The 57,671-nt window shown below is 49.6% G+C and carries 43 protein-coding genes (2 of these 43 only partly in view); 26 read left to right on the top strand and 17 right to left on the bottom strand.

Annotated elements, in window-relative coordinates:
* Positions 1 to 439: the 5' portion of a threonine ammonia-lyase gene (ilvA, locus tag EL633_RS27765; RefSeq protein ID WP_126630491.1), read on the bottom strand. The gene continues 872 nt to the left of window position 1, outside the view; only the first 439 of its 1,311 coding nucleotides appear in the window; the start codon lies at positions 437 to 439; the stop codon falls past the left edge of the window.
* 147 nt (positions 440 to 586) lie between these two features.
* Between ilvA and EL633_RS27760 the strand changes: the two genes are divergently transcribed.
* From EL633_RS27760 to EL633_RS27750, 3 genes are all read left to right on the top strand, one after another.
* Entirely contained in the window at positions 587 to 1,426 is an 840-nt protein-coding gene (locus tag EL633_RS27760) for an acyl-[acyl-carrier-protein] thioesterase (protein ID WP_161982493.1), read from the top strand.
* A gap of 167 nt (positions 1,427 to 1,593) precedes the next feature.
* Complete coding sequence (locus tag EL633_RS27755) at positions 1,594 to 3,261, top strand: AMP-binding protein (protein ID WP_126631909.1); 1,668 nt, start codon at positions 1,594 to 1,596, stop codon at positions 3,259 to 3,261.
* 627 nt (positions 3,262 to 3,888) lie between these two features.
* Entirely contained in the window at positions 3,889 to 4,737 is an 849-nt protein-coding gene (locus EL633_RS27750) for a S1C family serine protease (RefSeq protein ID WP_246039272.1), read from the top strand.
* Positions 4,738 to 4,803: 66 nt separating this feature from the next.
* Here EL633_RS27750 and EL633_RS27745 read toward each other — a convergent pair whose 3' ends face one another.
* Entirely contained in the window at positions 4,804 to 5,853 is a 1,050-nt protein-coding gene (locus EL633_RS27745) for a quinone-dependent dihydroorotate dehydrogenase (protein WP_126630488.1), read from the bottom strand.
* A gap of 290 nt (positions 5,854 to 6,143) precedes the next feature.
* On the opposite strand from EL633_RS27745, the gene EL633_RS27740 reads away from it, so the two are divergent.
* The 3 genes from EL633_RS27740 to cax all read left to right on the top strand — a co-directional run bounded on the left by EL633_RS27740 (position 6,144) and on the right by cax (position 11,037).
* Complete coding sequence (locus EL633_RS27740; RefSeq protein ID WP_161982492.1) at positions 6,144 to 7,445, top strand: dihydroorotase; 1,302 nt, start codon at positions 6,144 to 6,146, stop codon at positions 7,443 to 7,445.
* Positions 7,446 to 7,497: 52 nt separating this feature from the next.
* On the top strand, positions 7,498 to 9,066 hold the full coding sequence (locus EL633_RS27735; protein WP_126630486.1) for an AMP-binding protein: 1,569 nt from the start codon (positions 7,498 to 7,500) through the stop codon (positions 9,064 to 9,066).
* A gap of 744 nt (positions 9,067 to 9,810) precedes the next feature.
* Positions 9,811 to 11,037 (top strand): calcium/proton exchanger, encoded by a 1,227-nt coding sequence (gene cax, locus EL633_RS27730; RefSeq protein WP_126630485.1) that lies wholly within the window; start codon positions 9,811 to 9,813, stop codon positions 11,035 to 11,037.
* A gap of 63 nt (positions 11,038 to 11,100) precedes the next feature.
* On the opposite strand, the gene EL633_RS27725 is transcribed toward cax, so the two are convergent.
* Positions 11,101 to 11,814, bottom strand: a complete 714-nt coding sequence (locus tag EL633_RS27725) for a hypothetical protein (RefSeq protein ID WP_126630484.1) — start codon at positions 11,812 to 11,814, stop codon at positions 11,101 to 11,103.
* Between the two features lie 271 nt (positions 11,815 to 12,085).
* Positions 12,086 to 12,496 (bottom strand): DoxX family protein, encoded by a 411-nt coding sequence (locus EL633_RS27720; protein ID WP_161982491.1) that lies wholly within the window; start codon positions 12,494 to 12,496, stop codon positions 12,086 to 12,088.
* A gap of 289 nt (positions 12,497 to 12,785) precedes the next feature.
* Between EL633_RS27720 and EL633_RS27715 the strand changes: the two genes are divergently transcribed.
* The 13 genes from EL633_RS27715 to EL633_RS27665 all read left to right on the top strand — a co-directional run bounded on the left by EL633_RS27715 (position 12,786) and on the right by EL633_RS27665 (position 28,138).
* The gene (locus EL633_RS27715; protein ID WP_126630482.1) at positions 12,786 to 14,990 is read left to right on the top strand and encodes a WD40 repeat domain-containing serine/threonine protein kinase; all 2,205 of its coding nucleotides are present in this window, start codon (positions 12,786 to 12,788) and stop codon (positions 14,988 to 14,990) included.
* 478 nt (positions 14,991 to 15,468) lie between these two features.
* Positions 15,469 to 16,902 (top strand): IS4 family transposase, encoded by a 1,434-nt coding sequence (locus EL633_RS27710; RefSeq protein ID WP_126630481.1) that lies wholly within the window; start codon positions 15,469 to 15,471, stop codon positions 16,900 to 16,902.
* Positions 16,903 to 17,149: 247 nt separating this feature from the next.
* Positions 17,150 to 18,112 carry a cobalamin-binding protein gene (locus EL633_RS27705; protein WP_126630480.1) on the top strand — a complete coding sequence of 321 codons (963 nt, stop codon included), beginning with the start codon at positions 17,150 to 17,152 and terminating at the stop codon, positions 18,110 to 18,112.
* Between the two features lie 214 nt (positions 18,113 to 18,326).
* Entirely contained in the window at positions 18,327 to 19,109 is a 783-nt protein-coding gene (locus EL633_RS27700; protein WP_126630479.1) for a CAP domain-containing protein, read from the top strand.
* Positions 19,110 to 19,322: 213 nt separating this feature from the next.
* Positions 19,323 to 19,847: a DUF6602 domain-containing protein gene (locus tag EL633_RS36780; protein WP_161982490.1), complete on the top strand. Its 525-nt coding sequence runs from the start codon at positions 19,323 to 19,325 to the stop codon at positions 19,845 to 19,847.
* Positions 19,780 to 20,433, top strand: coding sequence for a P-loop NTPase family protein (locus EL633_RS27695; protein WP_161982489.1), 654 nt, complete (start codon positions 19,780 to 19,782; stop codon positions 20,431 to 20,433). The genes EL633_RS36780 and EL633_RS27695 overlap by 68 nt, the downstream gene beginning before the upstream one ends.
* Positions 20,430 to 20,558, top strand: coding sequence for a hypothetical protein (locus tag EL633_RS37940; RefSeq protein ID WP_281275940.1), 129 nt, complete (start codon positions 20,430 to 20,432; stop codon positions 20,556 to 20,558). The genes EL633_RS27695 and EL633_RS37940 overlap by 4 nt, the downstream gene beginning before the upstream one ends.
* 98 nt (positions 20,559 to 20,656) lie before the next feature.
* Positions 20,657 to 21,790: a vWA domain-containing protein gene (locus EL633_RS27690; protein ID WP_126630478.1), complete on the top strand. Its 1,134-nt coding sequence runs from the start codon at positions 20,657 to 20,659 to the stop codon at positions 21,788 to 21,790.
* 82 nt (positions 21,791 to 21,872) lie between these two features.
* Positions 21,873 to 22,865, top strand: coding sequence for an adenosine deaminase (gene add, locus EL633_RS27685; protein ID WP_126630477.1), 993 nt, complete (start codon positions 21,873 to 21,875; stop codon positions 22,863 to 22,865).
* Positions 22,866 to 23,125: 260 nt separating this feature from the next.
* Entirely contained in the window at positions 23,126 to 26,149 is a 3,024-nt protein-coding gene (locus EL633_RS27680) for a helix-turn-helix transcriptional regulator (RefSeq protein WP_126630476.1), read from the top strand.
* Between the two features lie 206 nt (positions 26,150 to 26,355).
* On the top strand, positions 26,356 to 26,718 hold the full coding sequence (locus EL633_RS27675; protein ID WP_126630475.1) for a cupin domain-containing protein: 363 nt from the start codon (positions 26,356 to 26,358) through the stop codon (positions 26,716 to 26,718).
* A 77-nt stretch (positions 26,719 to 26,795) separates the two neighbouring features.
* On the top strand, positions 26,796 to 27,617 hold the full coding sequence (locus EL633_RS27670; protein WP_126630474.1) for a PIG-L deacetylase family protein: 822 nt from the start codon (positions 26,796 to 26,798) through the stop codon (positions 27,615 to 27,617).
* Positions 27,618 to 27,658: 41 nt separating this feature from the next.
* On the top strand, positions 27,659 to 28,138 hold the full coding sequence (locus tag EL633_RS27665) for a DinB family protein (protein ID WP_126630473.1): 480 nt from the start codon (positions 27,659 to 27,661) through the stop codon (positions 28,136 to 28,138).
* Between the two features lie 106 nt (positions 28,139 to 28,244).
* Here EL633_RS27665 and EL633_RS27660 read toward each other — a convergent pair whose 3' ends face one another.
* The 7 genes from EL633_RS27660 to EL633_RS27630 form a co-directional block, all read right to left on the bottom strand.
* A complete protein-coding gene (locus EL633_RS27660) occupies positions 28,245 to 28,544 on the bottom strand; it encodes a GNAT family N-acetyltransferase (RefSeq protein ID WP_126630472.1) in 300 nt (99 codons plus the stop codon).
* Between the two features lie 227 nt (positions 28,545 to 28,771).
* Positions 28,772 to 31,207, bottom strand: a complete 2,436-nt coding sequence (locus EL633_RS27655; protein ID WP_126630471.1) for a glycoside hydrolase family 31 protein — start codon at positions 31,205 to 31,207, stop codon at positions 28,772 to 28,774.
* 10 nt (positions 31,208 to 31,217) lie between these two features.
* On the bottom strand, positions 31,218 to 32,120 hold the full coding sequence (locus EL633_RS27650; RefSeq protein WP_126630470.1) for a carbohydrate ABC transporter permease: 903 nt from the start codon (positions 32,118 to 32,120) through the stop codon (positions 31,218 to 31,220).
* 24 nt (positions 32,121 to 32,144) lie between these two features.
* Positions 32,145 to 33,062, bottom strand: a complete 918-nt coding sequence (locus tag EL633_RS27645; RefSeq protein ID WP_126630469.1) for a carbohydrate ABC transporter permease — start codon at positions 33,060 to 33,062, stop codon at positions 32,145 to 32,147.
* 127 nt (positions 33,063 to 33,189) lie between these two features.
* Positions 33,190 to 34,551, bottom strand: a complete 1,362-nt coding sequence (locus EL633_RS27640; RefSeq protein WP_161982488.1) for an ABC transporter substrate-binding protein — start codon at positions 34,549 to 34,551, stop codon at positions 33,190 to 33,192.
* Positions 34,552 to 34,663: 112 nt separating this feature from the next.
* Positions 34,664 to 35,020 carry a Rieske (2Fe-2S) protein gene (locus EL633_RS27635; protein ID WP_126630467.1) on the bottom strand — a complete coding sequence of 119 codons (357 nt, stop codon included), beginning with the start codon at positions 35,018 to 35,020 and terminating at the stop codon, positions 34,664 to 34,666.
* 20 nt (positions 35,021 to 35,040) lie between these two features.
* Entirely contained in the window at positions 35,041 to 36,132 is a 1,092-nt protein-coding gene (locus tag EL633_RS27630) for an amidohydrolase family protein (protein WP_126630466.1), read from the bottom strand.
* 362 nt (positions 36,133 to 36,494) lie between these two features.
* On the opposite strand from EL633_RS27630, the gene EL633_RS27625 reads away from it, so the two are divergent.
* Positions 36,495 to 37,748, top strand: coding sequence for a hypothetical protein (locus EL633_RS27625; RefSeq protein ID WP_126630465.1), 1,254 nt, complete (start codon positions 36,495 to 36,497; stop codon positions 37,746 to 37,748).
* Positions 37,749 to 37,958: 210 nt separating this feature from the next.
* Positions 37,959 to 39,299 (top strand): preprotein translocase subunit SecY, encoded by a 1,341-nt coding sequence (gene secY, locus EL633_RS27620; protein ID WP_161982487.1) that lies wholly within the window; start codon positions 37,959 to 37,961, stop codon positions 39,297 to 39,299.
* 190 nt (positions 39,300 to 39,489) lie between these two features.
* On the opposite strand, the gene EL633_RS27615 is transcribed toward secY, so the two are convergent.
* The 3 genes from EL633_RS27615 to EL633_RS27605 all read right to left on the bottom strand — a co-directional run bounded on the left by EL633_RS27615 (position 39,490) and on the right by EL633_RS27605 (position 46,172).
* Positions 39,490 to 39,717: a hypothetical protein gene (locus tag EL633_RS27615; RefSeq protein ID WP_126630463.1), complete on the bottom strand. Its 228-nt coding sequence runs from the start codon at positions 39,715 to 39,717 to the stop codon at positions 39,490 to 39,492.
* Between the two features lie 26 nt (positions 39,718 to 39,743).
* Positions 39,744 to 43,403: an MBL fold metallo-hydrolase gene (locus tag EL633_RS27610; RefSeq protein ID WP_126630462.1), complete on the bottom strand. Its 3,660-nt coding sequence runs from the start codon at positions 43,401 to 43,403 to the stop codon at positions 39,744 to 39,746.
* A 126-nt stretch (positions 43,404 to 43,529) separates the two neighbouring features.
* A complete protein-coding gene (locus EL633_RS27605) occupies positions 43,530 to 46,172 on the bottom strand; it encodes a family 78 glycoside hydrolase catalytic domain (RefSeq protein WP_126630461.1) in 2,643 nt (880 codons plus the stop codon).
* Between the two features lie 219 nt (positions 46,173 to 46,391).
* Between EL633_RS27605 and EL633_RS27600 the strand changes: the two genes are divergently transcribed.
* Positions 46,392 to 48,443, top strand: coding sequence for a beta-galactosidase (locus EL633_RS27600; protein ID WP_126630460.1), 2,052 nt, complete (start codon positions 46,392 to 46,394; stop codon positions 48,441 to 48,443).
* A gap of 149 nt (positions 48,444 to 48,592) precedes the next feature.
* Positions 48,593 to 49,015: a VOC family protein gene (locus EL633_RS27595; RefSeq protein WP_126630459.1), complete on the top strand. Its 423-nt coding sequence runs from the start codon at positions 48,593 to 48,595 to the stop codon at positions 49,013 to 49,015.
* Between the two features lie 207 nt (positions 49,016 to 49,222).
* On the opposite strand, the gene EL633_RS27590 is transcribed toward EL633_RS27595, so the two are convergent.
* A complete protein-coding gene (locus EL633_RS27590; protein ID WP_126630458.1) occupies positions 49,223 to 50,131 on the bottom strand; it encodes a DUF2785 domain-containing protein in 909 nt (302 codons plus the stop codon).
* 256 nt (positions 50,132 to 50,387) lie between these two features.
* On the opposite strand from EL633_RS27590, the gene EL633_RS27585 reads away from it, so the two are divergent.
* The 3 genes from EL633_RS27585 (at position 50,388) to EL633_RS27575 (ending at position 54,361) form a co-directional block, all read left to right on the top strand.
* A complete protein-coding gene (locus tag EL633_RS27585; RefSeq protein ID WP_126630457.1) occupies positions 50,388 to 51,236 on the top strand; it encodes a YsnF/AvaK domain-containing protein in 849 nt (282 codons plus the stop codon).
* 462 nt (positions 51,237 to 51,698) lie between these two features.
* On the top strand, positions 51,699 to 52,826 hold the full coding sequence (locus EL633_RS27580; RefSeq protein WP_126630456.1) for a YsnF/AvaK domain-containing protein: 1,128 nt from the start codon (positions 51,699 to 51,701) through the stop codon (positions 52,824 to 52,826).
* Positions 52,827 to 53,035: 209 nt separating this feature from the next.
* Positions 53,036 to 54,361 carry a cation:proton antiporter gene (locus EL633_RS27575; protein ID WP_126630455.1) on the top strand — a complete coding sequence of 442 codons (1,326 nt, stop codon included), beginning with the start codon at positions 53,036 to 53,038 and terminating at the stop codon, positions 54,359 to 54,361.
* A gap of 77 nt (positions 54,362 to 54,438) precedes the next feature.
* Here EL633_RS27575 and EL633_RS27570 read toward each other — a convergent pair whose 3' ends face one another.
* Entirely contained in the window at positions 54,439 to 56,817 is a 2,379-nt protein-coding gene (locus EL633_RS27570) for a glycoside hydrolase family 44 protein (RefSeq protein WP_161982486.1), read from the bottom strand.
* A gap of 360 nt (positions 56,818 to 57,177) precedes the next feature.
* Positions 57,178 to 57,671: the 3' portion of a LacI family DNA-binding transcriptional regulator gene (locus tag EL633_RS27565; RefSeq protein ID WP_126630453.1), read on the bottom strand. 505 nt of this gene lie beyond the right edge of the window; 494 of the gene's 999 nt are visible here — the last part of the coding sequence; its start codon lies off the right edge, out of view; it ends in the stop codon at positions 57,178 to 57,180.

The raw sequence follows: 57,671 nt of genomic DNA, 5'->3' as shown, positions 1-57,671 counted from the left end.
GGGCTCCCAGGCTTTGGGTTGCTGTGACCTTGGTCAGGGGCGCATTTTCGGGTACCACAATAGTACAGGGTACCTGCAACTGGGCTGCTGCGATGGCCACACCTTGAGCATGGTTGCCAGCTGAAGCGGTAATCACGCCAGCTTGACGCTGCTCTTCCGTAAGACGAGAAAGCTTATAGGTTGCTCCACGTACCTTGAAGGAGCCACCACGCTGCATCTGTTCAAATTTAAGATGGATCGAAGCCTGGGTGCGCTCACTTAGCACGCGTGAATACACCAATGGAGTATGTTCAATCAACGGCTTTAAAAATTGATTAGCCTGCCAGATATCTGCAAATGCCACAGGAGGATGAATATGCATATCCTCATGCTGTTTATCCACCTCAATGTGGAGATTATCTGTAGGTTCGATAATAGTTTTTGTCTTATCCTGTGCCATATAAATAAAAGTCCTCTCAGGAGAATTACATCCTGGTCTTATTTTATCAGATGGAGGCGCGCTTTGCTTGCTGATGCAAGAACGGAATACCCACCTGGCGGAAAGAAGGGAGATGGAATAGGATTGCTCTGGCGGGGGTCTATGGTTGTGACTTATAATCAAGGCAAAGCTATGAATGAAGAAGGGATCACTATACATAATATGCGACGGCAATATTCTCACACCTATACCGCCCGTTACGATGAGGGTGATTGTTATGGACATCTTACTCCAAGCGCTTTTTTACGTTATACGCAGGACATTGCAGCATTGGATGCTGAAGATATACAACTGCCCGGCGATGGCTATTGGATTATTAAGCGTACCGTTATTTCTTTTGCGGCTCCAGTCCAGATGCATACGCGGTTGGAGATGCAGACGTATGGCATGAGTTTTAGTCGTATTACCGCCCAGCGTGGCTATGAAGCCAGGATCGCTAGTAATGGTCAGGATGAGCCTGTGATTACTGCACGCTCACTCTGGGTGTATGTGGATAAGCGTGGTCGACCGACACGTCTTCCGGCTGGCACGGCGGAGATCTGGCTGCCCGACGGACCGCTTGCTGCGCAGCCTGAACCGGCCTTCCCCGTTTTTCCTGATAATGAGCCTGAAAGTGCTGCGGTGACGGTACGCTTTTCTGACGTTGATCTGATGCGCCACATGAATAATGCAGCCTATGTTGAAGCTTTGGATAATGCGGCCTGGGAAAGTTATGCCAGGGTGGGTCTGACTCCAGATAATGCCGTGCTGAATGCCTTGCAGTATGATATCGAATATCTGGATAGCGCTCTTTTGGGCGAGAAATTGACGATTAAAACCTGGCTTGAGAAAACTCCCGCACCCAGCGAAGCTTTTATTCGTTATCAGCAGATTCTGCGCGGCGATGTGGTTCTGGCTCGTGCCTGGTCACGCTGGTTCTGGCAGGAGGTTGATGCGCATCAAGACTGAAATAGCGTTTGATTTCATGGTATGCTAGTAAAATACTATTGCCTTTGCAGCTAGCCGGCTCTCTGTCCTATCCATTGTTACGCGCTTGATGATTATGGCACAACCAAACACCGTTGTTTGTATTTCGTTAATGCAGCACTGTTAAGTAAGGAGTCTGTGTTATGGCCATGGCTAAAAATCCACATATGCTTGACTATGAAGTCGAAAGGCGCCAGTTCCAGTTGCATGTTCCGGAGCACTTTAATTTTGCGGTGGATGTAATTGATAAATGGGCGCAGGACGCCGAGAAATTGGCGATGCTCTGGATTGGATCCCAGGGAGAAGAAAGATCGATTACTTTTCATGAGTTCGCGGAAAATTCTAGCCGGGCTGCGCAGATCTTTCTGCAGCAGGGTATCCAGAAAGGCGACCGTGTACTGGTCATGTTGCCGCGCCTGCCTGAATGGTGGGAATGTATCCTTGGTTTGATGAAAATCGGGGCTATTGCGATTCCCTGCACCACACTATTGACGCCTCAGGATATTCAATATCGGGCGGAAATTGCTGAGGTGCAGGGAATTATTATTGATAGCGAAGGGATGCATAAAGTTGACCAGATTCGTGAAAATTGTGCCACACTTCGGCATACTATTCTGGTCAATGATCAAAATGTAGCTACCGTTCAGTCATATTGGACCGACTATCGAGCAGCGCTTGCCACTGCAACTACAGAGTATGCTGCGGCCGAAATCAGTAGTGATGATCCATGTCTGATTTATTTTACTTCTGGTACCGTTGGCTATCCTAAGATGGTCCTTCATACCCATACCAGTTATCCACTTGGGCATACAATCACAGGCAAGTATTGGTTGGATCTGCATGAAGATGATCTGCATTGGAATGTGAGTGAGCTTGGTTGGGCGAAAGCAGCGTGGAGCAATCTGTTTGGACCATGGATTATGGGCGCCGCCATGTTTATTCAAGATGCGCGCGGCAAATTTAATCCTATTGAGACCATTGATATGCTGCATAAATATCCTATTTCCACCCTCTGTGCCCCGCCCACTATTTATCGGATGCTGGTATTGGATGAGCCCATGCGATATCTTAAGGCGCATCCACCGCTGGCATTGCGTCATTGTGTAGGGGCCGGCGAACCGCTGAATCCAGAGGTGATTCGTACCTGGGAACAAAATACGGGCCTGATGATTCGGGATGGCTATGGTCAGACCGAGACGGTGTTGTTATGTGCGAACTTTCCCTCTTTGACTATCAAGCCTGGTTCTATGGGCAAGCCATCACCGGGTTTTGATGTGAGTGTGATCGATGAGAATGCACAGGAATTGCCAGCGAATAAAGAAGGTGATATCGCTGTACGCATCAAGCCTGAACGACCAAAGTGGATGTTTAAAGAATACTGGCATAGTCCTGAGGCAACGGCCGACAGTATCCGTGGCGACTGGTATATTACTGGAGACCGCGCCTATAAAGATGAGGATGGCTATCTCTGGTTTGTGGGACGAGCGGATGACGTTATTATCTCCGCCGGTTATCGTATCGGACCCTTTGAGGTCGAGAGTGCTTTAAAAGAACATCCAGCGGTTGCGGAATCCGCTGTGGTGGCCAGTCCCGATGAGCTACGTGGTGAGATTGTCAAAGCATATGTGATTCTGGCCCCTGGTTATAGTGGCACGCCAGTTCTCGCCAGTGAATTACAAGAGCATGTCAAGCGTGTCACAGCGCCCTACAAGTATCCACGTGAGATTGAGTTTGTGGATACCGTGCCCAAGACCATCTCGGGAAAAATTCGGCGTATCGAATTACGTGAGCGGGAACGGCAAAAGAAAGCGCATTAGTGATAACCGGAGCATCGTGATCCGTCATAATTGCGACAAGAAGGTACATCCCTACGCTGGCTGCCATCCTTCTCCTGGGTATCCTCAAGAGTAAGAAGACTAGTAGCCTCTCAGAGATCATGTAATAGGAAAGCGGGGATGCAAGGGACCGCGAGCCCTTTGACTGGGGGATCGGGAGCACTGATCCCCGATCCTCCATGCCGCCCGTGTAGCGGGCGCACAACCCACCAAACGAACGTTGACAAAGTACTAGTCCTGCAACTTCTCCATAAAAATGAATCCTTACATTGATTTTACATTTGTAAGGATTTTTTTTGATTATTTTAGACTATCTTATGAATAGTGAAACAAACTCTAAAGTACTTGTAAGATCACCAGGAATGTTCAGAACTTTTCATAAAATGAGAAATGAAACGTTGTTTGATAAGAGATATCTGAAAATATACATAGAAAAATTCACAGGTACAGATTCGTGGATATAGAGACAGGAGAGAAAAGATTATGTATCAAGATCCTAAGGAATACCATTTAACACATTCTTATCCGCTATCTCGTTGGGGGCAGACTCCTTCAGGGTCTGTGCTTGAGTATCCGGATTCTAATACCGTAACGTCAGAGGGGGTACCTGTGCAAGCTACACAGTTTTCTAACAACTCTCAGCCTCCCAAGAGGCCGCAAGGTGTGCGTACTGGTGCCATCGTGATACTGACTCTGTTAGTACTACTGATCTTTAGCGTTGGCTTATATGCTGGCTGGCAATATGCGGGCAATGGAGTGGCTGTCCAGCCGACGCATACAAGTACGACTAGCACGACCACCACATCATCGTCGACCACATCAAACCTGGATTCGACCAATGTGCAGACGCAGCGCGAAATAACCATCGATAAAATTAAACCTTCAGTTGTAGAGCTGCAAGTGAAAACTGCTCAGGGTGAGGAGATTGGTTCCGGTGTCATTATCGATAGCAAGGGTGATATCGTTACCAATAATCATGTAGTAGATGGTGGACAGACAATTGATGCGGTTTTTAATGATGGTAAAACCCGTCCAGCCCAACTGGTAGGAACGGTAGCCGCGGATGATCTGGCGATTGTGCGGGTTCAGCCGTTTACGAATATGCAAATTGCCACAATTGGCGATTCCTCTAAACTTACTGTAGGACAGGCTGTGCTCGCAGTTGGTAATCCACTGGGCATTACCCAGACCGTTACCAGCGGTATTGTCAGCGCACTCAATCGTAGCATTAACGAATCGGCAAGCGTCACTATTGACAATGCCATTCAGACTGATGCAGCCATTAATCCCGGTAATAGTGGTGGTGCCTTAATCAACGAGCAAGGCGAACTGATCGGTATTCCAACCCTGACAGCAATTGATACCGAGACCAATACACCTGCTAACGGCGTTGGTTTTGCGATCCCTTCTAATACAGTCAAAACAGCATTGGCTCAGGTTCTTCAACAACCCAGTTAACAAAAGAGCATACAAACGGAAGGTACTTGCACTTAAGCAAGTACCTTCCGTTTGTATGCTCTTTTGTTATGCATGGCTGAGTTGCCGATTGATCTTTTTAATAATACCGGGCCCCTCATAAATAAAGCCGGTATAAAGTTGAATCAGACTGGCGCCAGCATCAAGTGTGCGCCTGGCATCATCGGGACCAAAGATGCCGCCCACACCAATAATTGGGAGTTTGCCATCCAGTTCTTTGTAGAGATAGCGGATAACTTCCAGGGAGCGCGTATGTAATGGTCGACCACTAAGGCCACCTGTTTCAGTGCTTTGTTGCTTTAGACCTGTACGAGACAGGGTGGTATTCGTGGCGATAATACCACTTACGTTGCGCTCAAGACAGACCGCTACCACATCGCTTATCTGTTCCTCGCTTAGATCTGGCGCGATTTTAACCAGTACCGCTTTGGCGCGACCACGGCCCGTTTGCTCGGCAATCTGCCGTGTTTCTTGTACGATCGCATGCATTAACTGATCTAACGGCTCTTTATCTTGTAGTTTACGCAGTCCTGGGGTATTTGGTGAACTTACATTGACGGTAAAGAAGTCGGCATAAGCATAGAGTTTACGCAGAGAATACAGATAATCCTCAATAGCCTCCTCGGGGGGCGTCACCTTGGATTTGCCGATACTCCAGCCAATGGGAATTTTCGGCTGAGGTTGCCGGGCCAGATGAGCCTGGATGGTATCGGCACCATCGTTAGGGAAGCCCATACGATTGATCATAGCCTGATCGTTTAATAAACGAAAGATACGCGGGCGCGGATTACCGGGCTGTGCATGGCGCGTGACGGTCCCTGCTTCAATAAAGCCAAAGCCAAGCGCGGCCAGTGCTGGTAGCGCAATCCCATTTTTGTCAAAGCCACCGGCTAGTCCTACTGGATTGGGGAAGTGGACGCCAAAGACATCTCGTTCCAACGCAGGCGATTTGTAGGCGTTGGTCGCTTCGATGATCTTGAGGAGAGCTTGATTATGCGAAATACGCGCCATCTGATCCATTAACCAGTGGTGGGAAATCTCTGGATCATTGGCGGAGGTCCGAAACATTGTGGGACGAATAATGGCTTTAAACAGCATTGACTTCCTATCTTTCAACCTTGTTAAGCAATAAAATACCTTTTCAAGTATAATGGTAATCCATGAATTTGGGAATAGACCCACTGCTTTAGCAGGGCTTTTTAATTTTCAGCCGGGAGTAACTATCAGGCAAATCATATACAGAGTATTTCTGGTGTGGTGTGTGTTCTGTGGGCGGCTGCGGCCGCCCACAGAACACACACCACACCAGACTCCGGCGCCGTAGGCGCCAGGAAGAGGAAAATTAAAAAGCCCTGCTGCTTTAGGATATGGTGAGGAGTCGGAGGTATATGTTAATTCGCAATGGTATCGCTGTACTGGCGAGTGGTCCGGTACGCCTGGATATTCGGACACGCGATGAGAGTGTGATAGAACTGGCGGAAAATCTGATCCCTGAACCTGATGAACAGGTGATCGAGGCTGAGGGCTTGTTGGTATTACCTGGATTTATCGATTCTCATGTGCATTTTCGTGATCCCGGTGGTCCACATAAAGAGGATTTCTTCAGTGGCACCCGCGCTGCCCTGGCCGGTGGGGTTACGACCGTACTTGATATGCCTAATACGCAGCCAGCAACTGATACACGAGAGCACTTGTATGAGAAAGCGGCCCTGCTTGCCAGCAAGGCGGTCGTAGATTATGGACTCTATTTTGGGGCAACCGATACCAATATCGAAGAGGCCGCCTCTCTGGCCAATGAAGTGGCTGCGATGAAGCTGTATATGGGCTCCTCAACTGGCTCACTGCTGGTCACGGAGTTCTCGCCAATCTATCGACACTTCAAGACCTTTCCTTTGGACAAGCCATTGGTGGTCCACGCTGAAGATGAACAATCCTTGAAATATTTTGGGGCGCTCGGCTCACAAGACCATAATCAGTCCAGGCCGCCGCTGAGCGCTCAGATCGCTTTGAGCCGTGCGCTCGCTATCGCAGAGAAGACTGGCCGCGTCTTGCATGTCGCCCATACTACTACAGAGAGAGAGATTGAATTGATCCTGGAGGCTCGCCAGAAGGGCGTGCGGGTCACCTTCGAAGTGACCCCACTGCATCTTTTCTTAAATGAAGAGGATCAGCATCGACTGGGCAATTTTGGCAAAGTCAATCCTCCCCTGCGTAGTGTCAGTGATCAAACTGCCCTCTGGCGTAATTTTGCCGCCATTGATACGATTGGCACCGATCATGCCCCCCATACTCGTGCCGAGAAAGAGCAGCCATACGCCCAGGCACCATCGGGTATACCAGGCGTCCAGACGCTGCTACCACTGCTATTCAATGCGACCATTGAGGGAAAAGTTACGTTAGCGGAAATTATCCAGCGTTGCGTGGTGAATCCTGCACGTATCTTTGGCCTGAAACGGAAAGGTGCCCTGGAAGTCGGCAAGGACGCGGATATCGTCTTGATTGATCCACGGCAAGCATATGAGATTACCGATCAGCAGATGCTCTCAAAGTGTGGCTGGACTCCATTCGCGGGCACACAGGTTAGCGGTAAAATCCAGCAGGTTTTTGTGCGTGGTGTCCTGGCCTATGCTCATGATACATGCCTGGCTCAACCCGGCAGTGGCAAACCTGTGTCCTATGAAGCCAGATAGATGAGCGGTAGAAGCCTATGCTATAAAGGCATGTAATGAGAAGGATGAAGTGATGGAATCGATTGTTGAAGCTGTATTTTGGCATGCGCAACAGGACCCGGAGCGTCCGGCGCTTTTTTTTGGGCCGCAGGTATTGAGTTATGGACAATTAGCAACAGATGTTACACGTTTCGCGGCCGCTTTGCAGTCATCTGGCATACAAGCAGGTGAGCGTGTGGCCTTATTTCTAGCAAATTCGCCAGCTTTTATTACGGCCTATCTGGGTACACAACTGGCCGGAGGAATTGTGGTGCTCATTAATACTCAGTATCGCAAGGTCGAATTGAGCCATATTCTCAATGATGCTGGTGTACGACTCTGTATTACCAGCGCCCCCGGAGCCGAAGAGATCCAGGTCCTGGCTGTGCCGACGCTAAAAATGTTGGTGCTAGTAGACGCCAGCCAGCCAACTTTCATGGCGGCTACCTATGAGTACACCTCTTTTGAGGATTTTGTGCAGCGTGGCGCCCAGACGGCTGAACTGTCAGAGTCGGCGAAGCTTGCTCAATCCTTGCCAATGCCACAATCCACTGATCCAGCAGTAATTGGCTATACTTCAGGTACTACAGGCCGCTCAAAAGGAGCGCTATTACTGCATAGCAACCTGCTGGCGAATAGTCGGGCCGTTACTAATGCGTGGCATTGGACTCAACAGGACCGTCTATTGTTGACTTTACCCCTGTTCCATACCCATGGCCTGATGGTTGGTGTCCATGGGACTTTGTTGATGGGGGCCAGCCTGATCTTAAAAGCTAAATTTGATGCCGTTGATGTGTTGTCCACCTTGCATAATGATGCTTCGATCACGCTCTTCTTTGGTGTGCCAACGATGTATTCTCGCTTACTGACCGAGGCTGAACATCAGGGGGCGCCCGAGCACGCGCTCCGACTCTATGTCTCTGGCTCGGCGCCGTTGAGTCCACAAGTATTTAAGGACTTCGAGCGCATCCTTGGACAAAGAATTCTGGAGCGCTATGGGATGACTGAGACGATTATGAATCTGACAAATCCCTATGAAGGAGAGCGCCGTCCAGGCACAGTCGGTTGGCCATTTCCGGGTCAGGAGGCACGTGTTGTTGATGTGCAATCCCGTCGTGTACTCCCTCCGGATGAGATTGGAGAGATAGAGGTGCGTGGTCCGCATGTATTTGCAGGCTACTGGCAGCGGCCAGAGGCGACCGCAGAAGTGCTGGCGGCTGATGGTTGGTTTAAAACTGGAGATCTCGGTTGGTATAGCCAGGACGGATATTATACTATCACTGGACGTGCTCGTGAACTGATTATCAGTGGTGGCTATAATATTTATCCACGTGAGATTGAAGATGTACTTGAACTTCATCCTGATATTGCAGAAGTAGCTGTGATTGGGATGCCGGATGCTGATATGGGTGAGCAAGTTGTGGCGGTAATTGTTGCCCAGGCAGGTTGTGTACCTGATCAAGCTTCTATCATCGCTTTCTGTCGTGAACAATTGGCCAGCTATAAAAAACCACGCAGAATTGTCGTGGTTGATCGCTTGCCGCGCAACGCCCTGGGGAAAGTGCAAAAGCATATCCTGGCAGCCCAATTGCCATCCTCATGATGCTTTTTATGAGCAATAGCCAGCTTTTACCTTTTTAAACTCATTCCAAATGATGTTATCCTGATCCAGACAGTCGCCAGGGAGATGAGTGAGGGTGCAATAGTGACAATGCCGACTAAGCGTGCGGCAGCGTTCACAAATATCTACCCTCCTCCTCTCCGTCCGCATGTTTTCTAAAACATGCACGGGAGTTTTTAAAAGTTTGTTTCTACTTCTACAGTAATAACATCGGCGAAACACATTCCTCAAGATTTTACTCCCTATTTACTTTCTTTATTTTTAATAAAACCCTTCTTCTAAGAACACGTAAGAAATGGTATAAGAGAATACAATAAGTACTATAATGTATTATGCTATGCGAACCGCTGCCAATAAATGATTTCAGTAACTATTCAGGACTGTTAGAGCACAAACGCCCTTGCTCTGCTTTGCATAGCAAAAGATTTTAGTGTGAGGTCGATACCGTAGGTATCGGCGGACCTGAGTAGTGACTAAATTGGTATCTTTGTTGTTACTCGAAGCAAATTCACCCTATGATTTGGCTATTCAATTAACGATATTTACCCATGTGTCACATTGTGTATAGAACGCCGTGTTGATGTATAGTAATTATTTTATGGCAGTTAATAAAGAGCTTTAACCAGATAGCCTATGCGATGAAGTAGCGATTGGGTCGGGAGAGAATTTTTACGTTCTCATAAAGATATGTGTTTTTTGTTTTTTAGAGAGGGTTATTAGAAGAATATGGTTCGTTGGCTTTACGTGCTTTTATTAGGTGTACCGGCCGCATATATTGCGGAATTTCTGCATGCTTCACCGCTGGTTATTTTTATTCTGGCTGCACTGGGTCTGATTCCCCTGGCTGGTTTAATTGGTGTTTCGACTGAGGCGTTAGCGGAACGTGTCGGACAAAGTGTGGGTGGTTTGCTCAATGCGACCTTTGGTAATGCGGCTGAAATTATTATTGGACTGGCTGCATTAGCGGCAGGATTACCAGAAGTCGTACGTGCGTCCCTATCAGGATCCATTATTGGAAACTCTTTGTTGGTACTGGGAATGTCGATGTTCTTTGGGGGCTGGAAATATCGTGAGCAGCGTTTTAGCGCACGGCAAACAGGTCAATATGCGTCGATGCTGACCCTGGCCGTAATTGGCATGGCTATTCCTTCGCTGTTGGCGACGGTGGGTGAAAGTACCCAACCGGGAGATAAAATTATTCAAGGAAACCAGTTGCATCAGATGAGCCTGGGAATCTCGGTGATTTTGTTGCTATGCTACGTAGCGTATATCGCTTATTCAGTCTTCGGGGTGCGTGCTGCTCAAGGGGACTTGGCAACAAAGGGCTCACATAAGGCGGATAGCAATAAAGATTCCGCCGGACATAGTTCTGATACACATAATGCTACTGTTGAGCGTATGTCCACAACTCCACATAACAATGATAAATCTTCAACTGAGGTAAAGAAACAAGATAAGGGTAGATTTGCTGGCTTGAGTCATCAATGGCACACCAATATCTGGTTTCCTATTGGCTTATTAGCTATTGCGACCGTGATTACCGCTTTTATGAGTGAACTACTGGTGGGTTCGATCGAGCCATTAACGAAGCAGATAGGATTGAATCCTTTCTTTGTGGGTTTGATTATCTTGCCAATCGTTGGAAATGCAGCAGAACATTTTTCGGCTGTTACATCAGCGAGACAGAACCACATGGAGATCTCGATGGCGATTACTGCTGGTTCTTCAATCCAGATTGCCTTGCTGGCCGCGCCACTACTCGTACTGGCAGGTGTGGTTATCGGGGTACCACTGGATCTGAATTTTTCCTTGTTAGAGGTAGCAATGTTTGCTCTGGTAGCAGGATTATACTCGATTATTAGCCTGGATGGTCGCTCTAACTGGCTTGAAGGACTGCTGTTGTGTGCCTTCTATTTAATCCTGGCAGTTGGAACGTTCTTTACTCCTGCCTAGTAATACAACTTATGGCTGTCTGTAAAAAGACAGCCATAAGTATAGCCGCAAGAAGTGTGTTGATCAGGAACGCTGTACTCTCAAAACGGACGCGATCTCAGAAAGCATATTTTGCTCTGGTGGTGAGATTTGTTCGCCTCCAAACAGGCCCAAAAATCCACCTTCGCGGCCGGCCGCCGCAACATTATAAGCCAGGGTATACACAAATTGCTTATATGCATTGGCGTCTTGAGGAGATACCTTTGCGAGTATATTTGTGACTTGTTGACAGTTAGACAGTGCGATATTGCGAGCTACATCCGGCTGCATCATCTGTCGTATATCCCCAACAGGACTTGGTCGGCCAGCACGAAAATCGTCAATTACCTGTGTCAACTGCTGTCCCAATTGCCCGATCATCGGAGTCACATTCCCCTGGTGTTGTAACGCCTGGACGCTTCTCCCGACTGCCATGGCCTCCTGGATGACGCCAATAATTCCCGATGGGGAAACGCTCATCATCGCCATACTGACTTGTAGTGGTGTTGCCAACAATGTTTGCCACTCTTGCTCTGTGAACGGATACCCCTCGGGCACTGTATACCTGGTAGTAGGAACGTTCTGCATCGTATTTCCCATCGGTGCTGCGGAGCGATCTGGCATGTTGCCCTGACGATAAGGATCTTGTTCAGGATTGTTCATGGCCCCTTGTCGGTAAGGATCTTGATCGTACTGGTTAGGGGGATTCCACTGATTTTGATTGGGATTGTTGTTCCGACCTTGATTAGGATTCTGCATGATTGTATCCTCTGGCCGTTCCCTGGCTGCGATTCGATCCAACTCTAGCTGTCAACTTTGTCCGTTTACCTATGTGGGATGCTTTATGTTTAACAGGCTTCCAGGTTACGCCTAGATCTTATGCTATTGCCTTCATCTTATGCAAACTCTTGCATGGAAAAAAGGGAATGAATGTCAGATAATTCTCATTGCACTATGCAAGGTAAAGGGAGGTGGCGAAGCGATTGTGTTACCTCCCTTTACCTTGCATAAATGGATTTGTAAGTTAGCTTTAACTCTTGGATGGAACATCCTGGTTGGTTGACCAGAGCGTCAGCAGAATAAGCACAACTTGCAACGGCATCCTGCAATAGTGGTAGTAGCGCTCCTTCGAGGGCTTGCTATGTTTGAAATACATGTATGCGTGATAGATATTGGCCGGTACAATTGCGACCAGGAGCGCCGCCAGACCCTGTGAGGCCCAGCGTCGATAGCGTGGGAAAAGCATACCATAGCCACCCAAAAGCTCGAAGATGCCAGTAATATACAGTGCCGCACGTCTGAAAGGTAGGAACGGCGGAATAATTTTAAGCTGGGTTTCCGCAGCCGTAAAGTGAAACGTAGAAGCAACGACAAAAGCCAGTCCTATTACTGTGCGTAGAATAGCTTTTATAGTGTACAAAGGTTTATAATGGGAGTTCATGACGACCTTCTTACTGAATAATGGTAATCCATTGATAACAAAAACCTTATGAGTCATCCCAGATTTTTGAAAAATCTAAAAATGAGTTCCACTCTTCTCATGCGGGAGGTGCAGGAGGGCCCTGCACCCCCGGTTTTAAGAACTTTTTCAAAAGTCCGGGATGACTCATTGATTTGAATAGTTACTTCATGATAACGAATTCAATTTTGCCATGCAAGGGCTAGCTACATTTATTTTGAGACATGCATCTATGTAAAAATATAGAAAAGAAGAATTTGGAGCGAGGCTTATGCGCTATTGTCTGTATTGTGGGGCTGTTAATGCGGATCAAGATAGTATGTGTTTTGCCTGCGCACGTCCCCTGACTGGTCCATTGGAGCTAGATACGACTGAATCCCTGCTCCAGAATCGCTATCGGTTGCTTACCCAGATTGGTAGTGGTGGTTTTGGTGCAGTCTATCGGGCGGTCGATACACAGTCACAGGATACTATTGTAGCGATCAAGCAGATTCATTTGAGTGGCTTGAGTCCACAGCAGGTTATCGAGGCGACCGATGGCTTTAATCGTGAACTGCACCTGCTCTCAGATTTAGTACATTCCCATGTACCGACGATCTATGATCATTTTACTGATCAGGAACATTGGTATCTGGTGATGCAGTTTATTGAAGGGGAGACCCTGGAAGCGTATCTGCATAATAATTGGAGTGCCGGTGCCAGCCATACCCGCACATTACCCCTGGATGAAGTACTGGATTTGGCGGTGCAACTGTGTGATGTGTTGGACTATTTGCATAAGCGCCAACCCGCTATTATTTATCGTGATCTTAAACCCGCCAATATTATGCGTACGCCACAGGGAGAGCTCTATCTGATCGATTTTGGTATCGCCCGTCTCTACAAGCCCGGTCAGGTCAAGGATACTATTCCGTTTGGCTCTCCTGGTTATGCTGCACCAGAGCAATATGGTAAGGCGCAAACCACACCCCGCGCTGACATCTATAGTCTGGGTGCTCTGCTGCACCAGTTTCTCTCAGGTATCGATCCATCGCTTAATCCTTTCTCGTTTGCGCCATTACGGCTCTATGGGCAGGATGGTCTGGCTGAACTTGAAACCCTGATCCTGACGATGGTTGAACTGGATGCCTCCAAGCGCCCCACCACTATTGATGTTGTCAGTACACAGCTTCAAGAAATCATCCAGAGGCGGCAGCAGAGAAGCCCGCTTATCCGCCAGGTACCGCTTGCCAATCAGCCAAACATCGCGTCAGGTGGCCAAAATCAACAGAACTATTCATCGGCTTACTATGTGCCCGGTGGGCAGATGCAGCAACAGATGGCGGCCCAGCGCAAAAAGACCATCACGCGCCGAGGCATGATGATTGGTGGCGTGGCCACGCTGGCCCTGATCATGGGTACTGATGTTGTGGGCTGGATATCGCATATATTGGATCGGGATGGCAATGTTAGTTCGCGACCAGCCCTGATTATGGGGCCCGATAGAGATAATGCTGCTCCCACTGCTGCAGCTCAACCCTCTTCCCCCGATGATACATGGGCCTTTACTACCATTTCAACCACGGCGAAGCAGCAGGTTGTACGTTTCTCGCCTGATCAACAACGTTTTGCCGCCCTCAATCAACCAGCTACCATCACCTTTTGGAGACCAGGAAAAGCGGCCGCTTATGAACTACAACGCAAAGTGTCGGTGCAAAGCAAAGGGCCTCTACACACTATCGAGTGGTCCAGAGATGGATCTGCTCTGCTGGCCGCAACTGAGCGAGAAGTATATCTTTTGCGTTTAGACCAATCACAGGCGATGCCACTAAAACTTAATGTGTCTGTTCCTATTGCGACGGTCGTCTGGCATCCAACCGAGACCCGCTTTCTGATAGGTGGATCAGATGGCAGTATCACTGTTTTTGCAACCAACAATCCTGATCGGTTAACCGGTTGGAAGCAGGTACAACATTACGCCATAAAGAACGCTCAAGCCTCCACCGGCAAAGGACATTTTTCTAATGCGGCTTGGTCTGATGATGGAAGATACATTGCCGCACCGAGTCAGGGCAATGAAATTTATATCTGGTCTACTGATACTGGTGAACTGTATAATAACGTTCAAATTCCATTAGAGGACGGCCAGATTACGTACCTGGATTGGTATAAAGGGAACAATCATGTGGTAATGGTCGGGACCACTAAGGGAGTTGTCCATCTGGCTGATTTTATCCGCCCGGGTGGTAGCGAGCGCTTGCAACTCATCCCCGAAGTTGTCGTGCAGGATATAACGCAGTATTTGCCTTACTATCAGCTATTTGTTGCCACCAATAATGGCCTCTATGTCTGGTATCCTATGTCCGGCCTGAAAGCCTGGCAACAGATAGAGGCGGTGGCTCTGCCAGACAACCTGCAGTCGATTACCGTAGCTGGCGAGAAGAAGCCAACCCTGCTGATAACAACGGGCGAGAATGATATTGGCATCCTGGTATAACTTCGCCTTCCTGCCATACGTATATCCTATAGTTCTATCTGACTTCACAACGCCAGATGAAAGCAAGAAAAGCATTGCCCGCACACAAATTGTGAGCACAAAAGGAGGCATCTCCAATGGAAAAAAAACCACCAGTTGGAAAAACCCTGGCCTGGGTCTACGGCGGCGTCGTTTCATTTGTAACCGTCTATATTATTGGCGGCATCATCCTGGAAAAAATCTGGCCCAAAAACTAGCCATTTTAAGTCTAACCAAACAAGCAACCATTTTAAACATGAGTCACCCCGATTTTTAAGAACGGGTGTTCTCTTTTTCTCAATGCGCCTGAGAAGCGGGGTTGCAAGGGGCAGCCGGCCCCTTGCCGGGGTTCCTGACTTTTTATCACATTTTTAGTCGTCGAATCGTGGGAGTAGAAAAGCCACGATTCTTGGTACGCATGCCATTGGAATAGCCAAGAACGAAGAGAAAGGAGAAGGTGATGTTGTCCCCAGCAATCTTGTTGTCGTCTCAGCAGTGGGCCCAAGCAACCTTTGGCTCGGTCCAACTGGGCGATCCACGTCGTGTGAAGCGTGCCGTCGATCTTGCGTTTCATCTGGCGCAGAATCCACAAGCGTCTCTGCCTGGTGTGTTGAACCCGGCGGCTTTGCAAGCGTCCTATCGATTTGTGCATTCGTCGCATACCTCGTATGAACGTCTGGTTGCCCCCCATTGGGAGCACACACGACAAGCCTGCCACCAGCATCGGCAAGTCTTGTTGATTCAGGATACCACGGAGATGGATTACCAGGCTCATCCTACGACACGTGGACTGGGACCCATTGGAAATGGAACGCATCACGGCTTTCTGTTGCAAAGCGTCCTGGCTGTTGTCCCCCAGCATGATCAGTTGTTGGGATTGGCTCATCAAGAACCCTTTTTGCGCCAGCCAGCCCCTGAGAAAGAGAGCAAACAGCAACGCTGGAAACGCGAACGGGAATCGGAGGTATGGGAACGTAGTGTGCTCACACTGGGCTCGCCTCCTGTTGGCTGTCAATGGATTCATGTGGGCGACCGCTACAGTGACATCTTTTCGTTCATGCGCCAATGCCGAGAGCAGGGGTGTGATTTTCTCGTCCGGGCCTATGAAGATCGCTGTATTGATCTGTTGGTGGAACAGGGGGAGGCACCTGTGCCTCCACGATCGCATCATCATCGTAGCCCAACGCTGCATTTGCTGGAGATGGTCAAGCAGATGCCCATTCGATCGAGCATGTGGATGGAGCTCAAGTGTAGTCAGAAACACCCGACCCGCAAGGTCCTTTTGGCAGTGAGTTGGCAGTGTGTGCGTCTGTTGCCTCCCCGCACCCGGGAAGCCAACCAGTGGCGTCCGCTGGTGATCTGGGTGATCCGCGCATGGGAACCTGATCCCCCGGAAAGGGTTGAAGCCTTGGACTGGATCTTGTTGAGCTCGATTCCCACCACCACAGCCACTCAGGCTCAAGAACGGGTCGCGTGGTATCGCAGGCGTTGGATTGTTGAGGACTATCACCAAGGTCTCAAAACGGGATGCCATATGGAAGAACGAGAGATTCGAGATTACGAGGGATTGCGAACATTGTTGGGCATCATTGCCCCCATTGCCGTGCGCTTGTTGCAATTGCGCGTGCTTTCGCGTCAATGTCCTGACGAGTTGGCGCGGGTAGTGATACCCACTGACATTGTGCTGGTGGTGGCTCATTTGAGTGGGCATCCAGCACAAACCATGACAGTGCGGCAATGCTGGCATGGCATTGCACGTCAAGGTGGCTACTTGGGTCGCAAAGGCGATGGTCCACCCGGATGGAAAACCTTGTGGCTGGGATGGATGTATATCCAGAACGTGTTGCAGGGAGTGCAACTCGCCTCCCTCCTTTCGAATCAACTAGATTTGTGATAAAAAGTCAGCACCCCCGGCAGGGCGCTCCGCCCCTGCACCTCGGTTTTGGACTTTTGTTCCAAAAATTTGGGATGACTCATTAGGGTACCTTTATACACTTGAGAAAAGTGAGCTCGTTTGTTTCATGACAAACGAGCTCACTTTTTGGGGTTTGTTGATAGTACCGGCATATGTTATACACTGCAAAGGATAGAATTAATATGACCTGTAGCTGAGGAAAATAGACATGAAGAGAGAGGAATAAATGATGCGTGTAGTTTCTCTGTTGGCGGCCGCAACCGAGATGATTGCGGAACTGGGCTGTGTGGATCAACTGGTGGGATGTTCTCATGAGTGTGATTATCCTGCTGAGATTCGCCAGTTGCCGGTGGTGAGTAAGACGTTGATCGATACCAATACCAGTAGTGCTGAAATTGATGTTCAGGTTAAGCAAGCTGCCACTATCTGTAATGTACCGCAAACTAATGCTCTGGCTGCTTTGAGCGTGTATACGATCGATGCTCAACTATTACAGCGTTTGCAGCCGGATGTGATTGTGACGCAGACGCAATGTGATGTTTGTGCTGTGAGCCAGGAAGATGTAGAGCTGGCTTTGCAGCAGACGATTGGACTACGACCTCGTATTGTGGCGCTGGCGCCATATGATTTGCAGGATGTCTGGCAGAATGTTCTGCTGATTGGCGAAGCACTTGAGAGAGAGGCACTGGCCAGAAGCCTGGTAGATGGATATCAGCGACGTCTGACGCGCTTGAAAGAGCAGACACAATTATTGGTACAGCAAGCGGGCTACAAGCCACGTGTGGCGGTGCTGGAATGGTTAGATCCCTTGATGGGTGCTGGCAACTGGACACCAGATCTGGTGGGATATGCTGGTGGCGAAAATCTATTTGGGACCAGTGGAGCCCATTCTCCCTGGATCAACTGGGAGGAGTTTGCAGCCGCTGATCCAGATGTGATTGTGCTCGCGCCCTGTGGCTATACACTTGAGCGCACACAGCAAGACATTCCTTTGCTCCAACAGCATCCTGGTTGGCAAAACTTGCAGGCAGTAAAGCAGGGACGTGTCTATGCCATTGATGGGAACGCGTATATTAACCGCTCAGGACCGCGCCTGGTCGAATCAGCCGAATTATTAGCCCGCGCTATCTGGGGTTCTCAATTAAATATCGACGTGATTGCAGATGCATATCAACAGATTACCAATTAGCAAAGGATGTCGCATTACAGTATTGATGGGTTTTTGCTGGTAAAGATTTTGTCAGATCCTCCATATTTATAATAGGAAAGTACCAGTTTCTCTCGTGTATTGCACACCGCATATCTCAAATACTGTATTCTTACATTACCGTGTTAAAAAAGCTTTGTTTTTTCTACACGGTAATGTAAGAATACAGTATTTTTTTAGAAGGACACTTTTTGTGATGAAGAGACTACAAAGTTTGAAGTGGGTACTGAGTGCTATATTTTGTATGCTGCTATTGACAGCATGTGGAGCACAAGGCACACCCACGGATGCCACAGGAAAAGGGGATACTTCAAATTTGGTCCCTTCTCCCACTGCTCAAAAGACTGGTAAGACGCCAACGGTAGCCAGGAATGCGAAGCCGACCGCGACACCAGTTGACATATCTATGAAGCCGAAGCCGACTCCAACGCCGAAGGTTGTGCCAACAGTAGCGCCAACCCCAACGCCAGTCCCTGTGATCGTCCCGACCCAGGCTCCACCTGCACCTACCGCGCCTGCGATGGTACCAGCTCAGCCACCAGCCTCAACTGGCGGCGGCAATAGTATGCAGCCAGCCGCGCAAGCAGTCTTTACCCTGATTAACCAGGAACGTGCCAGCATGGGATTGGGTCCACTTACATGGAGTGCGCAACTGGTACAAAGCGCGCATAATCATAATCAAACGATGGCCGCCGCCAATCAACTCTCCCATCAACTTCCAGGCGAGCCCTACTTTGGAGATCGTGAGCGTCAGGCTGGTGTTAACTGGGTTGCCGGTGCGGAAAATATCGGTGTTGGCTATGGTGATCCTACCACAGCCTCTGTCGGCTTAAATAAAGCCATGTTTGGCGAACAGCCACCCGATGATGGCCACCGCCGCAACATTCTCTCGACCAGTTGTACCATGATCGGCATTGATGTACTGGTTGATACCGCCCACAGTCGCATCTGGCTGACAGAAGATTTCGCAGGCGTCTAAACCTTACAGGATAGAACATTTACCAGCCAGACATACACAGAGAAAGCCGCAGGATCTGTCCTGCGGCTTTCTCTGTGTATGAAGCTTGCGGGGAAGGTATCTTTCAGGGAGCGCATTGACCTGCATTGACAACGCCAAATGATGTTGTTATGATCTTGCTACCCTTTTTGGTCACTGGAATTATTGTATGTCTATACCCACGAATAGATTGCTATGACTGATATAAAAAAACACCTGCCCGCCATTCTTTCCTGTATTCGTTTTGGTGTGTTCAGGTCTGATCCTCTGGAAGTAATGAAGTCCGAGTTACGGCAACTTTTACCGGCGAGCTATGGTATTGTTGCGGCTGGCCATGTGGCGAATAAACGGCAGCAACAGTCTGCCCTCCTCGATTTGATCATCTATGACACCACTATACCCGTTTCCTCAACGGCTCTTGATGAGACCGTGATCGATATTGCTCAGGTTTTGCTGGTAGTTGTGCTGGTTGATAAGTTGGACCGATCAGCGCTGGCTAGCAGTTTGCAGCGCGTCGCTAGCGTCAAAACATTGACTTTGACGCAGGAGAAGTCCACGAAAAAAGCCAGCGTATGGAGGAAATTGCAGCCGCTGGGAGCGGTCATATTTAATCGTCTGGTAGATGCAGCATCTGATTGCTCGGGAGCATGGGATGCAAATGATCGATCTGCGACTTTCTCAATTGGCCCCAACGGATCTGCGTGGACTGCCTGTGGCTGACACTGAGCATGGACTTTCGCGCTGGTATCCACCAGAATTTTTGCCACGTGAGGGTCAGGGCATCCTTTTCCTTGATGAATTGAATCTTGCTCCACCTGCTATGCAAGGTATGGCCCAGCAGTTGATTCTAGATCGTCGGGTCGGTTCCTATACAGTGCCTGATGACTGGTTTGTCGGGGCGGCCGGAAACCGTAAAGAGGATCGTGCTTCAGTCTTTGATATGCCAGCACCACTGGCGAATCGCTTTATTCACTTAAATGTAGAACCACATTTTGAGAGCTTTAAAATTTATGCTTTGCAAAATACGATCCATGAGCATATTCTGGGCTTCTTATCTTTCAGGCCGGCGCTCTTACATAAATTAGATCCGCAACAGCCTGCGTGGCCCTCTCCTCGTTCCTGGATGATTGCGAATAAGCTTTATGCATTGAATATGGATATCTCCTATGTTGTTGGTATGGGAGCCGCCAGTGAGTTGGCTTCCTTTGTGAAACTGTATAATCAGCTACCAGACGTTGAAGTGGTGCTGCAAGGCATGGTGAGGATATCGTATTTCCTTCGGAGCCATCCCAGCATTATGCTATGACCACGGCATTGACTATCAGGGCAAAGAACCTGCAAGAGAGCTATCAGGCTTTTCGCTGGATGGCAGCCAGTGCGGGCCATGAATGGATTCAGCTTTTTGCCACCGATCTTTTCCGTCTGGCGTAAGCCCGTAATGAAATTGGCAAGCTGGCAGCACTGACTCAACGCGATCCGACTTTGCAAAAGATGTTTGTGGACTACATGGGAATGTTAGAAGCAGTGAAATGATGCAACAGAATCAATTTGAACGACGCATCTCGGCCACGATCATACAGCTGCGTTTGCGCTCGCCTTTTTTCGCGACGCTGGCTCTCTTTGCCTCTATTCGGCAATCTCATAGTATTCCTACAGCAGCCACAGATGGACGAGATATCTTTATTAATCCAGTTTTCTGGCAAAGCTTATCATCTGCTGAGCAACTGGGCGTGTTTGTGCATGAGGTGTTGCATGCAGCCCTGTTACATGTGCCACGTCGTGGTACGCGGGATCCTATCCGCTGGAATATCGCGGCCGATATCGTGGTCAATGGCATGATTCTGGCGCAGAAAGATTTTGTGTTGCCCAAAGGTATCATTCGCGATCACAAGCTAGAGCATTTGAGTGTCGAAGAAATTTATTATCTGCTTGAAAAGTCATATGTGGGAGATGCCTTCACGCTAGAGCATCCAGATTTATTAGATTTGCCGGCAGGAGCGATTTCGGCGGCTGAATATCATGAATTAGAAGTTCACTGGCGGCAGGCATTGCAGCAGGCCAGTACCATCACTGATGTACTGGGACATGGGAATATGCCCGCTGGACTGCAACGTGAGCTTGCACATATCAATCCAGCCCAGCTCGATTGGCGCTCCTATCTCTGGCGTTTTCTAGTGCACACGCCAGTCGACTTTCAAGGCTTCGATCGACGCTTCATTGGGCAAGGACTCTATCTCGACAGCCTGGCTGGTGAAAAGCTGCATATCTATATTGCCGTTGATACCAGTAGCCCGATTGGCTCGACTGAGATAGCCCAATTTCTAGGTGAAGTACAGGGTATCCTGGGTGCGTATCCCCACCTGGAGGCTCAACTCTATTATGCCGATGCGGGCTGCTATGGCCCATATACTCTGACCCCCGACTCAAAGATTCCCGCGCCTGTTGGAGGTGGCGGCACCGATTTTCGTCCTTTTTTTACTACTGTCGAGTCGCAAACATCAGCTTTTGATGCTGGTATCTGCGTCTACTTTACCGATGGTTATGGGTATTTTCCAGCTGAGGCTCCCTCTCTCCCAGTTCTATGGATCATCTCATCAGGTGGCATTGATGCTAAAAACGTTCCTTTTGGGGAAGCCGTACGCTTGATCCCTGATGTAAAATGATGAGCAGGTATCTTGCTCTGTTTCCATGGACGCAGAGCAAGATACCGTGACCACGTTCTCTATTCCCAAGAAAGAAACATTAATGGATCTCTATGCTTATCCCAAAGTTGAATTGCACCTGCACCTGGATTGTTCGTTGAGCTATGATGTGGTACATGCCATTGATCCGACCGTAACCAAAGAAATCTATCAGAGTGAATTTGTCGCTCCCGATAAGTGTATCAATCTGGTAGATTTCTTGAAACGTGCCCCCAAAGGTATCGCCTTGATGCAGACTCCTGAGCACCTGCGCCTGGTGGTAAAGGATCTTTTTGCCCAGTTACAACGCGATCATGTTATCTATGCCGAGATTCGCTTTGCACCTTTGTTGCATACCGAGCAAGGACTCTCCCCTGAAGATGTTGTGCGCATTGTCGAGGCTGCCACCAGCGAAGCTATTACTGAGACTGGCATTGAAGCCCGCCTGCTCCTCTGTGCCCTGCGCCATTTTAGCACTGAAGAGAGCATGCAGACGGTTCGCCTGGTCGAGCAGTTCCAGGGCACCACTGTCGCAGGACTCGATCTGGCCGGCGATGAGGCTGGCTATTCCCTGGATGCGCATATTCCAGCGTTCCAATATGCCATTGAACATGGATTGGCACGTACCGCGCATGCCGGTGAGGCCAGAGGGGCTGCCAGTGTCTGGGAGACCCTGGAACATCTTCATCCCACACGCATCGGCCACGGTGTACGTAGTAGCGAAGATCCTAATCTGCTCGACAAATTGCGCGCTGAAAAGATCCATCTTGAAGTGTGTCCGATGTCTAATCTGCAAACAAATATCTATGACATCTATGCTGACCATCCCGTTGACTATCTTTATCAGCAAGGCGTCTCGCTGAACATTAACACTGACTGCCGCATGATTACGCCGGTCACCTTGAAACGCGAGTATGAACAGCTCCACGCTAACTTCCAATGGGACACACAACACTTCCTCACCTGCAATCTGCATGCGCTAGAAGCCGCCTTTCTTCCGCAAGAGATCAAGCAGAAACTAAAGCAGCGTTTGCGAGAAGCCTATCCTGCCTCATAACTAGTGACAGCGGCAAATCTTTTTGAAGCAGACAATGGCGAGACGGCCACGACCGTCTCGCCATTGTCTGCTTCAAAAACCAGCGAGCGCCGCCGGTGCAAAGTGTCAATGCTTCTATTGATCTGCAAGAGTCTCTTGCTGAGATAGGTTTCTTTTGATACAATGTCAACGATGTATTTTACAGGCTTTAGGTGGTGAAGGAAGATTTGAAATGCATTCGATGATATCTTAGGCAAAGATATCCCAAAGGCGGTTAGTTCATGGGAAAAGCCATCATCCCTCCCATTGTCTGTCCTACGCTGGTTGGTAGGGCAGAGCAATTTGCATCTTTACAGCAGCTTATCACGCAGACTGGCACAGGTAATAGCAATCTGGTTTTAATCCGTGGTGAGGCTGGTATTGGTAAAACTCGTTTGATCACCGAAGCCAGGCTCTTTGCCCAGACTCAACACATGTTGGTGCTAGAAGGGCATTGTTTTCCAGCCGATTATGCCTGTCCCTATGCTCCCTTGCTTGACCTTCTGCGCGCATTCGCGGCACATTCGTCAGCTGACGAGCATGTACTGGCCGTGAGATCGCTGGCCAGTGATATTTTTCCGCTCTTACCAGAATTTGTGCCAGCTCAGGCATCGATCAGTACTCAACTTGAACCCGAACAAGAGAAGCGCCGCCTCTTTGCTATACTCACCACTTTTTTTTTGCAGCAAGCCACTCGTCATCCTCTGCTCTTAATTATTGAAGATATTCACTGGTGCGATGATACCAGTCTGGATTTTCTTCATTACTTAATGCGACGGGCGCAAAAGGTTCCTTTGCTTTTATTGGTTTCGTATCGGCATGATGAGATCCATCCAGGACTCAGCCATTGGTTGGTCGAGCTTGAACGAGAACGGTCAGGCCATGAGATTGTTTTAGCTCCACTGCTGCAAGGCGATGTTGATGTGATGCTCTCCGCTATCTTTGAGCAACAGCATACCGCGCTTGACATGCGCCGCTTCTTGCATGGTGAACTCCTGAATATCCTCTACACCCTGACCGAGGGGAATCCTTTATTTGTGGAAGAGACAATTAGTTCTCTGGTTGTAGCAGGCGATATTGCTTACATTCATGGATACTGGAATCGTACAGCTATCGACAAGATACAAATTCCCAGGAGCGTGCAGGAAACGGTACGGAGGCGCACCGAACGGCTGGCGGCTTCCGCGAGGTATGTGCTCATGCTGGCTGCGGTAGCAGGCCGGCAATTTGATTTTAGCCTGTTGCAGGAAATTACAGCGTATACAGAGGATCAACTGTTGGTATGTATGAAAGAGATTGTCGCGGTTCAACTGGTGGTGGAAGCCTCAGCAGAACAATTTGCTTTTCGCCATGCATTGACGCGGCAGGCTATTTATACACAACTGCTCACACGTGAGCGTATCAAATTTCATAATTTGATTGCTGAGACACTGGAACGCCTGGCAGATCCACATACGGATGTGCATGTTGAGGATCTGGCCTATCACTTTTATCAGGCACACAACTGGCAAAAGACTCTAGCGTATGCCAGACGTGCTGGCGCAAAAGTTCTGCAGCTTTATGCCCATCGGGCGGCCATCGATTATTTTAGCTGGGCCATTGAGGCCATCCAACACCTTTCTGCTCATCCAGTTCCAGATCTTTATCGGGCACGTGGACAGGCTTATGAGACATTGGGAGAATTTGAGCAGGCCCGGCAAAATTATCTTCTGGCCTTAGAAGCGGCTGAATTGCTTGATGAGCAAGTTTCTCGCTGGCAAAGCATGCTTGATCTGGGTTTTTTGTGGGCTGAGCGTGATTACCGTCAGGCGGAAACCTGGTTTCTTCAGGCGCTCACACTGTCACAGACCTTGCATGATCCAGCCCTGCATGCACGGAGCCTGAATCGCATGGGGAACTGGCAACTCAATATTGGACAGATCCAGGAGGCACTCCAGCAGCATCGCCTGGCGCTCTCTATCTTTGAACATCTGCAAGATGCCGTTGGTATTGGTCAGACCCTGGATTTACTTGGCATGGTAAGCTATCTCGGTGGAGACTTGATCGGAGGAACAGCCTACTATCAACAAGCTATCCAACTTTTTGAAGCATGTGGAGAGCGCCAGTCCCTGACCTCCAGCCTGGCCACCATGATCCTGCGTGGTCCAACCTTCCAGACTGACAGTATGATAGCGGCGGCAACTTTGCCTGAAGTTTTATATGATGCCAGACGGGCTCTTGCAATCGCTATAGAGATCGGACAGCGTTCAGCTGAGGCGTATGCCCTTTTTCAACTGGCTCTCTGTCTGGGCTCACAGGGTGAATATACCGATGCACTGGAAGCTGTGAAGCGCAGTTTACAGATTGCCGAAGAGATTGAGCATCGGCAATGGCAATCCGCTGCCCACACGGTTCTTGGGGGGATATATGCGGCACTATTCCTTTATTCCCAGGCGCAGGAGCACTTTGAGCTGTCTCTTAACCTCGCTCAAGAGACGGGCTCTGCGCTCTGGATACATATCGCTACCGCTTATCTGGCTTCTCTATTACTGGTCCGCCAGGAACCAGTTCAGGCTGCCAGGTTATTACAGTTGAAATTTCAGGCTGATATGCCAACGCAGACCATGGCGCAGCGGCTACTCTGGTGTGCCGCAATCGAACTGGCCCTGGCCCAGGGACAACCCGCGCAGGCGCTGGCCTATGTTGAACGCTTGTTAAACGCTGACGGTACCATTGATGGAGAACATACTGGTCTGCGTATACTCATTTTGCGTGGAGACGCTTTAGCCGCTCTACAGCGCACTCGTGAGGCTGAGGAATGTTGGCTAAGCGCGCAGAAATTGGCGATCCGCATGGGATCCCGACCACGTCAATGGCCTCTTTGTATTTCTCTTGGAAATCTCTATAAGGCTGCGAAAAGAAATGCAGATGCAGAAAAAGCATATACCACAGCCCGGCTTTTAATTGAGGAGTTGGCGACCACCATAGCTGATGAATCCCTCCAACATACCTTCTTACAACAGGCACTGGCACACTTGTTGACTATCTCTCCTCCGACCCCCAAAAAGATAGTCAGGCAGCATATGGATGGACTGACCGGACGAGAGTGCGAGGTGGCGGCTTTAATTTCCATGGGCTATTTCAACCGTGAGATTGCCAGTACCCTGGTCGTCAGTGAGCGTACCATTGAAACGCATGTCAGCAATATTCTTTTCAAGTTGAACTTCACCTCACGTCGACAAATTGCTAGCTGGGTCAAAGAAAAAGATCTTAAGCTGGATCAATAAATGACAAAATAGCATACTGATCCGCTTATGCCTGAAGTTTCTACGTATCAGTTGCTACCGATTTCTACGTACTCTCCCTTTTATAATCTCCGTGTTCGTCCACGATGTCAAAATACCACATTCCGACTACACTTAAAGAGTCGGCCGAGAACTGTTCCAGCTTGGACACGTACCAGATATCTTTATATAAGTAAAGGGGATACACGATGGAGAACATGGTCAATAAAAGCTTAAATACGCCGGATGAGGTCAGGTCATTACCCAAAACCAGGGTTGATGTTATTGATTTCGGGGAAATCTCTCTGATGAAATTGACCTTTGAGCCAGGATGGAGATGGTCGGAGCATGTGAAGCCTACGGCGGGAACCGCGAGTTGTGAGGTGCCGCATTTCAATTACTGCCTTTCTGGACGCCTGCATGTGCGTATGGACGATGGCAGCGAGAGCGAAATCGGACCTGGTGATGCTCAGCTGCTAGCTTCAGGACATGATGCCTGGGTGGTAGGAAACGAACCGTATGTGGGACTGGATTTCCAGGGTGGTCACCTCTATGGGAAACCGGCGCACTAGCCGAAAAGCGGGTAAGGAGAGTCACTACGTTCTTCTTACCCTCCTGATAATGCAACGCAAGGAAGAGAGGTACGACCATGGCGAGACCGCTACGGCTAATGGCCATCATGGCCCATCCCGATGATGAAGCTTTAGGTAATGGTGGTATGCTGGCCCGCTATGCAGAGGAAGGTATCAGAATTTCATTGCTCACCGCCACACGTGGAGAACGTGGCTGGCCAGGTGATCCACAGGCCTATCCTGGTTTAGAGGCGCTCGGGAGACAGCGCGAAGACGAATTGCTAGATGCTGTTGGTGTACTGAGCATTCGTTACGTTGATTTTTTAGGCTATATTGATGGAGAGCTCGATCAGGCCCATCCTGCCGAAGCAATTGGCAAAATCGTCGGCCATATTCGTCATGTGCGGCCAGATGTCGTGGTCACCTTTGGTCCTGATGGCATTTACGGACATCCCGACCATATCGCCATTTCCCAGTTTGCTACTGCGGCAGTTATTGAAGCAGCCAATGCCGCTTCCCCCTATTACCAGAGCCTCCCGGCCCATCGGGTGGCGAAATTTTACTATATGGTTGCGACGCAAGGTTTATTGGATGCTTATCAGGCAGTTTTCGGGGATATGGTAATGCATATCGATGAGCAACCGCGTAGTGGAGTCGCCTGGCCGGAGTGGGCAGTAACCACCAAAATAAATATTGCAGGTTACTGGCCAACTGCTTTGCAGGCCATTGCCTGTCATCGCACACAATTACCTTTGTATGCCACGCTTGAGCACAAGCTTGCTCTGCTCTCGGAAGAACAGAGGCAGGAATTATGTCATGTCCAGCGTTATTATCGTGTTTTTAGCCAGGTCAATGGTGGTCGTCACGTGGAAGATGATCTCTTTGAAGGTTTACGGTAATGAGAAGTTCTTGATCAGCAGATCAGTAAGGAAGTTTATCCATGCATGCAGCAGATATTCTTATCTATGGTCAGCGCACATTTCTTCAATCCACCGATAGCATTCCAGCCTCTTCTCAAGATTTGCCTGGGGCCTGTGGTACCTGGTCTGTTAAAGACATTATTGCCCATCTAGCCTCCTTTGAGCAGGTGCTTGTGGATATCTTAGCTGGCTTTGTTAATGCCAGTTCAGGTACAGCGCTACAAACATTTATTGATACTGGTAACCAGTTTAATGATAGCGAGGTTAGCAAACGGAAAGATCAGAGCTATCAACTTGTGCTGACCGAGTTAAGCGAGTCTCATGCTAAAAGTTTGTCGCTACTCGCGCTGATCCCGCCAGAGCTGTGCCGCCAAACAGGCACGCTTCCCTGGTATGGTGCCAGCTATTCATTAGATGATGTCATTGTCTACATGTATTATGGACATAAACGTGAGCATAGCGCGCAAATTGACCTCTTTCTCACCAACTTGCGTGCGTAGTACGTATGACATGGTGTAAAAAATGTGTTGTAACACATTTTTTACACCATGTCATACGGCGATTGTAAGCACTATTCGCGAGTATCAAGCACCTATTCCATAAGAGCTATGAGTCTTTTTTAGTGACCAATGACTGGTATTCTGGATGGTGCTTAATGTATTGGGAGACAAATGGACAGAGAGGAACGACTGTGAGCTGCGCGGAACGGGCGTCTTCCAGTGCCGTCTGTGCCAATTTACCGGCCAGACCATGACCTTCAAAGGCGGGTGGCACACTGGTATGCAGATAGGTAATGCGATCACCCTCACGCTCATAGGCCAGGATCGCTAGCTGTCCATCATCCAGATGGATCTCGTACTGTTCTTCATTAGTGTTATTTTCAACCTTGATTGCGTTATCGCTCATGGTAGTGATTTTTCCTTTGTCTGTGCCTTGCCCGATGATGACCACCAGATAAGGCGCTGGCTGTGATGATAGAAGGCGCCTGCACTCAGGCCTGATGAAAATATAAACAACATAAATGACCTATTCATTCCGCTGATTTATATTGTATCCCTGCATAAAACCGCTTTGAAGAGGCGAATGTAGCGCCAATGCGCAGCCACCTCTTCAGGGAACGATAACCACTAACGCTATGCTAAAGTAATCTCCGCATTGGCATAACGCCCGATGGTTGTTTCATGGATTGCATTGGCAGTGTGCCAGCGGACCGTCCAATGGCATTCATGGTCGCCGCTAATTGATAACTGCCATTGGTGATTTTGCTGGCTCAATTTCAATCGGGTGGCACTGCCCTGATCATCCCATACAAGCTTTGTTGTATGCTCCTGGCCCGGATAGACCTCTAAGGTAATGTCCTCGGGGACGTTATCGCCGATAAACTGGCGCTCTGGACCCAGTGGTAGGATGGTGCCTGCTTTGACATAAACGGGGATGGTATCCAATGTTGTCTGGCGGGTGATGTAGCGTCCACCCTCGATGCGCTGATCGGTCCAGAAGTCGATCCATTCGCCCTGAGGTAGGTAGATGTGGCGTGCTACGGGTTTGCGTGCTTCACTGAAAACAGGGGCGACCAGCAGGCTTTCACCTAACAAATAGCTATCGTCCACCCGGGCGGTCCCAGGATCCTCCGGAAATTCTAGGAGCAGTGGTCGCAGTAGTGGCAAGCCAAGCTCGTGCGTTTGCCAGGCCATGCTATAAAGATATGGATTGAGGCGGGTACGCAGGCGGGCGTAGCGTTTAAAATTGGCCAGTGCCTCTGTTCCGAATTCCCAGGGTTCACGCGGCGTGGTACCATGGGCACGCGTTAGCGGCGAAAGCATACCAAATTGGGTCCAGCGTATATATAGTTCGGGCGATGGTGGTGGACCATAAAAGCCGCCGATATCATGCGACCAGATACCTGGAGCGCTGAGGGCATAGCCGAGTCCACCGCGTAGCGAGGAGCGCATTGACCAGACATCGGTCTTTGGATCACCACCCCATTGTGCCGGATGGCGCTGGATGCCAGCCCAGCCAGAGCGGCCCCAGATCATGCCCGGCCTGCCAGTCTCCTGCTGAATAATCTCATGCACAGCCTGATTGTAGAGTAGTGGATAGAGATTATGTAAGGTCTCGCCATCCATACCGTTATAAGCGCGTGCCTCACGCGGGACTGCCTCGCCAAAGTCCGTTTTAAAGCAAGCCACGCCAGCCTGGAGTAAGGGACGATGTTGATCCTGCCACCATGCTCGCGCCTCAGGATTGGTGAAGTCCAGTACCGCACGCATATGACCATCCGCTGGCGGCGAACCAAAGTCCGCACTGATAGGCTCACCGGCCTCATTTTTCAGGAAATAGCCAGCTTCAGCTACCTCCGCGAAGCGCCGCGCATGGGATGAGATATATGGCAGCTCCCAGAGTGAGATCTTAAAGTTTTGTTCACCCAGTTGTTTAATCATGCCGGGGAGATCAGGAAAATGCTCTTCACTCACGACAAAGTCGCAGGACAAATTCGGGCGCTCCAACCAGGCGGGATCCAGGTGCAGCACATCGCAAGGCACCTCTTCGGCGCGTAAACGCTCAGCGATGGCTTCAACTTCTGTACGTGTATGATAACGGCAGCGCGACATCCAGACACCGAAGGCCCAGCGTGGGAGCATGCTTGCGCGTCCGGTCAAACGGGTATATTCAGCCAGGATCTCCTTTGGGGTGGCACCAAAAATCAAGAAAAGATCCAGTACCTCCTCACTGACCTGTACGCGGGCAGCGCGGCCCGAGGTCGTACCGAGATGTAATTGGACACGGCTCGGTGTATGGAAGAAGAGGCCGTACTCTTCTGAAGAGAGCAAGAACGGGATATTCTTATAGGCCGCATCCGTCGTCGTGCCCCAGGCATCCTGTGTCCACAGGGTTAGATCGCGTCCACGCTGATCAAAACTGGTGAAGCGTTCACCCAGACCATAGAGATGCTCATCAGGAGTCAGGCTCCAACTCCAATAGGTCTCCTGTTTGCCCTCATCAGGGGTCGCGACTCCTGGCGGCGCGGTACAGAGGAGGCCGTGTACATCGCGATCATCGGTTGCCGTAGACCAGGTACGCTGTGTCGCTTTATGGGTAATGGCAAAAGCAAAAGGATCGCGTTGCAGGCGTATCTGGAAGTCCGCCGTGTTTACGGTGCTCTCAATTTCTGATTGCTCTAATGCGGGTACATGTGGCTGTGTCTGTTCACGGTTGGCAAGGAGCATGCCGAAGTTGCGGGCCTCATTCAATTGTTCAGGTGGTCCAAGGCGCAGGCGCACACAGGTGTTGGAGATAATCTCAACGCGTAACGCCAGATTTTCTTCGATCTGTTTCTCAAAAGGCAGTATATCCGGCGGCCGATTGGGAACATTCGTAAACGTCATTTGATCAAGCAGGGGTTCATTGCTCAGAATGATGGGGCGCGATTCATCGCCGAGGTTACGAAAAGGGATGGTCCCCAGGGTGGCTAGCAGGCCACCCGGGAGAGCTTCGACCGCGCCAAGCTGTCGCGCGAAATATCCCTCAGTTCGTAAGAGACGTTGAATCAACTGAGGTGGGATTTGCATCGTTATTCTCCTAGCCCTTAAGCGCACCCGCTGTCAGGCCAGAGACAACGCGCCGCTCAAGGAGCATAATCAATATGACCAGAGGTACCACCGAGAGAATTGTGGCCGCTGAAAGCACCGCAAAGTTGGTGGTAAATTCCGTCTGGCTGATCGTTACAATGCCGACTGGCAGTGTATACGTCTTCGTACTAGTATAGTTTAAGGCAAACAGATATTCGTTCCAGTTGCCCACAAAAACGATAATAGCTGTCGCAAACAGTCCTGGAATTGTGACTGGTAAGATGATCTGTAAAAAGGCCCGGAAGCGCGAGAGTCCATCAACGATGGCGGCCTCCTCAAGCTCGACTGGCACATCCTGGAAGAATGCCATCAATACCAGCACGGCCAGCGGCAAGCCAAAGACTGAATAGGGCAGAATCAGTCCCTGCAAGGTGTTGAGGAGATGCAGGCTTTGTAGTATCTGGTAAATAGGAATAACCTGGACCAGGGGAGGGAAGAGCGAGAAGAAGAGGACCAGGAGTAGGATGACGTTTTTCCAGCGGAAGCGTAGTCTGGCAAACGCATAGGCCGCCAGTGTGGCCATGATCATGGTAATCACTGTTGAGACCAGGGCGGTGATGACGCTATTCACATAATAGCGACCGATATCACCGCGGAGCGCCTCGATATAGCTGGAAAGAGTGGGATGACCAGGAATAAGCGTGGCCGGAACTGACGTGGTTTCCTGCGCGCTCATCAATGATGTTGACAGGGCCCATAGCAAAGGGAAAAACTGGATAACGAGAATAATGGCCGAGACCAGATAAATGATTGTTCTGGACGCCACCAATAGCGAACCCCGTGACCGCCCTCCTGGCGTACTTGAGCCAGTCCTTATCTGCTGTTGCTGTCCCTTTTGCAAAGTTTGTGCCATAACAGATGTGTTTCCTTCCTGTTGTTAATTCACGCCAGGCCGATACAGGGTGCGCAGATAGATAATAATAAAGGCGAAGGTGATCAGCATCAGCACAATCGCGATATTCGAGCCATAGGCGAAATCGCCATACTGCTGAATCTGTAGATTAATATAGAGTCCTAAGTTCTGTGTCGCATTGCCAGGAGCGCCGTTGGTAAAGGCACTGATCAAGTCAAAGGCTTGCAGTGACTCAATGGTACGCAGCACCAGTGTGACGACCAGGGTTGGACGTACCAGTGGGAGTGTCACACGCCATATTGATTGCCACGCGGATGCTCCATCCACGCGTGATGCTTCCACCACCTCTTCTGGTATTGCCTGTAATCCGGCCAGTACCAGCAGCGCGACCAGCGAATTGGCCTTCCAGATTGCCAGTACATAGATCAGCGTTGTGGCCAGCGGAGCCGAGCCCAGCCAGTTAATGAGATGGGCATGATCAATAATATGCAGCCGTAACAAAAGACTATTGATCAGTCCATATTGATCATTGAAAATATAGGCCCAGATCACCGAGTTGGTGGCAGTTGGAATGGCCCAGGGAAGCAAGATGGCCGTACGGATCAACCAGCGACCACGGAACTTCAGATTGGCAAAGAGCGCCAGAGCTGTACCAAAGATCATTTGACCAGCGACCGTGATCAGACTAAAGAGCAAGGAAAATCTGAGCGCACTCCAGAATTGTGGATCATGCGCCAGACGCACATAGCCGGTGAAGCCGGCCAGAGACATCCCCTTACCAAAGGAACCGCCTGTTTGCAGCGAATACCAGATGGTACTGACCGCGGGATAGACTCCCATTGCCAGTAACGCGAGCAATACCGGCGTAAGCATTGCCCAGGCCAGGCGCTCTTCCCGGCGTTCCAGAATACTTCGCTTTGAGCGTGAACGAACGACAGCCATAGGCTTCTTCCTATCCTTTTTCCTCTTGCGTACAAATACGACATATTAGAGATTGTGTGCGTATGGCGTCTATCTCCTGGCCGCCACAATGATGGTTGTCAGGAGATAGATCATCAAACAATAGCTATTAAGACAAAGAGGCGATTTGCGACTGTACGCCGTGGAGCGCATCCGCTGGCGATTGCTGATTGCTGAGCACACCATTGATGGCAGCCTGCAATGGTGTGGTGAACTGGTTGTAGGTTTTTAGTTGCGGACGGTTATGACCGCTATTGAGGATCGTGGCCAGATCTTTGAATTGTGGATGTTTCTTTTGTAGCTCTGGATCACTCAGCACATCAGGACGCGATGAAACCAGACCGGCATTCTGAGCTAGCGAGCTCTGGGTCTGTTTATTGAGCATAAAGTCGATAAAGGCCCAGGACTCATCTTTATACTTCGAGTTGGCATTGATGCCTAGCACCCAACCGCCTGTGCAGCCCTGTCCTTTTTGTCCATTGAGCGCCAGGGTTGGCGCGATACCAACCTTGCCAGCCACCTTGGATGTTTTGGCTGCATTAGCAATCGCATAAGCAAAGGTCCAGTTACGCATAAAGGGCGCCTGCCCGTTGTTGAACAGGTTCAGGATATCGTTGGGTGCGTAAGTATTGGTGCCTGTGGGTGAGAGCTTTTTTGTGTGGATCAGATCATGCAGATATTGCAGTGCGTCGATGCTGGTGTTATCATCGACTTTCAAGCTACCCGGTTTGCCAATATCGCCACCGGCACCCCACAGCAACTCCAACCACTCATCAACGATGGCCTCAATCTTCTTGCCCGGCATCAGATAGCCATACTGGATCCCATTATTTTTTTCGCCAGCCAGAATCTTGGCGGCTAAACTCTCCATTTCAGCACGAGTCTGAGGCACCTGTCCGCCATATTTCTGTACCAGGTCGGTACGGTAATAGAGTAGACCGATATCCAGGTAGCGCTGAATGCCATAGATCTTGCCATCGATTTTGGCTACTTCTGCGGCGCTTGGATAAAACTGTTTTAAATAATCGGCGGACGCATAGCGGTCCAGTGGCTCTAACCACCCTGAACTGGCAAACTGGGCAGGCCAGGTTACATCGATATGTACCACATCGGGGGTGGCATCTTGAGAACGGAAACTGGTGACAAACTTGCTATATTGATCAGTAGCTACCGGAGGTAACTGTTGATACTCGACTTTGATCTTCCCTTTGTGCAGGTCATTAAAGCGAGCAATCTCTGCTGCCTGCTCGCCAGTCTGATCGCTGAGGGCGGCATACTGAATAGTTACTGGTCCATTCGCCTTTGGCGTGGAGCCAGAATCTTCTCCACAGGCTGCCAGTAAAGGACTCAGCATCGAGGCTCCCAGTCCTGCTTTTACGCCATTACCAAGCAATGTGCGGCGTGTCAGTTTCGAGCCAGAGAATAACGAAGTGGAAGGGAAGGTGGACTGCGGATCTGTGTTCGTACCCATAAAAAAAGTTCGCCTTTCCATGGGCCACGAGGATAATTTATTTCGCGTACTAAAAATAGCTTGCGAAATCCTCAACTGGCCGGACATATAGAATAAAAATAAGAACAGAAAACTAAATTTCGAGAAAGACTTCTTGCTTATCGACTTTGACCTGATAGGTGCGGACACGATACTTATCAGGTGCGGTCAGACAACTACCAGTGGTAACATCGAAGGCAAAGCTATGCCAGGGACAGCGAATAATCTCGCCGGCCCGACTATAGCCGAACTCATCGCCGGGCTGGTTGGCCTCCGTCAGACCCGTCAGCGTACCCTCTCCAAGAGGGCCACGCTGATGAGGACAGATGCTATAGATGGCATAGAATTCACCATGCTCACTATGGATAAGAGTAATAGGAATATTCTTGACGGTATAGCTGCGCCTTTCGCCACGAGGTATATCCGACTCGTGGCAGACATGATACTGCATCTGCTCTTGCTCTCTCTCTTTTAATCCTGGAAGCCAAAGAGTTCCTGGGCATTGTCATAGAAAATTTTACGGCGTAGATCAGCAGGAAGAGCACGTGGTACCGACTCCTCAGGCGAATCGAAGTCCCAGTGTGGATAATCGGTGGCAAAGACCAGCAATTTATCGGTGCCGAGCATATCATGCAGGCGCAACCAATTCTCGACACTGGTATCCTCGGTTGGCTGGGTCGAAAATTTGACGCGCTCCAGAATATATTTTGAAGGCAGTTGCTTAACCCAGGGAATTTCCAGATGGAGTGAGCGATAATTCTGGTCCATGCGCCAGAGCAGGTGAGGAAGCCAGCTATAGCCACTTTCCAGTATACAGAAGCGCAAGGTGGGAAACTTATCAAAGATGCCATTCACTACCAGACTGGTCAGTGTGGCCATCGCGCCCTGTGGTACATTGATATGCCATTCGATATAGTAGCGACCCTTGCCGAGGGCACTCTCGACTGCGCCTGTATGATGGAAGGCCACCACCAGATTATGCCGGGCAGCCGCCTCAAAAATAGGATTATAGAAAGGATCACCGTACGACCATTGTCCGATCGGCAATAGAATCTGGACAAAGCGAGGATCTGGTCCGAGGCGATCAATCTCACGCGCCGCCGCCTGTGGATCCTGCGGTGCCAACTGGATACTGGCCCGTAGCCGTGTATCGCGTGCCAGCCAATGATCGCTCACAAAATTGTTGTAAGCATTGGCCAGGGCCGTCGCGAACTCAAACTGCATCGGCATCACCGCCGGCATAAATTGTCCCGTCAGGATGGCATGGGTGATCGGATAGGTCTCCAATATCTGCTCACGCAGCAGTTCATAATTAGAGCCAGCCGGAGCCCCATCAGCAGGTTGTGAATCGCCGCGATTGACTCCATTCGCAGCCCAGTGCACATGTGGATTGCCCGTACCCTGCCAGGCACCATTGGTAATCAGGCCACGCCAGGGCTCCTTCAGATACGGCACCAGATCGGTCCATTTCGTAAAGGTTTCATGTACATCGGTATCTATAATTGGACCTGTGTACTTCGACCCCCCGGTACTTTGGCGGTTAGAGGCATCAGTCGTCGTCATTGCTCGCATCCTTTCCTTGATAGCCAGTCGTTTCGCATCTCTATAGTGTACCTATTTTTATAGAATGTGTAGTACGAAACGTTTCTTACTATCTATGGGCAAAGAACATATTCTTAGCAGTACATCTTTTCTACCTGTAAGTGACTAAGTTGATATATTTAGTCAACATCGTCTGTTTCCTCTATCTTAACGTGTTCAGTAGAACTTGTAAAGGGGAATGAAAAAATGACGGGGGCTATTGATCAATCTCTTGCATAAATATTTGTTGTTCACTTATAATGTCAGGACGGTGCATGTGAAAAAAGCATCTGATTAAGATAATGTATATCAGTATTGCAGATTATTTATAGGAATATATGATTATGAATAATTCAGTTATCAAGCAGGCTCTTATCGAGAATCATCACTATGCACACCTGCTGAAATTATTGACATTGGTCTATTTGTTGTTGACACTTGTGGGTATCCAATTTGATCCCCAGGTGGCCCTGGCTGTGTTTGGGGGTAATCGACAACCTTCTCCTGTTTCTCAGCCACATCTTCCTGAAGTCGCAGATGATAATGCTCTAGTATTTCACCAGCCATCCGAACTGCCAGATGCCCGTACCCTGATTATGCGTGTTCCACATGTGAACAGTGATCAATACCTTCCCCTCCCTAATTTTCGCGAAGATATGGCGCTCAGAGAGGCTTTGCTGGCCGTGCCCACACGCTGGCAACGCGATTCCGTTACCAATACAATGTATTATCGAGCCTCAAATACGCTCTCTATCCATTATGAGGGTCCCCAGGCAGTTGCAGGGATAAATAGTGATAGTATGCTACTTACTGCCCGCATCCTGATGGGATTGTGGATTAACAGACATGCTGATGCACAGCTTTCATCTCATGGACGGGTGCCTATCAAGGTGGAAGAGATTCTGGCCTGGAGAGGGATACAAAAGCACCAGCGCATCGCTTATGCAGGTGCCAGTAAGCGTTTTTCGGATGGATATCAGACGAAACAAAAACAGCAGATCCATACGGAGATTCGTTTATTGTCTCACTATACTATTCACGGCCAACAGCATATACGGCACCAGGGTCAAATATATAGCAATCCGCTGGCATCCTCTTATCTACAGGTGCAGCAGGTAGAGGAGCATAACAAAGTGATTGGCTATCTGGTAGAGCCTGGCAAGTGGATTAACGCTTACCAAAACGCTAATACGCTGTTTTTCGCCAGCGTCGAGCGACAAATCTTTCAGTTTCATCCGCGCAATGATTATTTATCTTTGCGGCTCGCTTTTTATCTGGTCGAGCATTGGCGTCAACAGGCCCGCAGTGGTGATTATCAACGTCCAATACACATGGCGCAATTGCTCACTTCCAGTATGATCTCTGTCGATAAAGCCAACCTTACAACGCGTTTTGTGCCCCGTATCGAGGCCGCTCTACAGAAATTGCATGCACAGCATATCCTTGGTGATCCACCCATCTGTCTTTCCCATATTGCTACCAACAAAGCTCAGTGGGGCAACGAGTGGCTGGCATCTTATTGGCATCTGGTACCACCATCGGAGATTATCCAGGCATACACCAGTTGTAAACCAGTGTCAGTAGCAGACCCACTATAAGCGCCATTTTCTGCTGATTTGGCAGAAAAAGACCCCCACTATTGATGGTGGAGATCCCCATGCTGGATGGTGGAGATTCCCACTACTGATGGTGGAATTTTTGTGCTCCCGAGGTTGTCAGTAATAGCTGCTAGCAGTGCTGGTTTTGTGTTGTTTTATCACTTAAGATGCCTTCAAAAGGTCAGATACAGGACTCATAAGGAGACTTCTATGTGGAAGAAATTACACACTCTGCTAGCAGTTCGTGACGTGCGCAATAAAATTTTCTTTACACTGGCTATCCTATTACTTATTCGCGTTCTCGATATTATTACTGTACCCCTTTCGCCCGAAGGGCGGCAGAATCTGCTCAAACTTTTTGCATCAGGCACGAATCAACAAGGGATAGGTCAACTATTTGGCTTACTCGATGGTTTTTCTGGTGGTTCATTACATAGTTTTTCGATCATTGCTTTATCTGTGTATCCCTATATCACTGCCACTATTGTGATGCAACTTCTCCAACCGCTCATTCCCGCATTACAGAATCTGGCCTTACAGGGTGAAACGGGGCGTATGCGCTTAAATGTGATTACGCGTCTGGTTACCGTGCCCTTAGCATTTTTACAGGCGATCAGCTCATGTCTGGTGTACCAACAGCAAGGTGTCCTGGCTCATTTTAATCTGCTGGATCCCAGGTATATGTTAGATTCACTGGCTATCATCCTGGTCTTGATTGCTGGTGTCATGATCCTGCTCTGGTTAGGGGAGTTGATCAATGAAAAAGGCATCGGAAATGGTGTTTCATTGATTATCTTTGGCGGCATACTCGCGACCCTGCCACAAACATTGAAGCAGGGGTATCTGGCACTTATGAACAGTGGAGGTAGCGGAGCGGTTGTCAGTGGCGTGATCTTTTTAGTGGTGTGCCTGTTGGCGGTTATGGGGATGGTGTATATGTATATGGGACAGAGGCGCGTCCCGATCCATTATCCAACCAGACGTGTTGTGAATAAAGATATGCTCGTTGGACAGTCAAAGACCAGCTATATTCCGCTGCAAATCAATAGTGCAGGGATGGTACCACTGATTTTTTCGTCGTCTCTCCTGCTGTTCCCATCTATACTGATCCGTTCTATCGGCACTTCAACCGCTCCTGCCTGGCTGCGTGAAGCCACCAACTGGATAGCAGTCTGGATCTTTAATCCATCTAATTGGATATACTGGGGAATGAATGCCCTGCTGGTTTTCTCCTTTACATACTTTTATGCGTATGTGCTCTGGCAACAGCAGAAGATTGCTGAGAATCTACAGAAGCAAGGAGCCTTTGTTTCAGGGCTCCGTCCCGGTGAGTCAACAAACAGACAACTCATGACTATCCTGAATAAAATCACTCTGGGTGGAGCATTGTTTCTGGCCGTTATTACGATCCTGCCATTTTTTACGCGCATAGGTGGAACCCAATTGCTGAGTAGTACATCACTCCTGATTGCCATCGGAGTGATACTCGATACCGTCAGACAACTGGAAGCAGAGATGGCGTTGCGCAATTATAAGGGGTTTCTGGAGTAAGATAGAGCTTTTAAGGCATGGCGCTGTATACGTCGAGTGGCGCCATGAGCCAGCCGAGCGTACGTCGAGTAGCGCCACACAAGGCCCAATCCATCTCACTTAACGATATGGAAGCCCGACATGGTCATGCTCAGGGACTTTGACGTAGGCCGAGGAGACGTCAACCCGCAAGGGGATTGCCCTACAATACTCATTTCCAGGTCACTTTATCATACAGGAAGAGAAGAAACATCACGGTATATTTAAGAGAACGAAACAAGAAAAACGGAAGATGTAGGGCAATCCCCTTGCGGGTTGCCGTCGCCTCGCCACACGGTTCGGTCGCTTCAACGTGATCCTGTCCAGGCAACACATCCCTACGTGAGATGGATTGGGCCTTGCGTGTGGCGCTACTCGACGTATGATTTGTCCTTTTCACATATTTTATCGCCCAAAACCAGATCGCTATCCATGATCATGACCATATTGGGTAGGGTTGGCACCTTCTTCGCTGGTACCCATTCTGAGCTCTAGTTGCCAGCCTGTTACTTCTGTGAAGACGCGTTGCGCTTCTTGTTTTGCAGATTTGCTCATGGCTCCCATGCCGGTGAATGTGATGCGTTGGTGGGCATGATCAATGGCGGGTTTGCCAATGATTTTGGCTTCAATGGGAATGAGCCTGCGGGCTGTGTTAATGAGAGCTTTCAGGTGGACCCGTTCGTGTAGCTCTACACTCCAGCCGGTCTGGGCAGTGATCTCTTTGAAGCGCTCGGCGTAGTGGACACGTGCACCTTGTGGAAAGTGAAAGTGTAGCCATAGGCAGCCTCGTTTGGCGTCTACACCGATCTGATAGAGATCTTCGGCGTCGCTGAGGAGCTGGCCGGCTGTTGCCATGGCCTGTACCTGTGAGACCCGTGTTTCAGGATCCATCTCGACTAATAGCTGCTGTGCGTCCTGTGAGGGCGCTGGCTCAGTGGCGACAGCATCGTGTGTCTTGTCTGCTTCATGTGTTGTGTTAACCGTTGCTGGCTTTTGACCATTTCCCGTTACTGGCGCCAACTGCAAACTCATGCCCTGTAGTTCTAAGGTCCAGGCTGTCTCGGCCGCGAAATCATTTCTGGCTTCGTAGGCCGCCGTAACTTCTGCGCTACCTTTGCAGAGGATACCTACGGTTTTGCGATCCCAGTAGATTGAGGGCTTGCCGATGATTTCCAGGCCATCTGGCAATAAGCTCTGCGCCATAGCCACGAGAGCCTCCTGGGTGGGTGTTAGCGGGTAGAGTCTGGTATTCCAGCCTGTGTTCGCCTCAATCTGTTCAAAGACCGCACTGTAGCGCAGCTGCGCTACTTCAGGAAACTCGAAGCGTATCCTCAAGGTAAGACTGGCTTTTTCCAGGCCCACTTTCAGGAAGCCTGGTAATTGACCAAGTAGCTCTCGGGCTGTGCTAATCGCCTGCTGCTCCTGTACAACTGTACCGGGGAGCGCTGTCGTTGCGACCACGCTGCTACTCACACTGCCAGTGGTTGGTACTGACTGGCTACCGCCTGACAGGATATTGATCTCCAATGTCCAACCGGTTTCAGCCATGACTTGTTGTTGTGCTGCTTCCATCTCTTCCGCGCTGGCAGTTCCTGAACAGGTGAAGCGGATCATGCGTTGCTCTAGAAAGATAGAGGGATTGCCCTGCATGGTGAGCCCGGCTGGCAACTGTTGCTGAGCGAAATTACTCATCTCTTTGAGTGGGGTCTGTGGCGAGATGTCGATATTCACACCGGCCTCTTCGGCGGCTGCATCAAGGAGCTCGTGGTAGCGTTCCCAGGCACCTTCGGGATAAAGAAACGTGAGGGTGACATCTCCGCTTTCGCCGTCGATACTGCGGCGGATCAGGTCAGACGGTGTCCCTATATGGCGCTCGATCGTGTTCAGGATCCAGTTTTGATCTGGTCGTTCGCGCTGTTCAGGCGCTTCAAGGGCTTCGCGCCATGTTGCGGCCAGTGCATAGTGGATCGGTCCCTGGCCCTCAACCATGTCGTCCTGCTGCTCAAATAAGCGTGGATGTTGCTGTAATAATTTGGCGACTGCCAGCCGCTCTTCGACCTTATGCTGAGAGATCCCAGCCAGTTCACAGAGTTCGGTCAAGGTATAGCTCTCGCCTTCCTGACAATTTTGGGCCAGGGCATAGGCTGAAATCCCTTTGCGTATTCTGCGCGCATTACGCACACAGGTGGTCAAGACCTCTTTTTCGCTTTCACCTTCCAGGTAAGGGAGTGGTCCAACAACTTCTTGCAGGGCGCGCAATGGGAACCGGGTGCGATCAAATGATTCGCCTCTAGGGAAGAAGACGCGTAGCGTCTCTCTCTCGCCAATGGCCCGGCATAAAACCGGCTTGGATGCGCCCGGGCTGGTGCGTAGTAAGATGATACGGCCCAGTAATTTACGTAAGCGATCTTCCTGTTCATCCTCCTGCGTGCGGCGCACATAATACGCCTCGGTGATCTCAGCCGCTGGCGTAAAATAGGGTTCATCGTAGGGCTGTTCTTCTTCCAACACATCATAGAGCCACATGGCATGTTCGGGGATGGCCCGATCTCCATACCAGACATTGACCAGCTCTCTTAACGTCACGATTTGGTAAGAAGGAACATGTTCCAGCGCCTTCCACAACTGCTCCAGATGCGAGGCATTAAAGATACCATCCTCTCCGATACCATAAGGCAGGCTTACAGGTGTATTGGCTTTCTCTACATGGGGGAGAGATGCTGCTTTTTTCTTGTGCTGGCGTGGACTCAGGTCCAATGTCTGGCCATTTTTGGGCAGCAGCACCTCAGTCTCTTCCAGCAATCCCAGTAATGCTCGTCTGGCCTCGTCATCTCCATGCACCAGGGCCACGCGCCGGGGTTTGAGGTGGGCGGCATAGGAGGCCAGCTCGCCTCCGTCAGCATGGGCCGAGAGGCTATATTTGGCGACATTACATTGGACCGTAATCTGCTGATCTTCAAGCTCTAGCGTGTCCTTCTTATGCTCAGCAAGATCCAGCAGGCGTTTCCCCGGCGACTCTTCGTCCTGGTAGCCGGTGATCAAGATCGATGCATTGGGATTACTGGCAAGTCTGGCGGCATACCAGGCACTGGGACCACCTGTTAACATACCGGAGCTGGCGATAATACAGGCGGGTTGTCCATCCAGAATCGTTTGTCGCTCTCGGGCATCGCGTACAAAACTGACATTATCGCCTTGAAATGGCAAGAAGCCTTTACGGATCTGGCGTGAGAGTCGTGGCGTCAGGGCCTCAGGCATTAATTGATATGCCGAGCAGACGCGCCGTACCAGTCCATCGACATAAATTGGAAAAACCGGGACAACTCCTTGTTCCTGCATACTTTGTAGCAGGAGCAGAATTTCCTGACCACGGCCCAGACCAAAGCATGGGAGCAAGACATGACCATTTTTCAGTCCGTCGGCGACCGCCAGGGCCATACGTTGTTCTTCGGCCTGCCGATTGGGATGGAGTCTGGCGCCATATGTTGATTCAAGGATGAGCAGGTCGGGCCGCTCAAGCGCGGGTGGCACGGCTCCCAGGATCGTGCGTTGTGGCGTCATGCTGATATCGCCTGATACCACGATACTCTCTTGTTTGCTGGCAAAGCCAAGACTCATCGCGCCCGCAATATGGCCGGCTCTGCTACTATGAATGGTCACTTCTGGTAGTTCGGTTAAGGTAAAGCTCTCTCCAACCGGTATTGGCCGTACCCGGCTCAACATACTGCCAACCAGCGTGGCGGGATAGAGTGGAATCTCCATCTCCTCTACCGCGCGTTTGTTCATAATCTTTAAAGCGTCCGCTAGCATGATCTCCATCAAGAGATGGGTGGCCCGTGATGTAAAAATAGGAGCATGGGGGAACGCTCGGTGTAATAGTGGTAAGGCACCGATATGGTCTGCATGGGCGTGTGTCACAAAGATGGCTTTTACATCTTTGTCCTCCAGCAGTGCCAGATCTGGCAAGGGATCGGCTGATCGATCTACGCGTACACCTGCATCAACTACGATCCATTGTTCAGCAATTTGTATCGCCACACAACTTGCTCCCACCCCGGCGGCGCCACCTGCGAAGATTACCTGCATATGCCCCCATCACCCTTTTCTAAAGCTCACAGCTTATAACTTACACAATCTGCAATCCTATGCTTACGCATTCTATTGTTTGTGTTCGGGCTTGTCAATGTCCCACTGCCCAAAAGTTGGACTTGTTCAGCTGGTTGCAGGCTGATAGGGATAGGTCCAGCGGTGTGTGCCGGAGGCTACCTGGATGGTTTCAGCCTGTTTGCCTGGTAGTATGACAGTGGCGCTGGTGCTGGCTGGAACCTCGACGCTAATCTCGATCTGTCCATCCTGAATTTGCCAGGAAGATGCTGCCATTCCATATGGTGTCTGATGGCGTGCGCGTGCATAGGTGAGGCCACCACCAGGATGGGGGGCGATGGTCAACTGGCGATATCCTGGTGCGGCGGGCTCCAGACCCGCGACCGTACGGTGTAGCCAGTCGGCGATGGCACCGAGTGCATAGTGATTAAATGAGGTCATCTCACCTGGATTAATCGAGCCATCAGGTAACATGCTATCCCAGCGTTCCCAGATCGTTGTGGCTCCCATGGTGACTGGATAAAGCCAGGAAGGACATTCGCGCTGGGTGAGCAACTTAAAGGCATCATCATAGGCTCCCACGCTACAGAGGGCATCACAGACTAGTGGGGTGCCCACAAAGCCAGTGCTGATACGATACTGGTCTTTACGCACAACCTCGGCCAGCCGTTCGCCCGCATGCTGGCGTTGCTCGGCATCTGGTAGTAAGCCAAACTGGAGAGCAAGCGCATAAGCCGTCGTGGAGTCGCTGATAACTCGACCATTAGGGGTAACGTATTCACGCGCAAAGGCTGTGCGCACATGGTCTGCCAGACCAAGATAATGCGCCTCCTCTTCCGTACGGCCAATGATGCCCGCGGCCCGGCCAAGCAACTCTGCCGAGTGCGCAAAATAGATCGTGGCAATCACATATGGGCTGGTCCGAGCTGCCCCGGGATTATCTGGTGGCGCAATCGGATCAAGCCAATCCCCAAATTGGAAACCATAATCCCATAGATATTTCTCACCTGAGATACGAGCCAGTAGATCAACCCAGGCGCGCATACTGGCGAATTGGCGGGTCAGAATATCGCTATCCCCATAACGCTGATAGAGGACCCAGGGCACGATGACCGTGGCATCACCCCAGGCGGTTGCTGGTGGATTCTGACCTTCCAATACATTCGGGATAACAAAGGGCACATTGCCATCGGGACTTTGCTCGGCAGCCAGGTCGGCCAACCAGGAACTAAGGAAACCGGCGCTAGCATAGAGGAAGCAGGCAGTAGGCGCGAAGATTTGAATATCGCCGGTCCAACCTAGTCGCTCATCCCGCTGTGGACAATCGGTTGGCACATCCAGGAAGTTGCCCCGCATACTCCATACTATATTGGCGTGAAGCTGATTAATTAATGGATCTGAACACTCAAACCAGCCGGTGCGTTCCAGGTCTGAATGGCAGACGACCGCACGGATGGCGTCGGGATCTGGCGTGCCGGGCCAGCCCTCTACCTCTGCATAGCGGAATCCGTGGAATGTAAAGCGTGGCTCCCACACCTCGCTTCCTGTGCCGTGTAAGATATAGTGATCAGTGGCTTTGGCGGCGCGCAGCGGTCGGGTACACAACTCACCATTTTCCAGTACCTCGGCATGACGAAGCGTAATCGTCTGCCCGCGTTCACCCTGGACCGTGATACGTAGCCGACCAACCAGATTCTGACCAAAGTCAATGAGCGTGCGCCCGGATGGGGTGGTGGTAATCGCGACCGGTGAGATAAGCTCAATTCGGCGTATCGGTGGTCCTGAGGGCGCGATCAATGTATTAAAATCCCAGTCCAGGGGCCGCACATTGCTCCAACCCTGATCATGAAAATCTGCTTCCGACCAGCCAGCCAGTTCCAGGCGGGCATCATAGGTCTCACCATCATAAATATTACTGGCGATGATCGGGCTGGCTGCGCTGCGCCAGTTTTCATCGCTGATGATACGCTCACTGCTTCCATCGGTATAGATAACTTCAAGTTGGGCCAGTAGCGCGACATGCTCGCCATAAATATTTTGCTGACCACCACCAAAGCCCAGGCGACCGCGATACCAACCATCGCCCAGGATAGCGCCGAGGGTATTATCACCTTCCTGTAAAAGATTTGTGACATCGAATGTCTGATAGCGGAGTCGATGCCGGTAACTGGTCCAGCCAGGTGCCAGCACATGATCACCAACCACGGCCCCATTAAGCCAGGCTTCATAGACACCAAGGGCGCTGATATAGAGGCGGGCCTGTGCTATCGCTCCCCGAAGCTTAAAGCTTCGCCGCACCAGTGAGCTGACATGGCTCGTGTCTTCTTCTTTTTCAGGGGTCACAAATTGTGCCGACCAATCCTCTGCATGCAACAGGCCAGCCTCAACAGTAGTCAGTGGACTCCAATCCGATGCCTCATTATTCTCACCCCAGACACGGACACGTATGGAAACACGTGCGCGAGATGTGAGGGGGGCAAATGGCCAGGGCAGTAAGACAGATTGCGTGGATGTGATGTGACCGGTCTGCCCAATTACCTGACCAGCCGGATCGTAGGCCTCAATTTCATAGCCAGCTTGCTGCCAGCCAGTAACCGAAGCAGTGGTAATCCACGAGATGCGAGGCTGCTCGGTACCGATGCCGAGTGCATCACGTAGATGCTCAAAGTGGATCGCTGTAATTGAGAGATGTGACGACAATGGGTGTGAGTTGGCTTCCTGCGAGGTTTGTGTCTGTGAAAACTCGCTCATAGTTTATCTATCCTATCACTCTTCGTCGAATATAAGCATTAGTATGATTCTACACTATAATCTCACTGTAATGCAGTATTTTCGCTTGTTCCAGTGCTATACTCACCCGCGTTGAACAGCTACTTTTGTCGAGGCATATACTAAAAAATATGGATTGTGCTAGAGATAGATCTGGCTGCATGAAATTGGCAGATCGTAGTGTTAAAGGGTGGAGTATGTATGCAACAGCAAGTACCGGTGCAGTCTTTGAACAAGTTTAAGTGGTCAAGCATTTTGTATGGGGGCGATTATAATCCAGAACAGTGGATCTCTAAAGAAGATGGTAATGCCATCTGGCTCAAGGATCTGCGCTTGATGCGTAAGGCGGGTGTGAATTGTGTCTCACTGGGTGTCTTTAGTTGGAGCGCTGTACAACCGGCCGAGGATGTCTTTACGTTTGATTGGTTGGATCAGATCTTTGAGCTCCTGGCTGAGCAACATATCTATGTGTGCCTGGGTACAGGGACCGCCGCCCAGCCAGCCTGGCTTTCGGCGGCCTATCCTGCTATCTTGCCGGTCAATGAGATGGGACTGCGCCAGCGGCATGGTGTGAGACTGAATTATTGTCCTACCAGCGAGCAATTTCGGTGGCATGCTAATCGCATCGTACGCCTGCTAGCTGAGCGCTACGGAGAGCATCCGGCCCTATCACTCTGGCATGTCAGCAATGAATATGGTCCGGCCTGTTATTGTGAGCACTGTGCCATGCGCTTTCGTAGCTGGTTACAGCAACGCTATGCAACATTGGAGCAATTAAATCACCATTGGATCACCTCTGTCTGGAGCCATACATACACCTCCTGGGAACAGATACAGCCACCCATAAGTATTGGTGAGCGCAGTATGCCTGCGCTACAAATCGATTATCAGCGCTTCCTATCCGATATGAATTTAGAGGGCTATTTAAGTGAGGCTGCAATCCTGCGTGAAGTCACCCCCCATATTCCAGTCATGACCAACTTTCATGGTTTGACCAGAGGCATAGATTATTTTAGCTGGGCACCTCATCAGGACGTGATTGCCTGGGATTCCTATCCGCGCTATAATTCGACTCCCGATATGGCGGCCTTTTACTATGATTTCATGCGTTGCTTAAAACATAATCAACCATGGTTGTTGTTAGAGCAGACACCCAGCCAGGTGCAATGGCATGTTGAGAATCCCTTAAAGCGGCCAGGAGTGATGCGTTTGCAGAGCCTGCAGGCTGTCGCGCACGGCTCAAACGCGGTTATGTTTTTTCAGTGGCGGCAGACGCGTAGTGGCCGTGAGATGTATCATGGGGCGATCGTTAGCCATGCTGGCAACGAAGAGACACGCGTCTTTCAAGAAGTAGCCGCGCTGGGCGCGGAATTACAGCACCTGGAGCCATCGTTCCTGGCGACACGACTACAGGCCCGTGTGGCTTTATTGATGAGCTGGCCCAACTGGTGGGCGGTCGAAAATAAACATACTCCCAGCCGGCGTTTTCACTATCTTGAAGAATTACAGCGCTATTACAAGGCACTCTGGCAGCGCAATATTCTGGTGGATATTATCTCGCCCGATCACGACCTGACCCCATATCAGCTGGTGCTGGCCCCATTATTTAATATGGTTGGTCAGGAACAAGGAGAAGCCATTCAATCCTATGTAGAACAGGGAGGAACCTTTCTCACCACCTACTTTAGTGGTATGATCGATCAATTTCATCGCGCCTGGCTGGGCGGCTTCCCTGGTCCTTTGCGTCGTACACTCGGAATCTGGGTCGAAGAATTTGATCCCTTACCGGATAGCAAAACAAATACTATCGTTGGGTTAAGGGCCGAAGACGATTGGGGCGAGACGTATAGCTGTGATCATTGGTGTGATGTTGTGCATTTAGAAGGCGCGCAGGCGCTCAGTGTGTTCGGTCAGGACTTTTACGCTGGCCAGCCGGCTATCACTGAACATCACTATGGCAATGGTACTGCTCTTTATGTAGCCACCAGACCAAACGCTAAATGCCTCGACGCACTAATGGCAAGATTACAACAAAAGCTTGGACTCACTGCACCTCTGATTGTACCCCAGGGAGTGGAAGTTACACGCCGCGAAGGGGAGCAGCTCTACTATTTCTTGCTCAATCATCTACAAACAGAGCAATGCATCTGCCTGCCCCGCCCTATGCGTGATACCATCACCGAAAAAGTGTATCAACAAGAGCTGCAATTACCTGCTTATGGCGTTGCTATCCTTACTCCAGTATCTGTGTGAGTATCTGATCTATAGACATGTGAGTCTATCTTGTAACGAAAACAATGATATTTGAAGAGAGACTGGCTTTTTTGCCCTCTACTCCCTTATTGTGTTTAAATAGAGAAGTAAATATGTTTCATGGTAGATGATATAGGGAGGAAATTACTATGATTACAGGTATCGGACATACGGCTTTTCATATTTCCAATCTTGAACGCTCACTGGACTTCTATTGTCAGAAGCTTGGTTTACGTGAAGCCTTTCGCCTGGATCGTGAGGGGACGCCCTCGCCATGGATTGTCTATCTTCAGATTGCGCCTGGCAATTTTATCGAGCTGTTTCCCGGTGGAAGTGGTGAAAATCGTCCACGTGGCAATAACGTTGGCTATAATCATTTCTGTCTGCTGGTCGATGATATGGCCGCTACGCTAGAGGAGCTTAAGGGGCGAGGCGTAGAGATCAGCGGTGAGCCTATCAGAGGTATGGATCATAATATCCAGTACTGGCTCAATGATCCTGATGGTAATGCCATTGAATTGATGCAGATTGTGAGCGATTCCCCACAGGCTGCGGCTGACGCTCGCTGGTAGAGCTATACCCATAATCTTTTATTGTTAATGCAGTACTGGCGCGAATGCGCCGGTGCTGCATTAACAATTTTAAATGTTGTGGACATGCGTGTGCGCAGCACACGCATGTCCACAACATTTAAAAGAATCATGGGCGCTTTAGCGCCCGAGTGCGGCCGTCTGTAAGCTCACTGATGAATGCGAGCATCAATGGTTCCACTGCTACTATTATCTGAGCTTGTCGGTGTTGATATCTGCATCAATAATCTTCATAACATCTACAGAAAAGAAGCCTGGATCGAGCCGATTCAGGGTTTTAATGATGGCGTGAATGAGTTCTTGTACGCCCGGCAGTTTATAGCCAGCCAGAGTGAGTTGAAAATAGAGGCTATGCAGAAACATCTTTGTATTGTGGTAGGCGTAGATCTCTGGTGGTTGCGCAAAGCGCACCGTATTCTCCCATTGTAATGGCTCTTCCACCTGAGCCATGGGCTGACACCACCAGGACCAGAAGGTAGGATGGATGACCTTGCGTGTCAGCGCCGCGATAACCACCAGTGCCAGACGTTCTTCTTCAAGGGTAAGATAGGCATAAGTCGTAGGAACCGTGACTTTTTCTGCCACTGCCATCAGGATACGTTCAAGGTTTGCGTCCCCCAGATGGTGGTTACGTGCCAGCACAGCCAGTAAATCACCCGCATGAGCCAGAGCATGGATCCAGCCTTTCCCCGTCTCATAGCCACGTAGATCTTGTTCGCGCATAAAATACGTGATGCCCTGCTCTAAAATATCCAGTACTTCTTCCCGCGCCAGGAAATGGTTGGTATTGTCATATTTCAGAATATCTGAGATGGTCAGAGCCGAGAAAGAACGTAGCAAGACGGTATTATCTCCTGTATTGCCCAGTCCCTGTTGCAAATTGGCCAGCAGCTGAGTGAGCATACCACGCAATAATTGCTGTGAGCAGAGTCCGTGTAAGATCCAATTTTCGAGCGTCGTGTAGATATAATAATCGCGCAGTTCAGGATCTACCTCGCCTAGCTTCGCTAAAAGCTCTGGTACAAGCTCCTCTACTGTGTATGGCGCGGGAAGTTGAAAGTTATTCGTGGCGATCGAGCGCCAGAAAGCGTTATCCATGGCCGTCCTTTTTTTGTCTTATGATATCCAAATCTCTTTTCTAGCACAAGTGAAAAAGCAACCTGACAGCATATTATCTTGCTTGTCTGTCCCATTTTATTTCAAGTTATTCGTATAAAGACCTGTATAGCTGAAAAAATTTTATAAAGAGCGGAATATAAGGATAAGCATGCAGCTCTTGAAGCAGATTTTTAGATATATAAAAGATAGATAATCAGGCTACGTTAGGAAGAAAGAAAGAAAGAGGAAAGAGAACATGAATACCGAAGCTCCTGCAACTATTATCGGTGTTTTTCGAGACCAGAGTCTTGCTGAGCAAGCATATACTGAATTACAACGCTCAGGCTGGCAACAAGGAGAGATAAAGTTGGTGAGACAGCATTCAGAGGGCATGTTGTCTGCCTTTAAGAAAAATTTTGCGGATAAAAACATTCAGGCAGATGAAGATGCCAGTATATTGGAGCACCTGAATTTGCCAGAAGATCAACTGCAATCCTATCAACGCGAATTTGGCGCTGGCTCCACACTCATTATGGTCCAGGCACATAATCGTCCTCTAGAATGTCGCGATATCCTGCATCGCTATGGTGCCTATAATGTGTTTATACCCACGGAGCCGGGAAAAGAACACGTTGTTCAGCTGCGTGAAGAGCGGGTAAATATCCAAAAGAACTGGGTTGAGGTAGGGGAAATTCGCGTTCATAAACGTGTGATTACCGAGGATAAGACCTTTACTATTCCTGTGACTCGCGAAGAAGTAACCATTGAGCGACTCCCAGGAGGAAATACAGCTGCCTCGCCACACGCCGCTAATGATAACCTGGATAACGATCCAGCCCTGAATGAGCAGGTTGCCCTGGCTAATGGGGATACAACTGAAACCTTACGCGATGGCGGCACAATCAGAATCCTTGTTCATGAGGAGCAAGTTATCTTTGACAAGCGACCAGTCGTCGTGGAAGAGATCATAATTCATAAAAAGGTGCAGCAAGAAAATACCCAATTTGTAGAGACCGTGAAACATGAAGAAGCTTCCATCAGTCAGCATGGAAACGTTCCTGTTCATGAGCAACCTGCGGGAAATGTGTTACGAGTAAAAGATTAAAGTGCGTGTCTGTTAATAGTATTCAACAAGCGACATGGATTTTGCAATCCATGTCGCTTGTTATTTTATCTGCAGTCTTTTGCAGATAAAATATAAGAAAAAAGGAACATAAGAAAAAAACGTTATTGATTAAAATTACTTAAGCAACAGATGAGGTCTTTGTAGAGAATCATAGGTAGAGAACTGCTTTTCTGAACAGATCCACTGCAAATTATGCAGCTTAAACAAGCATAGCTAAACTTCTGGGTTTGTGATAAAAACGCCTTTTTATAACCCCAGCAGCTCTAATATTTTCTAATGAATTACCTGTATCGCATGTCACAAGTGGATCGTAATGTAAGCAGTAAAGAAAATTTACTGTAAATCTTGAAGAAATTTGAATAATTGTAATAAACATGGATGCTGTAATCGTAGACGTGGAGTTATACATAAATAGTTACATGGCACAAAAGGAGATATAAAATGTCTTTGATAAAACCAACACTGATTAGTGTCTTTGACGAACCAGCTATGGCTGATGATGCGATCAATGCATTAGAACAGACTGGTATTGATCCTGACCAGATCTATTATTCCAAGCGTGCCACTTCTAGCGGGTTTTTCGCTGAATTGAAACGCTTGTTTGGTGGCGAAGATACCGATACCGCTGCCGATCTAAAAGATTCGGGCCTCTCTAATGAAGAGGCTGATTATTATCAGAATGAGCATCGTGCTGGCCGTGGTATTGTTGCTGTAAATGCGAATGGACGTGAACAGGAGGCATTAAGCACTCTGCAAAGTTACGGTGCACGCATCTACGGTACGCAGGCGAATGCAAATCAGTCTACCTATGACACCACTGGTACCACTACCCGTGATACCGACGCCTATGCAACCGATGCGACTGCAACGCAGGGCGCGACCGGTTATGACACCACCCGTGATGCTAATGCCTATGCAACGCAGGGCGCAACTGGTTATGACACCACCCGTGATACCGACGCCTATGCAACCGATGCAGCTGCTAACAATGTAGATCAGAACGATCGCGTGTATGGCAATGATAATACTGTAAATGATACATACCAGGATAATCGTGCGTATAATAATAATAGAGGAGATGTTATGAATCAGAACGATCGTGAATATGATAAAAACAACAACAACACATATGATACAGATGCTACTGATCGCTTAGGTGATAACAACGATGAGCAGCGTCGCATGCGTTTGCGTGAAGAGCAGTTGAATGTCGGGAAAGATCGTGTTCAGTCTGGTGAAGCTCGTTTACGTAAAAATGTAGTCTCTGAGGAGCAGAACATTGATGTGCCAGTTTCTCACGAAGAGGTCTACGTTGAGCGCCGTTCGGTAGCCAATGGTGAGGTCGATAATACGACTCCAATCGGCGAGGATGAGGATATCCGTGTACCTGTGAGCTCTGAGCAAGTTAATGTTTCTAAAGATACCGTCACAACCGGTGAAGTTGCCATTGGCAAGCGCAACGTGCAGGAGAATCAGCGTGTCAGTGATACGGTTCGCCGTGAAGAGGCCCAGCTGGATCAACAGGGCGACGTTCCTCTAGATGATCGCACTACAGACAACAATCGCTAGTATTGAGAAACCAGACGGAGTTCGAAGGGGAAACCTTTCGAACTCTTTTTGTATGAGTCGTGCTTGACATTATCAATACTTATAGGAGAAGATACCAGGAGAATAGTATTGGTGTGCCGGGAAGACTGGTCGGCGGCCGGTCTTCCTTTTTGCCTTTTTAAGATAGACAGGGGCGAATTGATTGTAAAAAAGGTTAGCAAAGGAACATAATGCTAACACTGCCTATCTTAATTCGAGATCTCGTGCTCTTTCTCGCCATTGCCCTGGTAACCAATCTGGTGGCACGCAGGCTCTCTATCCCATATACATTGGGTCTGGTCGTCGTGGGACTGGTTGTTGGACTATTTGGCTTGACTCCCGAGGTACAACTGACCCCTGATCTGGTCCTCTATGTTTTTCTACCGGCCTTATTATTTGAAGGGGCCTGGAACGTCAAGCTCGACCTGTTACGTAAAAATTGGCGCGTGATTTTTTTCCTGGCTGGACCAGGCTTGCTGATCTCCGTAGTGATTATTGCTGCATTATTACATTTTATCGTGCAACTGGATTGGATGACGGCCTTCCTGCTGGCCGCGATCCTCTCTCCAACTGATCCTGTGGCCGTGTTAGGACTTTTCCGTCAGTTGCATGTGAATGAGCGGCTCTCAAATATTATTGAGGGTGAGAGCCTCTTTAATGATGGGGTGGCTGGCTCACTCTATCAGGTTTTTTTGATGTTTGTATTGTTGGGGGTGCATAATCAGTCCCTCACTGGCTGGTCCGCTGTTGGCACAGGATTATTGCAGCTGTTGATAGAGGCGGGTGGTGGTATTGCCTTTGGCATTATCGCTGGAGCTGTGATCAGCCAGGGACTAAAGCGCATCGATGATCCACAGATCGAGACTACAATTACGCTGGTCGCGGCCTATGGCGTTTTCTGGGTTGCTGACACGATACATCTCTCCGCGATTATTACCGTCATTGTGTTGGGATTGGTCCTGGGCAATTATGGTCGCAATACCGCGATGTCTGAAGCCACCAAAGGCGATGTAGATACCGTCTGGGATATTGCCTCGTTTCTGGGTAATGCACTGATCTTCCTGCTCGTTGGTGTCCAATTCCGTTCATTTGCGAACATCTTCCTGAGTAATTCCGGTTTCATCACCTGGTTTGTGGCTTTGTTGGCGGTTGGAATTGTGTTGCTGGCACGCTTCTTTCTGGTCTTTATCCTGGCCGTTCACTCCTGGATTAAGTGGCCCAATAACCTGTTTGAAAAAGGACGCTATGTACCACGTTCATGGCGCTTGATTATCTTCTGGAGTGGATTACGCGGAGCTTTATCCCTGGCCCTGGCGCTGTCCATACCTTTGGAGGTTCCCGCACGAACGCTGATCCTGGTTTCAACCTATGCGGTTGTTTTCTTTACGCTCCTGGTGCAGGGATTAAGTATTCGTTTTGTGTTGAAAAAAGCCCTGCCGTCTGATCAACAACAACAAGGCACTACGGGTCCAGAAGATAAAGGAGAGCAAACAGAGGAAACCGTGTTTTCAGCATAGGTTGTCAGACAAATGTGAGCTAAGGTTATAAAACCTTAGCTCACTCTCACGGGCGTTACTGCTGATGATAGAATGTCTTATCCGCTAATACTGATATCATCAATATAGCCACGGTAGCCACCGGTGCTATTGGGATTATCGTAACCGACATCAACACGTGAAACTTTGAGTGCATTGCTATGCGTTCCCAGGTTAATGGTGACATGATTCCAGGTGTCCTGTGTTAACTTCCCACATTGATAAGCCGGATGTGCGCGATTGCCGTTCTGGTCAACCGCCTGGCTATCGCGCAGATTGCTACTACTACCATTGTTGGCCTGAAAAATCAGGTCGATTGCGACGCAGGTACTATTGTTACCATGAACCAGATTCGAGCTAGCAGAGCTTTGTGGGTAGATCCAATAGGAGAGCGTCGTATTTGACCCGACCACGACATTCTGACTACTCAAGTCAAAGGACTTAAGATAGGCATAGTTGCTGGAGAACGCATTGGTGGATGATCCCGAATACATTAGAGCCGCTGAACCACCATGAGCGTTTTCGTTACGTACTCCTAGCTCAGGACTAGATAGACCACAACATACACCAGTAACATTGACCGCTCCTGCCAGAGGCCAGTTACCAGCATCAACGGTGTTTGTCCAGGAAGGTTGAACATTGCCATTCTCAAGCCCGGTTGAGAATTGGGATGTGCCACCACCGCCACCTGTGGAAGTGCCAGTAGGAATCACAATCATAGAGATCGAGTTGGCAGGATAGGTTGTGCTAAAGCCATTCGCTTTCACCGCCATGTCCGGCTGATGCACAATGGTATTGAGGTTCGCGCCGCTATACGTATAAACCTGCGCGTTCCCACTGGGAGTTGCATTGGATAAGGCGAGATTGCTGGTGAGATCGTTCCCTGTCTTATTGATAACCATTAATGTCAGGGCATTATCGCTAGAGCGTTGGGCACCATAAACTGCTAACTGGCTCTGGTCTGAGCTGCTCGAATTGATCCAGGTGTCGCCATAGGAACTGCCATTGCCATCATAGTTGAGATACATGCGGAAGGCATAAGCTGCAGGCTGACCGGAGGTAGGTGGACCCCACATGGTTGCGTAGTCCAGGTTCTCGCGGCCAAAGATGCCTAACACATCGGCCTCGGTCAGGGCGCCATTCAGCGACTCATTGCCACCAAAGTTGTACTCTGTCAGGCCAATTTTGGTACCTGGATAATAGGTATTGACCCAATCGTGCATACGGGGAATGAGATTAATCGCCCCATACTGATCACCGATCCAGCTATTATCCACATAGGTTGGATCCCACAATGAGCGTGTTGAATTCAGGCGTTCTTGCTGGTTCGCACTGTTACCCGCATCGCAGAGGCTGAGACAGAACTGACTGCGGGTGTTTGGATAGTAGTGCTCCGTCAGGTAGTCCAGCAGGCGGGTGCCGGTACGATCCTGATAGGCTTTCATCTGTTGGAGATAATATTGAACACGCCAGAGGTTATTGTGGTCGGTCTGTCCATCGCCTGCCGGGGCCTGTGCGCCAATATAGCCCCACCAGCCGAAGTCGCCAGGGCCAGCGATCACCGCACTAGAGTCAACCCCTTTGACGGCCTTTGCGTAGTCCTGTGTCACGTTAACCAGTTCATCAAAGCCCGTGTACCCTGGATGAACATCCTGGTGCGTCGAATACCAGATCGATGGCTCGTTATCCATCTCGTAGACGCCGACGCCTCCGTTCGCCGTTGTTCCATGGGTTTGAACAAGATGCTGGGTCCAGGCCTTCGCGATATCAGGACTATTGGCGGTATAGTTCAGGGTAGGATTGTTGTCATTAATGGGATTGCCACTGGTATCATGCCCATTGCCACAGGTATCCCCATTTGGTAGGGTTTCGCTCGAATAGTATTGCTGGGGTTGATAATTGGACTTGGGGTAGGAACAATTCATATCTCTGGTCTTGGTGAGGTAGGGTAGCATGGGTATGGTGATCATTGCCTTTGTGCCCTGGGCCTGCATGTTGTTGACAAAGCGGTCTACCGATGCCCCATTTCCGCTACCTGTCCCGGCGTTGCTCCCTCCCATATACACGCCATCACCACCGCCCTCATAAAAATAGTCATTGCCAGCGTTACTGGAATCAATCTGCCAATTATAGGTTGAGGTATTGTTTCCACCCATGCGTTCGTTTGACAGTTTCAGCTCTTTGGCCAGATTCTCGTCAACAGCATAGAGATTCATTCCATAGATATCTCGACTGATTGTGTGACGATTCGATTGCGCATCCACCGTCAACGCCGGGCCATTGCCGGCCGCAAATATAGTCCGCGTGCCGGGAACAAAAAACGCGATGACTGTGGTCAGCAACACCACACTGATGAGTATAAGCGATGTCAGGCGGCGTGGCATCAATGCTCGGTCTTGCCTTTGCTGATGAGCAGAATCATTTCTGTTTAGCAACATAACTTCCTCCTTAAAGCAATGTTTGATTTCTTCGTACCTGTCCATTCAGGCACTGGAATAAACTGTCTGATTTACCTCCTCGTTTGTACAAGATGGTTGGTCAGATATTATCAACCAGACTGGTGAGTACCTGAAGTCTATTGACCCGTGAGTCTATCACCAATCATTGGTTTGACAGCCGGGTTATAAAGCTGTTGACCTGTCCTACGCCTGTCATAACATCATTTCCCATGTATGAAGTGTTGATGCCAGCGGATGCTTTTTGGTCAATGAGCATGTTAAACAGGTCAACAGCTTGACCTGTTGACATCCATGAATGCCAGAGAAATACGCGTGTCTCATAAAAATGGTTGCGAAAAATCAGATAAGGCGACGTGTTGATGCGCGTTCAACAAAAGATGTTTCGAGAAGGATGCTGGCGACAGGTTTATCTGGTTGTTGAAAGCGCTCGACCAGCTGGTTTACTGCCAGACTGCCCAGAAAGTTGCGGTCAACATGAAAGGTCGTTAAGGCTGGACGCACGACTTGAGCCATCTCGATATCATCAAAACCGATGATCGAGATATCCTGAGGCACCTGAATACCATGGTGCTCAAAGGCCAGTAAAGCGCCGATGGCTGCTTCATCGTTACAACACACCAGCGCGGTGAAGGCGGGCTTTCCATGTTGTTCTAGCCACCGTGTGATGACCTGTTCGCTGGTTTTAAGGACTGGATCTGTCAGACCATGAATGTCAAATGCTTCCAGTCCCAGATCGCTCATTGCGCTAAAATATCCTCCACGACGATTATCAAAGCTAGAGAAACGGCTTGGTGGAGGGGCACATAAAAATGCAATGTTGCGATGACCTGCCG

Source organism: Dictyobacter alpinus (assembly GCF_003967575.1).
GTDB lineage: Bacteria > Chloroflexota > Ktedonobacteria > Ktedonobacterales > Ktedonobacteraceae > Dictyobacter > Dictyobacter alpinus.
The sequence above is the reverse complement of the archived record's forward strand: the minus strand, read 5'-3'. Positions and strand labels throughout refer to the sequence as shown.

Bases quoted from the DNA above. Each gene is read 5' to 3' on its own strand.
- EL633_RS27575 (WP_126630455.1), top strand. From the start codon at position 53,036: ATGCTAACACTGCCTATCTTAATTCGAGATCTCGTGCTCTTTCTCGCC.
- EL633_RS27580 (WP_126630456.1), top strand. From the start codon at position 51,699: ATGTCTTTGATAAAACCAACACTGATTAGTGTCTTTGACGAACCAGCT.
- EL633_RS27670 (WP_126630474.1), top strand. From the start codon at position 26,796: ATGGCGAGACCGCTACGGCTAATGGCCATCATGGCCCATCCCGATGAT.
- EL633_RS27625 (WP_126630465.1), top strand. From the start codon at position 36,495: ATGAATAATTCAGTTATCAAGCAGGCTCTTATCGAGAATCATCACTAT.
- EL633_RS27700 (WP_126630479.1), top strand. From the start codon at position 18,327: ATGAAGAGACTACAAAGTTTGAAGTGGGTACTGAGTGCTATATTTTGT.
- EL633_RS27635 (WP_126630467.1), bottom strand. From the start codon at position 35,020: ATGCAGTATCATGTCTGCCACGAGTCGGATATACCTCGTGGCGAAAGG.
- EL633_RS27755 (WP_126631909.1), top strand. From the start codon at position 1,594: ATGGCTAAAAATCCACATATGCTTGACTATGAAGTCGAAAGGCGCCAG.
- EL633_RS27680 (WP_126630476.1), top strand. From the start codon at position 23,126: ATGGGAAAAGCCATCATCCCTCCCATTGTCTGTCCTACGCTGGTTGGT.
- EL633_RS27585 (WP_126630457.1), top strand. From the start codon at position 50,388: ATGAATACCGAAGCTCCTGCAACTATTATCGGTGTTTTTCGAGACCAG.
- EL633_RS27595 (WP_126630459.1), top strand. From the start codon at position 48,593: ATGATTACAGGTATCGGACATACGGCTTTTCATATTTCCAATCTTGAA.
- EL633_RS27665 (WP_126630473.1), top strand. From the start codon at position 27,659: ATGCATGCAGCAGATATTCTTATCTATGGTCAGCGCACATTTCTTCAA.
- EL633_RS27630 (WP_126630466.1), bottom strand. From the start codon at position 36,132: ATGACGACGACTGATGCCTCTAACCGCCAAAGTACCGGGGGGTCGAAG.
- secY (WP_161982487.1), top strand. From the start codon at position 37,959: ATGTGGAAGAAATTACACACTCTGCTAGCAGTTCGTGACGTGCGCAAT.
- EL633_RS27710 (WP_126630481.1), top strand. From the start codon at position 15,469: ATGTTGTCCCCAGCAATCTTGTTGTCGTCTCAGCAGTGGGCCCAAGCA.
- EL633_RS27740 (WP_161982492.1), top strand. From the start codon at position 6,144: ATGTTAATTCGCAATGGTATCGCTGTACTGGCGAGTGGTCCGGTACGC.
- EL633_RS27695 (WP_161982489.1), top strand. From the start codon at position 19,780: ATGCAAATGATCGATCTGCGACTTTCTCAATTGGCCCCAACGGATCTG.
- EL633_RS27605 (WP_126630461.1), bottom strand. From the start codon at position 46,172: ATGAGCGAGTTTTCACAGACACAAACCTCGCAGGAAGCCAACTCACAC.
- EL633_RS27570 (WP_161982486.1), bottom strand. From the start codon at position 56,817: ATGTTGCTAAACAGAAATGATTCTGCTCATCAGCAAAGGCAAGACCGA.
- EL633_RS27655 (WP_126630471.1), bottom strand. From the start codon at position 31,207: ATGCAAATCCCACCTCAGTTGATTCAACGTCTCTTACGAACTGAGGGA.
- EL633_RS27735 (WP_126630486.1), top strand. From the start codon at position 7,498: ATGGAATCGATTGTTGAAGCTGTATTTTGGCATGCGCAACAGGACCCG.
- EL633_RS27720 (WP_161982491.1), bottom strand. From the start codon at position 12,496: ATGAACTCCCATTATAAACCTTTGTACACTATAAAAGCTATTCTACGC.
- EL633_RS27600 (WP_126630460.1), top strand. From the start codon at position 46,392: ATGCAACAGCAAGTACCGGTGCAGTCTTTGAACAAGTTTAAGTGGTCA.
- EL633_RS27610 (WP_126630462.1), bottom strand. From the start codon at position 43,403: ATGCAGGTAATCTTCGCAGGTGGCGCCGCCGGGGTGGGAGCAAGTTGT.
- EL633_RS27590 (WP_126630458.1), bottom strand. From the start codon at position 50,131: ATGGATAACGCTTTCTGGCGCTCGATCGCCACGAATAACTTTCAACTT.
- EL633_RS27645 (WP_126630469.1), bottom strand. From the start codon at position 33,062: ATGGCTGTCGTTCGTTCACGCTCAAAGCGAAGTATTCTGGAACGCCGG.
- EL633_RS27705 (WP_126630480.1), top strand. From the start codon at position 17,150: ATGATGCGTGTAGTTTCTCTGTTGGCGGCCGCAACCGAGATGATTGCG.
- add (WP_126630477.1), top strand. From the start codon at position 21,873: ATGGATCTCTATGCTTATCCCAAAGTTGAATTGCACCTGCACCTGGAT.
- EL633_RS27660 (WP_126630472.1), bottom strand. From the start codon at position 28,544: ATGAGCGATAACGCAATCAAGGTTGAAAATAACACTAATGAAGAACAG.
- cax (WP_126630485.1), top strand. From the start codon at position 9,811: ATGGTTCGTTGGCTTTACGTGCTTTTATTAGGTGTACCGGCCGCATAT.
- EL633_RS27715 (WP_126630482.1), top strand. From the start codon at position 12,786: ATGCGCTATTGTCTGTATTGTGGGGCTGTTAATGCGGATCAAGATAGT.
- EL633_RS36780 (WP_161982490.1), top strand. From the start codon at position 19,323: ATGACTGATATAAAAAAACACCTGCCCGCCATTCTTTCCTGTATTCGT.
- EL633_RS27725 (WP_126630484.1), bottom strand. From the start codon at position 11,814: ATGCAGAATCCTAATCAAGGTCGGAACAACAATCCCAATCAAAATCAG.
- EL633_RS27675 (WP_126630475.1), top strand. From the start codon at position 26,356: ATGGAGAACATGGTCAATAAAAGCTTAAATACGCCGGATGAGGTCAGG.
- EL633_RS37940 (WP_281275940.1), top strand. From the start codon at position 20,430: ATGACCACGGCATTGACTATCAGGGCAAAGAACCTGCAAGAGAGCTAT.
- EL633_RS27745 (WP_126630488.1), bottom strand. From the start codon at position 5,853: ATGCTGTTTAAAGCCATTATTCGTCCCACAATGTTTCGGACCTCCGCC.
- EL633_RS27690 (WP_126630478.1), top strand. From the start codon at position 20,657: ATGATGCAACAGAATCAATTTGAACGACGCATCTCGGCCACGATCATA.
- EL633_RS27650 (WP_126630470.1), bottom strand. From the start codon at position 32,120: ATGGCACAAACTTTGCAAAAGGGACAGCAACAGCAGATAAGGACTGGC.
- EL633_RS27640 (WP_161982488.1), bottom strand. From the start codon at position 34,551: ATGGGTACGAACACAGATCCGCAGTCCACCTTCCCTTCCACTTCGTTA.